At 69.2% G+C, this 55,684-nt stretch carries 57 protein-coding genes (2 of these 57 cut by a window edge); 40 read left to right on the top strand and 17 right to left on the bottom strand.

The genetic code is table 11. The features are described 5' to 3' along the window. Nucleotides 1–401, bottom strand: the 5' portion of a protein-coding gene (locus ACZ6YV_RS19420) for a metal-dependent transcriptional regulator (RefSeq protein ID WP_465510909.1). 319 nt of this gene lie to the left of the window's left edge; the window shows 401 of its 720 coding nt (coding positions 1–401); its start codon is at nt 399–401; its stop codon lies off the left edge, out of view. 108 nt (nt 402–509) lie between these two features. Here ACZ6YV_RS19420 and ACZ6YV_RS19415 point away from each other — a divergent pair, with 108 nt between their 5' ends. The 3 genes from ACZ6YV_RS19415 to ACZ6YV_RS19405 are packed head-to-tail and all read left to right on the top strand — an operon-like array spanning nt 510 to nt 5,282. Then, nucleotides 510–1,358: a sulfurtransferase gene (locus ACZ6YV_RS19415; RefSeq protein ID WP_465510908.1), complete on the top strand. Its 849-nt coding sequence runs from the start codon at nt 510–512 to the stop codon at nt 1,356–1,358. 56 nt (nt 1,359–1,414) lie between these two features. Then, nucleotides 1,415–2,587, top strand: a complete 1,173-nt coding sequence (locus ACZ6YV_RS19410; RefSeq protein ID WP_465510907.1) for an acetoin utilization protein AcuC — start codon at nt 1,415–1,417, stop codon at nt 2,585–2,587. Nucleotide 2,588: 1 nt separating this feature from the next. Continuing rightward, on the top strand, nt 2,589–5,282 hold the full coding sequence (locus ACZ6YV_RS19405; RefSeq protein WP_465510906.1) for a bifunctional acetate--CoA ligase family protein/GNAT family N-acetyltransferase: 2,694 nt from the start codon (nt 2,589–2,591) through the stop codon (nt 5,280–5,282). An 8-nt stretch (nt 5,283–5,290) separates the two neighbouring features. Here ACZ6YV_RS19405 and ACZ6YV_RS19400 read toward each other — a convergent pair whose 3' ends face one another. Beyond that, a complete protein-coding gene (locus tag ACZ6YV_RS19400) occupies nt 5,291–6,202 on the bottom strand; it encodes a hypothetical protein (protein WP_465510905.1) in 912 nt (303 codons plus the stop codon). 28 nt (nt 6,203–6,230) lie between these two features. Further along, complete coding sequence (locus ACZ6YV_RS19395) at nt 6,231–6,656, bottom strand: SgcJ/EcaC family oxidoreductase (RefSeq protein WP_465510904.1); 426 nt, start codon at nt 6,654–6,656, stop codon at nt 6,231–6,233. Between the two features lie 60 nt (nt 6,657–6,716). Here ACZ6YV_RS19395 and ACZ6YV_RS19390 point away from each other — a divergent pair, with 60 nt between their 5' ends. Next, nucleotides 6,717–7,322 (top strand): TetR/AcrR family transcriptional regulator, encoded by a 606-nt coding sequence (locus tag ACZ6YV_RS19390; RefSeq protein ID WP_465510903.1) that lies wholly within the window; start codon nt 6,717–6,719, stop codon nt 7,320–7,322. Here the strand turns inward: ACZ6YV_RS19390 and ACZ6YV_RS19385 are convergent. The 4 genes from ACZ6YV_RS19385 to ACZ6YV_RS19370 form a co-directional block, all read right to left on the bottom strand. Then, nucleotides 7,274–8,371, bottom strand: coding sequence for an alpha/beta hydrolase family protein (locus ACZ6YV_RS19385; protein ID WP_465510902.1), 1,098 nt, complete (start codon nt 8,369–8,371; stop codon nt 7,274–7,276). The genes ACZ6YV_RS19390 and ACZ6YV_RS19385 overlap by 49 nt on opposite strands. Before the next feature lie 149 nt (nt 8,372–8,520). After that, on the bottom strand, nt 8,521–10,032 hold the full coding sequence (locus ACZ6YV_RS19380; RefSeq protein ID WP_465510901.1) for a long-chain-fatty-acid--CoA ligase: 1,512 nt from the start codon (nt 10,030–10,032) through the stop codon (nt 8,521–8,523). Beyond that, a complete protein-coding gene (locus ACZ6YV_RS19375) occupies nt 10,029–11,102 on the bottom strand; it encodes an acyl-CoA dehydrogenase family protein (protein ID WP_465510900.1) in 1,074 nt (357 codons plus the stop codon). The genes ACZ6YV_RS19380 and ACZ6YV_RS19375 overlap by 4 nt, the downstream gene beginning before the upstream one ends. 10 nt (nt 11,103–11,112) lie before the next feature. Beyond that, nucleotides 11,113–12,294, bottom strand: a complete 1,182-nt coding sequence (locus tag ACZ6YV_RS19370) for an acyl-CoA dehydrogenase family protein (RefSeq protein WP_465510899.1) — start codon at nt 12,292–12,294, stop codon at nt 11,113–11,115. A 103-nt stretch (nt 12,295–12,397) separates the two neighbouring features. On the opposite strand from ACZ6YV_RS19370, the gene ACZ6YV_RS19365 reads away from it, so the two are divergent. From ACZ6YV_RS19365 to ACZ6YV_RS19305, 13 genes are all read left to right on the top strand, one after another. After that, complete coding sequence (locus ACZ6YV_RS19365) at nt 12,398–12,589, top strand: ferredoxin (protein WP_465510898.1); 192 nt, start codon at nt 12,398–12,400, stop codon at nt 12,587–12,589. Nucleotides 12,590–12,660: 71 nt separating this feature from the next. Continuing rightward, nucleotides 12,661–13,545, top strand: coding sequence for a 3-oxoacyl-ACP reductase (locus ACZ6YV_RS19360; RefSeq protein WP_465510897.1), 885 nt, complete (start codon nt 12,661–12,663; stop codon nt 13,543–13,545). A gap of 10 nt (nt 13,546–13,555) precedes the next feature. Beyond that, on the top strand, nt 13,556–14,317 hold the full coding sequence (locus ACZ6YV_RS19355; RefSeq protein ID WP_465510896.1) for a glucose 1-dehydrogenase: 762 nt from the start codon (nt 13,556–13,558) through the stop codon (nt 14,315–14,317). A gap of 118 nt (nt 14,318–14,435) precedes the next feature. Beyond that, the gene (locus tag ACZ6YV_RS19350; protein ID WP_465511028.1) at nt 14,436–15,194 is read left to right on the top strand and encodes an MlaE family ABC transporter permease; all 759 of its coding nucleotides are present in this window, start codon (nt 14,436–14,438) and stop codon (nt 15,192–15,194) included. A gap of 1 nt (nt 15,195) precedes the next feature. Further along, the gene (locus ACZ6YV_RS19345; protein ID WP_465510895.1) at nt 15,196–16,044 is read left to right on the top strand and encodes an MlaE family ABC transporter permease; all 849 of its coding nucleotides are present in this window, start codon (nt 15,196–15,198) and stop codon (nt 16,042–16,044) included. Next, entirely contained in the window at nt 16,041–17,375 is a 1,335-nt protein-coding gene (locus tag ACZ6YV_RS19340; protein WP_465510894.1) for an MCE family protein, read from the top strand. Before ACZ6YV_RS19345 ends, ACZ6YV_RS19340 begins: the two co-directional genes overlap by 4 nt. 439 nt (nt 17,376–17,814) lie before the next feature. Further along, nucleotides 17,815–18,852: an MCE family protein gene (locus tag ACZ6YV_RS19335; protein ID WP_378240496.1), complete on the top strand. Its 1,038-nt coding sequence runs from the start codon at nt 17,815–17,817 to the stop codon at nt 18,850–18,852. Then, on the top strand, nt 18,849–19,880 hold the full coding sequence (locus tag ACZ6YV_RS19330) for an MCE family protein (protein ID WP_465510893.1): 1,032 nt from the start codon (nt 18,849–18,851) through the stop codon (nt 19,878–19,880). Before ACZ6YV_RS19335 ends, ACZ6YV_RS19330 begins: the two co-directional genes overlap by 4 nt. Further along, on the top strand, nt 19,877–21,067 hold the full coding sequence (locus ACZ6YV_RS19325; RefSeq protein WP_465510892.1) for an MCE family protein: 1,191 nt from the start codon (nt 19,877–19,879) through the stop codon (nt 21,065–21,067). Before ACZ6YV_RS19330 ends, ACZ6YV_RS19325 begins: the two co-directional genes overlap by 4 nt. Then, on the top strand, nt 21,064–22,278 hold the full coding sequence (locus ACZ6YV_RS19320) for an MCE family protein (RefSeq protein WP_465510891.1): 1,215 nt from the start codon (nt 21,064–21,066) through the stop codon (nt 22,276–22,278). Before ACZ6YV_RS19325 ends, ACZ6YV_RS19320 begins: the two co-directional genes overlap by 4 nt. Continuing rightward, complete coding sequence (locus ACZ6YV_RS19315) at nt 22,275–23,510, top strand: MCE family protein (protein ID WP_465510890.1); 1,236 nt, start codon at nt 22,275–22,277, stop codon at nt 23,508–23,510. Before ACZ6YV_RS19320 ends, ACZ6YV_RS19315 begins: the two co-directional genes overlap by 4 nt. Next, nucleotides 23,510–23,998 (top strand): hypothetical protein, encoded by a 489-nt coding sequence (locus tag ACZ6YV_RS19310; RefSeq protein ID WP_465510889.1) that lies wholly within the window; start codon nt 23,510–23,512, stop codon nt 23,996–23,998. The genes ACZ6YV_RS19315 and ACZ6YV_RS19310 overlap by 1 nt, the downstream gene beginning before the upstream one ends. Next, a complete protein-coding gene (locus ACZ6YV_RS19305; protein ID WP_465510888.1) occupies nt 23,995–24,489 on the top strand; it encodes a hypothetical protein in 495 nt (164 codons plus the stop codon). The genes ACZ6YV_RS19310 and ACZ6YV_RS19305 overlap by 4 nt, the downstream gene beginning before the upstream one ends. Here ACZ6YV_RS19305 and ACZ6YV_RS19300 read toward each other — a convergent pair whose 3' ends face one another. After that, nucleotides 24,490–24,993 (bottom strand): hypothetical protein, encoded by a 504-nt coding sequence (locus ACZ6YV_RS19300; protein ID WP_465510887.1) that lies wholly within the window; start codon nt 24,991–24,993, stop codon nt 24,490–24,492. It abuts the gene before it with no gap. Between the two features lie 175 nt (nt 24,994–25,168). Between ACZ6YV_RS19300 and ACZ6YV_RS19295 the strand changes: the two genes are divergently transcribed. The 3 genes from ACZ6YV_RS19295 to ACZ6YV_RS19285 all read left to right on the top strand — a co-directional run bounded on the left by ACZ6YV_RS19295 (nt 25,169) and on the right by ACZ6YV_RS19285 (nt 28,611). Continuing rightward, the gene (locus ACZ6YV_RS19295; RefSeq protein WP_465510886.1) at nt 25,169–26,413 is read left to right on the top strand and encodes an aspartate aminotransferase type Ic; all 1,245 of its coding nucleotides are present in this window, start codon (nt 25,169–25,171) and stop codon (nt 26,411–26,413) included. Between the two features lie 87 nt (nt 26,414–26,500). Beyond that, nucleotides 26,501–27,448, top strand: a complete 948-nt coding sequence (locus ACZ6YV_RS19290) for a ferritin-like domain-containing protein (protein WP_465510885.1) — start codon at nt 26,501–26,503, stop codon at nt 27,446–27,448. Nucleotides 27,449–27,516: 68 nt separating this feature from the next. Further along, nucleotides 27,517–28,611 carry an FAD-dependent oxidoreductase gene (locus ACZ6YV_RS19285; RefSeq protein ID WP_465510884.1) on the top strand — a complete coding sequence of 365 codons (1,095 nt, stop codon included), beginning with the start codon at nt 27,517–27,519 and terminating at the stop codon, nt 28,609–28,611. A 250-nt stretch (nt 28,612–28,861) separates the two neighbouring features. Here ACZ6YV_RS19285 and ACZ6YV_RS19280 read toward each other — a convergent pair whose 3' ends face one another. Further along, nucleotides 28,862–30,661 (bottom strand): AMP-dependent synthetase/ligase, encoded by a 1,800-nt coding sequence (locus tag ACZ6YV_RS19280; RefSeq protein ID WP_465510883.1) that lies wholly within the window; start codon nt 30,659–30,661, stop codon nt 28,862–28,864. 127 nt (nt 30,662–30,788) lie between these two features. Here ACZ6YV_RS19280 and ACZ6YV_RS19275 point away from each other — a divergent pair, with 127 nt between their 5' ends. The 7 genes from ACZ6YV_RS19275 to ACZ6YV_RS19245 are packed head-to-tail and all read left to right on the top strand — an operon-like array spanning nt 30,789 to nt 35,943. Continuing rightward, nucleotides 30,789–31,199 (top strand): polyketide cyclase / dehydrase and lipid transport, encoded by a 411-nt coding sequence (locus ACZ6YV_RS19275; protein WP_465510882.1) that lies wholly within the window; start codon nt 30,789–30,791, stop codon nt 31,197–31,199. Between the two features lie 25 nt (nt 31,200–31,224). Next, nucleotides 31,225–32,013 (top strand): metallophosphoesterase family protein, encoded by a 789-nt coding sequence (locus ACZ6YV_RS19270; RefSeq protein WP_378240510.1) that lies wholly within the window; start codon nt 31,225–31,227, stop codon nt 32,011–32,013. Between the two features lie 27 nt (nt 32,014–32,040). Further along, entirely contained in the window at nt 32,041–32,481 is a 441-nt protein-coding gene (locus ACZ6YV_RS19265; RefSeq protein WP_465510881.1) for an SRPBCC family protein, read from the top strand. Nucleotides 32,482–32,495: 14 nt separating this feature from the next. Further along, nucleotides 32,496–33,638: an ArsA family ATPase gene (locus ACZ6YV_RS19260; RefSeq protein ID WP_465510880.1), complete on the top strand. Its 1,143-nt coding sequence runs from the start codon at nt 32,496–32,498 to the stop codon at nt 33,636–33,638. Beyond that, the gene (locus ACZ6YV_RS19255; RefSeq protein ID WP_465510879.1) at nt 33,635–34,099 is read left to right on the top strand and encodes a hypothetical protein; all 465 of its coding nucleotides are present in this window, start codon (nt 33,635–33,637) and stop codon (nt 34,097–34,099) included. The genes ACZ6YV_RS19260 and ACZ6YV_RS19255 overlap by 4 nt, the downstream gene beginning before the upstream one ends. Before the next feature lie 16 nt (nt 34,100–34,115). After that, a complete protein-coding gene (locus tag ACZ6YV_RS19250; protein WP_465511027.1) occupies nt 34,116–35,075 on the top strand; it encodes an ROK family protein in 960 nt (319 codons plus the stop codon). A 4-nt stretch (nt 35,076–35,079) separates the two neighbouring features. After that, nucleotides 35,080–35,943: an NUDIX domain-containing protein gene (locus ACZ6YV_RS19245; RefSeq protein ID WP_465510878.1), complete on the top strand. Its 864-nt coding sequence runs from the start codon at nt 35,080–35,082 to the stop codon at nt 35,941–35,943. Here the strand turns inward: ACZ6YV_RS19245 and ACZ6YV_RS19240 are convergent. The 3 genes from ACZ6YV_RS19240 to ACZ6YV_RS19230 are packed head-to-tail and all read right to left on the bottom strand — an operon-like array spanning nt 35,940 to nt 38,388. Further along, on the bottom strand, nt 35,940–37,082 hold the full coding sequence (locus tag ACZ6YV_RS19240; RefSeq protein ID WP_465510877.1) for a glutamate--cysteine ligase: 1,143 nt from the start codon (nt 37,080–37,082) through the stop codon (nt 35,940–35,942). The genes ACZ6YV_RS19245 and ACZ6YV_RS19240 overlap by 4 nt on opposite strands. Nucleotides 37,083–37,102: 20 nt before the next feature. Next, entirely contained in the window at nt 37,103–37,621 is a 519-nt protein-coding gene (locus tag ACZ6YV_RS19235) for a hypothetical protein (RefSeq protein WP_465510876.1), read from the bottom strand. Continuing rightward, nucleotides 37,618–38,388: an alpha/beta hydrolase gene (locus ACZ6YV_RS19230; RefSeq protein WP_465510875.1), complete on the bottom strand. Its 771-nt coding sequence runs from the start codon at nt 38,386–38,388 to the stop codon at nt 37,618–37,620. The genes ACZ6YV_RS19235 and ACZ6YV_RS19230 overlap by 4 nt, the downstream gene beginning before the upstream one ends. A gap of 214 nt (nt 38,389–38,602) precedes the next feature. Between ACZ6YV_RS19230 and ACZ6YV_RS19225 the strand changes: the two genes are divergently transcribed. Continuing rightward, the gene (locus ACZ6YV_RS19225) at nt 38,603–39,364 is read left to right on the top strand and encodes a lysophospholipid acyltransferase family protein (RefSeq protein ID WP_076154653.1); all 762 of its coding nucleotides are present in this window, start codon (nt 38,603–38,605) and stop codon (nt 39,362–39,364) included. A gap of 20 nt (nt 39,365–39,384) precedes the next feature. Further along, nucleotides 39,385–39,870, top strand: a complete 486-nt coding sequence (locus tag ACZ6YV_RS19220; RefSeq protein ID WP_093938026.1) for a polyadenylate-specific 3'-exoribonuclease AS — start codon at nt 39,385–39,387, stop codon at nt 39,868–39,870. A 256-nt stretch (nt 39,871–40,126) separates the two neighbouring features. Here ACZ6YV_RS19220 and ACZ6YV_RS19215 read toward each other — a convergent pair whose 3' ends face one another. Then, entirely contained in the window at nt 40,127–41,203 is a 1,077-nt protein-coding gene (locus tag ACZ6YV_RS19215; protein ID WP_465510874.1) for a 3-deoxy-7-phosphoheptulonate synthase, read from the bottom strand. Nucleotides 41,204–41,489: 286 nt separating this feature from the next. Between ACZ6YV_RS19215 and ACZ6YV_RS19210 the strand changes: the two genes are divergently transcribed. Continuing rightward, complete coding sequence (locus ACZ6YV_RS19210; RefSeq protein ID WP_378240521.1) at nt 41,490–42,515, top strand: 6-phosphofructokinase; 1,026 nt, start codon at nt 41,490–41,492, stop codon at nt 42,513–42,515. 133 nt (nt 42,516–42,648) lie between these two features. Then, a complete protein-coding gene (locus ACZ6YV_RS19205; protein ID WP_465510873.1) occupies nt 42,649–44,166 on the top strand; it encodes an amidohydrolase family protein in 1,518 nt (505 codons plus the stop codon). On the opposite strand, the gene ACZ6YV_RS19200 is transcribed toward ACZ6YV_RS19205, so the two are convergent. From ACZ6YV_RS19200 to ACZ6YV_RS19190, 3 genes are all read right to left on the bottom strand, one after another. Beyond that, nucleotides 44,167–44,604, bottom strand: a complete 438-nt coding sequence (locus tag ACZ6YV_RS19200; protein ID WP_465510872.1) for a VOC family protein — start codon at nt 44,602–44,604, stop codon at nt 44,167–44,169. Between the two features lie 113 nt (nt 44,605–44,717). Next, nucleotides 44,718–46,160 carry an aromatic amino acid ammonia-lyase gene (locus ACZ6YV_RS19195; RefSeq protein ID WP_465510871.1) on the bottom strand — a complete coding sequence of 481 codons (1,443 nt, stop codon included), beginning with the start codon at nt 46,158–46,160 and terminating at the stop codon, nt 44,718–44,720. A 38-nt stretch (nt 46,161–46,198) separates the two neighbouring features. Beyond that, nucleotides 46,199–46,669, bottom strand: coding sequence for a group II truncated hemoglobin (locus tag ACZ6YV_RS19190; protein ID WP_465510870.1), 471 nt, complete (start codon nt 46,667–46,669; stop codon nt 46,199–46,201). A 104-nt stretch (nt 46,670–46,773) separates the two neighbouring features. On the opposite strand from ACZ6YV_RS19190, the gene ACZ6YV_RS19185 reads away from it, so the two are divergent. Further along, on the top strand, nt 46,774–47,109 hold the full coding sequence (locus ACZ6YV_RS19185; RefSeq protein ID WP_465510869.1) for a winged helix-turn-helix transcriptional regulator: 336 nt from the start codon (nt 46,774–46,776) through the stop codon (nt 47,107–47,109). A gap of 8 nt (nt 47,110–47,117) precedes the next feature. Here ACZ6YV_RS19185 and ACZ6YV_RS19180 read toward each other — a convergent pair whose 3' ends face one another. Then, complete coding sequence (locus ACZ6YV_RS19180; RefSeq protein WP_465510868.1) at nt 47,118–47,429, bottom strand: ArsR/SmtB family transcription factor; 312 nt, start codon at nt 47,427–47,429, stop codon at nt 47,118–47,120. A 164-nt stretch (nt 47,430–47,593) separates the two neighbouring features. Here ACZ6YV_RS19180 and ACZ6YV_RS19175 point away from each other — a divergent pair, with 164 nt between their 5' ends. The 8 genes from ACZ6YV_RS19175 to ACZ6YV_RS19140 all read left to right on the top strand — a co-directional run. Then, the gene (locus tag ACZ6YV_RS19175; protein ID WP_465510867.1) at nt 47,594–48,814 is read left to right on the top strand and encodes a glycoside hydrolase family 18 protein; all 1,221 of its coding nucleotides are present in this window, start codon (nt 47,594–47,596) and stop codon (nt 48,812–48,814) included. 95 nt (nt 48,815–48,909) lie between these two features. Next, nucleotides 48,910–49,575: a DUF2461 domain-containing protein gene (locus ACZ6YV_RS19170; protein WP_465510866.1), complete on the top strand. Its 666-nt coding sequence runs from the start codon at nt 48,910–48,912 to the stop codon at nt 49,573–49,575. 109 nt (nt 49,576–49,684) lie between these two features. Further along, complete coding sequence (gene pyk / locus ACZ6YV_RS19165) at nt 49,685–51,109, top strand: pyruvate kinase (protein WP_465510865.1); 1,425 nt, start codon at nt 49,685–49,687, stop codon at nt 51,107–51,109. Between the two features lie 171 nt (nt 51,110–51,280). Beyond that, a complete protein-coding gene (locus ACZ6YV_RS19160; RefSeq protein WP_465510864.1) occupies nt 51,281–52,180 on the top strand; it encodes an acyl-CoA thioesterase in 900 nt (299 codons plus the stop codon). Between the two features lie 460 nt (nt 52,181–52,640). Beyond that, nucleotides 52,641–53,519, top strand: a complete 879-nt coding sequence (locus ACZ6YV_RS19155; RefSeq protein WP_465510863.1) for a helix-turn-helix domain-containing protein — start codon at nt 52,641–52,643, stop codon at nt 53,517–53,519. 60 nt (nt 53,520–53,579) lie between these two features. After that, a complete protein-coding gene (locus ACZ6YV_RS19150) occupies nt 53,580–53,789 on the top strand; it encodes a DUF397 domain-containing protein (protein ID WP_465510862.1) in 210 nt (69 codons plus the stop codon). A 167-nt stretch (nt 53,790–53,956) separates the two neighbouring features. Next, nucleotides 53,957–54,163: a hypothetical protein gene (locus tag ACZ6YV_RS19145; RefSeq protein ID WP_465510861.1), complete on the top strand. Its 207-nt coding sequence runs from the start codon at nt 53,957–53,959 to the stop codon at nt 54,161–54,163. A 63-nt stretch (nt 54,164–54,226) separates the two neighbouring features. Continuing rightward, nucleotides 54,227–55,684, top strand: the start of a protein-coding gene (locus ACZ6YV_RS19140) for a helix-turn-helix transcriptional regulator (RefSeq protein ID WP_465510860.1). It continues 1,566 nt past the right edge of the window; the window shows 1,458 of its 3,024 coding nt (coding positions 1–1,458); the start codon lies at nt 54,227–54,229; its stop codon lies beyond the right edge, outside the window.

Genomic DNA, 55,684 nt, shown 5'->3' with positions numbered 1-55,684 from the left:
GTGGTGGGGTGGTCGAGCAGCTTGACCAGCTTGCGCTCGACGGCCTCGCTCATCACGTGTTCCCAGCGGCAAGCCTCGTTGTGGACGTGCTCCCATTCCAGGCCGATGACATCGACCAGGAGGCGCTCGGCCAGCCGGTGCTTGCGCATGACCGCGATGGCGAGCTCGCGACCGTGTTCGGTCAGTTGCAGGTGCCTGTCGTCCGCGACCACGACCAGCCCGTCGCGTTCCATCCTGGCGACGGTCTGGCTCACGGTGGGGCCGCTCTGCTGCAGTCGCTCCGCGATCCGGGCCCGCAGCGGGACGACACCCTCTTCTTCGAGCTCGTAGATCGTACGCAAGTACATCTCTGTGGTGTCGATGAGATCGTTCACGCTGTCCCCTTCGTCCGCGTTGCTCATCGTAGTCGCTGGCACTGACAGCGACGCAGGCGTGGGGACAACAAGCGCCGTGGCGGGAAAAGTCCCCCAAGCTGGGCGGGGAGCGGTGAGTCACGGGAAGATGGGCCCATGCGCCCCATGATCACCACCAGCGAACTCGCCGCGCAGCTCTCCGGCCCGGATTCGGCACGCTCCGTAGTCCTCGATGTCCGCTGGCGGCTCGCCGGGCCGCCCGGCTCCGATTCCTATCGTGAGGCGCATCTCCCGGGCGCGGTGTACGTCGACCTCGACACGGCGCTCGCCGGGGAGCCGGGTGACGGCGGACGTCACCCGCTGCCCGAACCGGGGACGCTGCAGCGGCATCTGCGGGCGGCGGGCGTGCGCGCAGGTCACCCGGTCGTGGTCTACGACGACTCCGACGGGTCGGTCGCGGCCCGCGCGTGGTGGCTGCTGCGCTGGGCGGGCCACACCGAGGTCGCCGTGCTGGACGGCGGGTTCGCCGCCTGGGCCGAGGAAAATCGCCCGCTCACCGGCGAGATCCCCTCGCCCGAGGAAGGGGACGTCGTCGTCGAGCCCGGCGGCATGCCGGTGCTGGACGCGGCCGAGGCCGCCACGCTCGCCAGGGACGGGCTGCTCTTCGACGCCCGGGCGAAGCCGAGGTACTCGGGGGAGACCGAGCCGATCGACCCGCGCGCCGGGCACATCCCCGGCGCGGTCAACGCGCCCTTCTCCGGGCATCTCGCGGAGGACGGCCGCTGGCGCGACGCCTCCGAACTGGCCGAGCGGTTCGAAGGATTCGGCGTGACGCCTGAGGCACCGGTCGGTGTCTACTGTGGATCTGGTGTCACCGCCTCGTCCGTCGTGCTCGCGCTCGAGGTCGCCGGTCATCCGGTGCCCGCGGCGCTGTACGCGGGTTCGTGGTCGCACTGGTCCCGCGATCCGGAGCGCCCGGTGGCCACGGGAGACCTGCCCGGCTGACCCGCGGGCCGTCCGGGACGGGGCACGAGCCGCTTCCGGGCACTAGAGTCCGTGCCATGCGAGCACCGGCCGTCGTATGGGACTCCTCGCTGCTGGGTTACGACCTCGGCGGCGAGCATCCGTTCAACCCGGTGCGGCTCGAACTGACCATCCGGCTCGCCACCGAACTCGGCGTGCTCGACGGGGTCGAACTGCTCGTCCCCGGCCCGGCGGGCGAAGACGAGCTGCGCCGGGTGCATCTGGACGAGTACGTCGAGGCCGTCCGGCAGGCGCCGATGACCGGTGCCGATCTCGCGCACGGGCTCGGCACCGAGGACAACCCGGTGTTCACCGGCATGCACGAGGCTTCGGCGCTGGTCGTCGGTTCGACGCTGCTGGCCGCGCGCAAGATCGCCGACGGCGAGGCGACCCGGGCGGTGAACATCGCCGGCGGGCTGCACCACGCGATGCCGGGCAAGGCGTCGGGCTTCTGCGTCTACAACGACTGCTCGGTGGCGATCTCGTGGCTGCTGGACCACGGCTTCGACCGCGTCGCCTACGTCGACACCGACGTCCACCACGGCGACGGCGTGCAGACGGCGTTCTACGACGATCCCCGGGTGCTGACCGTTTCCCTGCACCAGCACCCGTTCACGCTGTGGCCGGGCACGGGGTACTCGGCCGAGATCGGCAAGGGCGGCGCCGAGGGCACCGCGGTCAATTTGCCGCTGCCGCCGGGCACCCGCGACGGCGGCTGGCTGCGGGCGTTCGAGGCGGTGGTGCCGTCGCTGCTGGAGCAGTTCCAGCCGCAGATCCTCGTCACCCAATGCGGCGTCGATTCGCACGAGGAAGACCCGCTGGCGGATCTCTCGCTTTCCGTGGACGGTCATCGCGCCATCTACCGGCGGCTGCGGGAACTGTCCGAAATGCACGCCGGTGGCCGCTGGATCACCGTGGGCGGCGGGGGCTACCAGCTGATCCGGGTGGTGCCGCGGTCCTGGACGCATCTGCTCGCCACCGTGCTCGACCGCGACGTCGACCCGGCGACGGCCCTGCCGCCGAACTGGGTCGCGTCGATTTCCCGGGCGGCACCGAAAGCCGAGATCCCGCCCGGCATGTCCGACGACCGCGACACCGCCTTCGTCCCGTGGGGGGACGGGGCGGACGAGCCGGTCGACATCGCCATCCGCGACACCCGCCGCGCGATCTTCCCGCTGCACGGCCTCGATCCGGACGATCCGAGGGACTGACATGGCCAGTGAGGACACCAAGCGCGACCCGTACGACTTCCCGCGCGAGTGGGAAGCCGACGTCCTGCTCTCCGACGGCGGCACGGTGCACCTGCGCCCGGTGATCCCCAGCGACGCCGACGGGCTCGTCGCCTTCCACGGCCGGTTGTCCGAACGCACCCGGTACTTCCGGTACTTCGGCGCCTATCCGCGGATCCCGCAGCGGGACCTCGAACGGTTCTCCGTCGTCGACCACCACGACAGGGTCGCTTTCGTCGCGCTGCTGGGCGACGACATCGTCGCGGTCGGCCGCTACGAACGGCTCGACCAAGGGCCGTCGGCCGAGGTCGCGTTCGTCGTCGACGACGCCCACCAGGGCCGCGGACTCGGGTCGATCCTGCTGGAGCACCTGGCCGCCGCCGCTTCGGAATCCGGGCTGCGCCGCTTCGTCGCCGAAGTGCTCGCCGAGAACGCGGCGATGGTCCGCGTGTTCCGCGACGCGGGTTACCAGGTCAGCCGCGAGATCGAAGAAGGCGTGCTGCACCTGGAATTCGACATCGACCCGACCGAGGAGTCCCTCGCGGTCGCCCGGTCACGGGAGCAGGCAGCCGAGGCGCGCAGCGTGCACAACCTGCTGCATCCGAAGTCGGTCGCGGTGATCGGCGCGTCCACCGATCCGACGAAGATCGGCTACGTCGCCCTCACGAATCTGCTGAGCGCGGATTTCGCCGGCACCGTCTACCCGGTCAATCCCGAGCACAAGTCCGTCCGCGGTGTCCGCGCCTATCCGTCCGTCGTGGACATTCCCGAGGACGTCGACCTCGCACTGGTCGCCGTGCCCGCCGAGGCCGTCGAGTCCGTTTTGGACGGTGCGCTGGCCAAGGGGGTCAAAACCCTGCTGATCGTCTCGGGCGGGTTCGCCGAGGCCGGGCCGCACGGGCTGCACGCCGAACTGCGACTGGTCGGGGAGGCCAGGGCACACGGCATGCGTGTCGTCGGCCCGAACGCGCTGGGCGTGCTCAACACCGACGCCTCCGTCCGGCTCAACGCCACCCTCGCGCCCCGCCTGCCCGCCCGCGGCCGCACCGGGTTCTTCTGCCAGTCCGGTGCGCTGGGCACGGCGATCCTCGCCGACGCCGAAGCGCGCGGCCTCGGGCTTTCGACGTTCGTCTCGGCGGGCAACCGGGCCGACGTCTCCGGCAACGACCTGCTCCAGTACTGGGAGACCGATCCGGCGACCGACCTCGTCCTGCTGTACCTGGAATCGTTCGGCAATCCGCGCAAGTTCGCGCGGCTCGCCCGGCGGCTGGCGCGGACGAAACCGGTGGTGGCGGTGAAATCCGGCAGGCACGCTGTCCGCCCGCAGCTCGCCGCGACCTCGGCGGAGGTCGACGAGTCCAGCGTCCAGGCCCTGTTCGAGCAGGCGGGCGTCGTCCGCGTCGACACGCTCGCGCAACTCTTCGACACCGCGCTGGTCTTCGCCCATCAGCCGCTGCCCGCCGGGCCGCGGATCGCCATCGTGGGCAACTCCAGCGCCATCGGTTTGCTCGCCGCCGACACCGCGCGGGCGCACGGCCTTCGGCTGACTTCCGACCCGGTCGACGTCGGGCCGCAGGCGGGCCCGGAGGAGTTCGCCGCCGCCGTGCGCGAAGCCCTCAACTCCCCGGAGACCGACGCGCTCGTCGTGGTCTTCGTGCCCCCGCTCGCGATCCCGGGCACCGCCTACGCCCGCGCGTTGCGCGAGGCCGTCGTCGAGATGGACAAGAACAAGCCGATCGTGTCGACCTTCCTCGCCGTCGAGGGCGTGCCGGACGAGCTGGCGGTGCTGTCCGAGGACGGCGTGCCGACGCGGGGTTCGGTCCCGTCGTACCCCAGCCCCGAACGCGCGGTGAACGCGCTCGCGCGGGTCGTGCGCTACGCCGCCTGGCGACAGCGGCCGCAGGGCAATCTGGTTAGGCCTGCAGGACTGCACGCCGAACAGGCGCAGGTCATCGTCAGCGAACTGCTGGCAGCCGAGGACGGCAAGACGACACTGCTCTCCGACGATGACGTGGTCCGGCTCCTGGGCTGCTACGGCATCGACGTCGTCCCGTTCCAGGTCGTGACGTCGGCGGGCGAAGCGGTGAAAGCGGCCGAGGACCTGGGATTCCCGGTCACCCTCAAGGCCGTCGACGAGCGGCTGCGAGGCAGGCCGGACCTCGCCGGGGTGCGGCTCGACCTGTCCTCCGCGGACGGGGTGCGCCGGGCGTACCTCGATCTGCGGGAGATCTCCGGCGACGACGAGGTCTACGTCCAGCGGATGGCGCCCAAGGGCCTGTCGTGCGTGATCGGGCTGCAGGATGACCCGTCGTTCGGCTCGCTCGTGTCGTTCGGACTCTCCGGGCTGGTCAGCACGCTGCTGGGGGACCGGGCCTATCGGGCCGTCCCGCTCACCGACGTCGACGCCGCCACGCTGCTGCGCGAACCTCGGACGTCGCCGCTGCTCACCGGGTACCGCGGCGACGAACCGGCGGATCTGGCCGCGCTCCAAGACATGGTGCTGCGCGTCGCCGCGCTCGCCGAGGACAACCCCGAGGTCCGTTCGATGACGCTCGACCCGATCCTGGCCTCGCCGGACGGTGCTTTCGTCGCCAACGCCCGGATCGTGCTGGGCCCGCCGCCGTCCCGCCCCGACACCGGCCCGCGACGGCTGCGGCCCATCAACGCCCCTACTTGAGACCGGCCTTATTTGAGACCAGGGAGCACCACGGCGAGCACGCTCACGGCCAGCGGCGCGAGAATCCCGAACGCCGCTGTGACGGTCTTGCCCACCGTCGTGTCGGTGCCGAGAAGCTGCGTCAACCGGGCGCGTCCGGCGAGCCAGTCTTCGGTGGGCCGAGCGTCGGGCGGCAGCGGGTAGATCTCGTCGACCAGCCGCAGGCACCGGGTCTTCCACGCGAGGAACACCGGAACGTAGAGCAGTAGCGAGATCCCGGTGAACAGCGCGCCGTAGAGCAGCACGCTCTCCGGCGGGAAGGCCTCCTTCGGGGTGCCTGTCGCGAGGAATGCCCGGCGCTGGGCGCCGGCGTCGATGACCGCCGTGGACACGGTGAGCGCCAGCACCGTGAGGCAGATCCCGTTGGCACGCCTGCATTCGAGGAGTTCGCCGAGGAAGTCGGACGCCTGCTCTCGTTCCTCGCCGTCGAGTACTCGCGAGATGCGGCGCAGGCGGGTGTGGTTGAGCCACAGCCCCAGCACCGCGGGCGCCGCCGCGATCAGGCCGAGGGCGAGCAGGGTCCGCGAGATTCCGATCGCCGTCGCAGGCTTGAGATCCCCGATCGGCGAACCGGTCTTCCACTGGAACGCGAACAAGGTCACCGCGAAGATCCCGTACGCCAGCGCCGGTTTCCACACCGCGACACCGGCGTGACGGCGCCAGGTCGTCAGCTGGACCGAGTGTCCGAACAGGAAGGCGAACAGCACCGCCGACGCCCCGATCAGCACCGACCACACCCCGAACTCGGCGGTGCCCGCCAGCGTCCGGTTGCCTCGCGAGCCGAGCACCGCTCGGGTCACCAGGCCGAGCCCGGCGAAGGCGCCGAGGGCGAGCACGCTGATCACGAGCGGCCAGAGCCAGTGCTTCCTCAGGCGCGTCACGCCGCCAGCCTGCCCGGAACGGCGCCGGTCAGGAATCCCACCCTTGGGGTGCGCGGGCGGCTAGATCCGCGTCGTGGCCGGTGAACGCCGCGATGTCGCCCCGGATGGTGTTGTGGAACGCGACGACCCGCTCGTCTTGGACGAGCATCGTCTGCACCGCGCGTTGCTCCCCGGCGAGGGGACCCGCCGGGATGGACATCACTGTCTCGGTGTGCACGAGGTCGATCCCGCCGCCGAGCGGACGGCTCGACACCTGGCGGATTTCCAGGGTGCTGCCGCGGTAGATGGTGTCGAAGATCTTCTGGCTCTCCCGCGCGATGGTCACCCGGCCGCGCTGGATCCGGCCGACGACGTCGACGAAATCCACGTCCTCGGCGAAGTTCGCGGCCCACGCCTCACCGTCACCGGCGTTCCAGGCGCGTTCCAGCGCGGTGATGATCTCTTCGGTGGTCATCGCCCTCCTGTAACATCGATCCATTACTTAGAACAATGTTCCAACTTTCGAGGAGCATACATGCCCGCGGACCTTCCCGGCATCGTCCGGTTGCGCGACCGCCGCGAGGCGCTGACGCTGCGCACGATCCTGACCGCGGCGCGCGGGCTGTTCGCCGATCGTGGCTACGCGCGGACCCCGATCCGCCTCATCGCCCAGGAGGCGGGGGTGTCCCCGCAGACCATCTACGCCCACTTCGGCTCGAAGGCCGGCGTCCTGGGCGGACTCGTCGACCTCCTCGACGACGAAGCCGGGATTCCCGACCTCGTCGCCGAGGCGTCGCGAACCGAAGACCAGGTCGCGTTGCTCGGACTGCTGGCCACGGTCGCCCGGCAGGTCCGGGAACGCTGCGGCGACATCGTCACGATGCTGAGTTCCGGTGCCGCCGTCGATCCGGACATCGCCGCGACACAGGCGGAAGGCGCGCGCCGCAACCGGCTGGGCGTCGAGATGGTCATCGACCTGGTCCGGGACGGCGGCCGCTCCGTGGTGCCCAAGGCCGCGGACATCGCCATCGCCCTGATGAGCGCCGACGTCCACACCAGCCTCGTCGCCGAGGCCGGGTGGAGTCACGACGACTACGAGGCGTGGCTCAAGGACACACTGGTCGCGTCACTGCTTCGCTGACGCAGGTTCTCGCGGAAGAACGCCGAGAGCCGAGCGCGCTGCGTGGCGACGCTCCGCACCGGATCGATGGTGCCGATGAACGCGGCCGGGGCGTTGCCCAGTTGCGGCAACAAAGTCTGGTAGTCGGTGAAGCTGAAATGCTCGCCGTCCGGCAGCCGTGTTTCACCGGTCCAGCCGCGCTGGTTGCGCTGGAACTCCTGCCAGGACGCGTCCGACGCGGCACTGTGGTCACCCGCGCTCATCAGCAGGAACGGCCGGTCGAGGCCCTCGTCGGCGACGCGGCCGAAGATCCGCTGCGACTGCGAGTGCGCCATGCTGCCGTCGAGATCCGCCCCGGCGACGACGCGCCGGTCGGTCACCATCGTCTCGCCCGCGGTGAACCCGCCGGCGGAGTGACCGAACATGCCGACCTGGGACAGGCCGAGCGTGTCAAGGACGAATCGCGTGTCCTGGACGCGGGTCTCGATCACGCGCTTCGACACCTCGATGCTCGACGGCGGCAGGGCCTTCTTCGCGACACGGCCGCCGGGGAACTCGACGGCCTCCGCCTCGTAGGTGTGGTCGATGGCCACGACGACGTAGCCCTCGCTCGCGAGCTGTTCCTGCAGCGTGGTGCCGTGGGAACGGGACAAGGTGCCGCCGGGCGAATACAGCACGACCGGTCGCTTGCCGCCGAGCGCGGGCGCACCGCTCCGGGAATGGGTGGGGAAGCGGTAGTCGAGCTGATCCGCGGGCATCCCCAGTTTGACGGCGTCGCCCTCGGCCACCGTCTTCGCGACGCCCGGCGCCATGTACGGCGCCTTCGGTTTCCCGCTCGGCGGGGCCGGATACCGCACGGTGACCATGAGTTCCCGGGTGACGTCGGGAACCCACGGGTCCTGGCGGGAGCGGTCGATCAGGTGGAGGTCGGTGGCGCCGACGGCGTAGGGGCCTGTCGGCGCGGGAAGGCTCAAGCGGACGGGTGCCGCCGACGCCGCCGGGGCGATGAGAGCGGCGGGCAAGGCGAGAGCCGTGGCCAGCACGCCGATCCGGTGCGTAGTTCGTTTCATGGCACCGAACGTAGGGAGCGGGCCGGTGCCGGGACATCGGGAAGATCACCGGTCCCGACCCTGGGATCATCTGCGGGTCGTGGCCTCGCCCCCCGCGTTTCGTCCTCTGGATGCGGTAGTCGACAACGCGAACTACCGCATTCAGAGGACTAAACGCGGGGGTAGCGGGGTTCCCAAGCCTCCACGACACCCTCCGCCGCGAGTTCTCGCTTCAGTATCTTGTGGGTCGCCGTCCGCGGCAGTTCCTCGACCACCCGCACGAAGCGGGGCCGCTGTTTCGGCCCGAGATCGCCTTGCGCCAGAACGAAAGCGGTGAATTCGTCCGCGTCGACCGGCGACCGGCAGACCAGCGCGGCCATCACCTGGTCGCCCACGCGCGGATCCGGCACCCCGTACACAGCGGCCTCGCGGACGGCGGGATGCCGCAGGAGCGCGCGTTCGATCGGGGCGGTGCCGAGGTTTTCGCCGTCGACGCGAAGCCAGTCACCGAGCCGGCCCGCGAAGTAGCAGTAGCCGTCCGAGTCGAGGTAGGCCAGGTCGCCGGTGTGGTACATCCCGTCGCGCATCCGCTCGGCCTCGGCGGCCGGATCGCCGTAGTACCCGGCGAAGAAGCCCGCCCCGCCGGTGTTGACCAGTTCACCGACCGCGTCGGCGGCGTTGAGCAGCTTCCCGCCCGCGTCGAATTCCGCCGGGGGACAGGGCTTCCCGGTCTCCGGATCGAGGATGGCGACGTCGTCGAGCAGGCGGCCGAGCGAACCGGCCGGGGTGGTGGCGTCACGGCCGAAGTTCACGCCGCCCTCGGTCGAGCCGAACGCGTCGACCACGTGACAGCCGAATCGCTTGCCGAAGACGGCGAGGTCGGCTTCGGCTCCTTCGTTGCCGTAGACCAGCTTCAGCGGGTTGTCGGCGTCGTCGTCCTGTTCGGGAGTGGTGAGCACATAGGACAGCGGCTTGCCGACGTAGTTGGCGTAAGTCGCCCCGAACTTCCGGATGTCCGGCAGGAAACCCGAGGCGGAGAACCGCCGCCGCAGCGCGATCCCCGCACCCGCCGCGAGCCCGACCGACCAGCCCGCCATGATGGCGTTGGAGTGGAACATCGGCATCGACACGTACACCGTGTCCTGTGTGGACAGACCGAACCGGCCGGTCAGCATCTCGCCGGGGTAGGCGATCTTGCCGTGCGTGCACCGGACGGCCTTCGGGTCGCCGCTGGTGCCGGAGGTGAAGATCAGCATGAGCAGGTCTTCGGGCTTCGCGGCCACGGGGACGACCGTCGCCGGTGAGGGTGCGAGTTCGCTCAGCGGCCGCACCGGGACACCGGCCTCGGACAGCAGCGGGAGATACTTCTCCTCGGCGAACACCAGCTCGCAGTCGGCCAGCGCGACGTCGCGGGCCAGCGCCGCGCCCCGGCGCGTCGGGTTCAGCCCGACCAGGACGTGCCCCGACAGCGCCGCACCGCCGAGCAGGAACGAGAACTCGGGGATGTTGTCGGCCAGCAGCCCGAAATGCCCGCCGGGACGCAGGATCCCGGTGAGCGCGGCCGCGTATCCGGTGCAGGCCTCGACGTGTTCGGCCCACGACCAGTGCCGGTCTTCGAAAAGCAACCCGGTCGAGTGATCCTCCGCCCTGGCGAGCAGGAGTTCCGTGACCGTGGGGGTCATGCCGGGTCCGCGGCCAGGAGGTCACCGAGCCCGCGCAGCTGCGCGGTCGCGCCGCCCAAAGTGAACTCGAGCCGTTTCGCCGCGACGAAGTAGCGGTGCAGCGTGTGGTCGACGTCGATGCCGACCCCGCCGTGGACGTGCACGGCGGTGTGCGCGACGCGGTGCCCCGCCTCGGCCGCCCAGAACTTCGCCGTCGCGACCTCTTCGGCCGCCGGCAGGCCTTCGCTCAGCCGCCAGACGGCCTGCCACAGCGTCAGCCGGACGGCCTCGACGTCGACGTAGGCGTCGGCGAGCCGCTGCCGCACCGCCTGGAAACTCCCGATGAGGTGGCCGAACTGCTTGCGTTCCCGCGCGTACGCCGCGGTGAGTTCCAGCGCCCGTTCGACGACGCCGAGCTGCTGCGCGCAGACACCGACCGTGCCGCGCAGCCGCAGCCATTCGCCGATGTCGCCCAAGGACACTTCGGCCTTCGCGCCAGACAGCTCGACGAGCGCCGCGTCGGCGTGGTCGACGGTCCGCTGCGCCGAGACGCTCACCGCGTCCCGGTCCAGCAGGAACACCTGGCGATCGCCGTCGATGGCCGCTTCGACGAGGAAGCCGTGCGCGAACGCGCCCGACGCCACCGCGGTCTGCGCGCCGGTCAGCCGCCAGCCGTCGCCGTCGGCCTCGGCCGTGAAACCGCACGGCACGCCGTAGTCCGGCAGCGCGACCGCGAGGACGTGGTCGCCGCGCAAGACCGGGACGACCCAGCGTTCGGCCAGCTGTCCGTCGCCGAATTCGGCCACCGCCGCCGCGCCCAGGACGACCGACGTCAGATAGGGGACCGGGGCGACCGCGCGGCCGATCTCGGCCAGGACGGAACACTGCTCCAACAGCCCGAACCCGCCGCCCCCGACCGACTGCGGCAGCGCCGCGTCGATCACCCCCGCCTGGGCGAGCGCCGTCCACAATGGAGCGTCGAACCCGCCGGAACCGTGCGGTCCCAGCACGTCGGGCGTGACCTTGTCCGTCAGGATCCGGCGCGTGAGCGACGCGAGATCCTGCTGCGCTTCGGTGAGCGTGAAGTCCATCGGGTGTCTCCTAGCGCGTGACGGGCAGGCCGAGGGCGGTCGCGGCGATCATGTCCCGCTGGATCTCGTTGGTGCCGCCGCCGAAGGTGAGGATCAGGGACGAGCGGTGCAGCCGTTCGATCCGGCCGCGCAACTGGGCACCGGGGGAGCCCTCGCGGACCACGGCGCCCGCGCCGAGGATCTCCATCATCAGCCGGTACGCCTCGGTCGCGAATTCGGTGCCGAACACCTTGGTCGCCGAAGCCTCCGCCGGGCCGAGGTCGCTGCTCGCGGCCGCCCACGCGATCCGCCAGTTCCGCAGCTTCAGGTACTCGGCGTGCGTGTGGATCCGCGCCAGGTGCAGCCGGACCCACGGCTGATCGATGACGTGGGAGCCGTCGGGCAGCTTCGTGGTCTGCGCCCAGGTCCGCACGTCGCGCAACGACGTCTGGATCGGCGCGGCCGAAGTGAGCGCGACGCGTTCGTGGTTGAGCTGGTTCGTGATGAGCGGCCAACCTTCGTTCTCCCCGGCGACCCGCGACGTCACCGGCACGCGCACGTCGTCGTAATAGGTCGCGCTCGTACCCGGCCCGGCGACCGTGTGCACCTTCGTCCAGGAGAAGCCGTCCGCCGAGGTCGGCACGATCAGCATGCTCAGGCCCTTGTGCTTGCGGGCCTCGGGATCGGTGCGGGCGGCCAGCCAGATGTAGTCGGCGTACTCGATCAGGCTCGTCCACATCTTCTGGCCGTTGATGACGTAGTCGTCGCCGTCGCGGACCGCGCGGGTGCGCAGCGACGCCAGGTCGGTCCCCGCGCCCGGCTCGGAGTAGCCGATCGCGAAGTGCAGCTCCCCGGCGGCGATCTTCGGCAGGTAGAACGCCTTCTGTTCTTCGGTGCCGTAGCGCATGATCGTCGGCCCGACGGTGTTCACCGTGAGGAACGGGACGGGCACCCCGGCCGCGGCCGCCTCGTCGGTGAAGATCAGCTGGTCGAGCATCGGCCGGTCCTGCCCGCCGTACTCGCGGGGCCAGCCGAGCGCGAGCCAGCCCGAACTGCCCAGGTCCCGGACGATCTCCTTGTACACCAGGCCGTCGCCGTACTCGCCGCCGTCACCGGCCAGGGCTTCCCGGCGCTCGGGGGTCATCAGCCCGGCGAAGTACTCCCGGAGTTCCCCGGCCAGGGCCCGCTGCTCCGGCGTGTAGTCGATCCGCATCCGTCACCTCTGCCGTCGGTGCTCGTTACTGGTGCCATGGCCGCCCTCGGCGGTAAGGTAGAACCTGTTCTAGTTGTACCAGGTGTGGCGGCGAGGAGGGAATATGGAGATCGACGTCGATCGCTCGCTCTGCGAGGCGAACGCGATCTGTGTCGGCTTCGCGCCCGAGGTCTTCGATCTCGACGACGACGAGGAGCTGGTCCTCGGGTCGGCGGAAGTTCCACAGAATCAAATAGAACGTGTTACTCAAGCTGTGGCGAGCTGCCCGAAGAACGCGCTGCTCATACGTAGTTAGCACCGTTTATTTAGGCCTTGCATGCAGCGAGAACAGATTCTAGTGTGTGCGGAGACGTAAGGAGGCCCGGAGTGAGTTTGGACGGCAAGACGGCCATCGTGACCGGAGCCGGCGCGGGACTCGGCCGGGCCGAGGCGCTGGCGCTGGCCGCGGCGGGGGCGTCGGTGGTGGTCAACGACGTGTCGACCGCCGCGCAGGTGGTGGCCGACGAGATCGAGGCCGAGGGTGGCAAGGCCGTCGCGGTCACCGGCGACGTGTCCGAGTCCTCCACCGCGGACGCGCTGCTCACCGCCGCCGTCGACCACTTCGGCGGACTCCACCTTCTGGTCAACAACGCGGGCGTCCTGCGGGACAGGATGCTCTTCTCGATGTCCGACGAGGAATGGGACACGGTGCTCCGGGTCCACCTTCGCGGGCACTTCCTGCTTTCCCGCAACGCCGGGGCGTACTGGCGCGACAAGTCCAAAGTGGATGGAGCGCCGGTGTACGGCCGCGTGGTCAACACCGCGTCGGAGTCGTTCCTGCTCGGCGCCCCCGGCCAGCCGAACTACGGCGCGGCCAAGGCGGGCATCGCCGCGCTCACCGTTTCCACCGCGCGTGGCCTTTCCCGCTACGGCGTCCGCGCCAACGCGATCTGCCCGCGCGCCCGCACCGCGATGACCGAAGGCGTCTTCGGTGCCGACGCCCCGGAGGGGATCGACCCGCTTTCGGTCGACCACGTCGCGCCGTTCGTGTCCTTCCTCTGCTCGCCCGAGTCCGACCGCGTCAACGGCCAGGTCTTCCTCGTCTACGGCGGGATGGTCGCGCTCATGCGGCCGCCGTCGGTGGAACAGCGGTTCGACACCGTCAACGGGACCTGGACCGCCGAAGAACTCGTCGCGGACGTGGGCGGCTACTTCGCCGACCGCGACCCGGAACGCATGTTCTCCGCATCCGAAATCATGTCGCTGCCGTGAGGAGATGACGATGGGCAGGCTCGACGGCAAGGTAGCCCTGATCACCGGCGGTGCCCGCGGGCAGGGCGAGGCGGCCGCGCGGCTGTTCGTCGCCGAGGGCGCGCGTGTGATGATCGCCGACATCAACGACCTCGACGGCAAGAAACTCGCCGCCGAACTCGGTGAATCGGCCGTCTACCAGCATCTCGACGTCGGCGACGAGGCCGAGTGGGACACCGCGATCCAGCGGACCCAGGCAGAGTTCGGTCCGCCGACGGTGCTGGTCAACAACGCGGGCATCCTGCACTTCTCGGAGCTCGGGAAGACCACGCTCGCCGACTACGAACGCGTCATGCGGGTCAATCAGATCGGGGCGTTTCTCGGGATGCGTTCGGTCGTTGAACCGATGACCGGGGCCGGAGGCGGCTCCATCGTCAACGTGTCCTCTGTGGAAGGACTCGCCGGGATGCCGTACCTCGTCGCCTACACCGCGAGCAAGTTCGCGATCCGCGGCATGACCAAGGTCGCGGCGCTCGAACTCGGCGCGAAGAACATCCGGGTCAATTCGGTCCATCCCGGCGCGATCGACACGCCGATGGTCGCCGCGGCGGCGGGCGGGCAGAAGATCGACATGTCGTGGGTGGGCAAGAAGGTCGCCCTGGGCCGCGTCGGGCAGCCGGAGGACATCGCGAAACTCGTGCTGTTCCTGGCCAGCGACGAAAGTTCGTACAGCACGGGCTCGGAGTTCGTCGCCGACGGCGGCGCGACGGCGACGCACGCCCTCAAGTTCTGACGCGGAGGTGCCGAGAGCAGAGTGAACACCGCTAACGCAACGGTGCGTCAGCGGGTGGAGTAAGACTCGGGGCAGGCGACTGGGAGGTTCTGTGGGAGCGACGGTGTCCGTCCCGGGTATGGGTGCGCTCGCCCAGGTCGGCAAGCTCGCGACCCTGTCGTGGGAAGTCCTGCGGGCGATCTTCAAACGCCCGTTCCAGTTCCGCGAATGGATCCAGCAGTGCTGGTTCTTCGCCAGTGTCACCATCCTGCCGACGGCTTTGGTGGCGATCCCGTTCGGCGCGGTCATCGCCCTGCAACTGGGATCGCTGACCCAGCAGATCGGCGCGCAGTCGTTCACCGGCGCGGCGAGCGCGCTCGCGATCGTGCAGCAGGCGAGCCCGCTGATCACCGCGCTGCTGGTGGCGGGCGCGGGCGGTAGCGCGGTCTGCGCCGACATCGGCGCCCGCAAGATCCGCGAAGAGATCGACGCGATGGAAGTCCTCGGGGTCAACCCGATCCAGCGCCTGATCGTGCCCCGTGTGCTGGCGGCGATCGTGGTTTCGGTACTGCTGAACGGTTTGGTCAGCGTCGTCGGGGTGCTCGGCGGCTACTTCTTCAACGTCGTCATGCAGGGCGGCACCCCGGGCGCGTACCTCGCCAGCTTCAACGCGCTCGCGCAGGTGCCGGACCTGTGGGTCAGCGAGATCAAGGCGCTCCTCTACGGTTTCGTCGCCGGCGTGGTCGCGGCCTTCCGCGGGCTGAACCCTGCGGGCGGGCCGAAGGGCGTCGGCGACGCGGTGAACCAGGCCGTGGTCATCACGTTCCTGCTGCTGTTCCTGATCAACGTCGTGCTGACGGCGATCTACCTGCGGATCGTGCCGCCGAAGGCGATGTGACATGGCAGCCGAACCCGCTGTTTCGGACCGGACCCTGGAGATCATCGCGCGCCCTGGCGCGATGCTGGAGGGCTTCGGCGGCCAGCTGTCGTTCTACTTCCGGGCGCTGGCCTGGACCCCGCGCACCCTCCGGCGCTACGGCCGCGAAGTCTTCCGCCTGCTGACCGAAGTCAGCTTCGGCACCGGCGCGCTCGCGGTGATCGGCGGGACGCTCGGCGTGATGATCGGGATGACGCTGTTCACCGGGCTCATCGTCGGCATGCAGGGCTACTCGGCGCTGAACCAGCTCGGCACGGCCGCGCTGACAGGGTTCATCTCCGCCTACTTCAACACTCGCGAGGTCGCGCCGCTCTCGGCGGGGCTGGCGCTCTCGGCCACCGTCGGCTGCGGGTTCACCGCGCAACTCGGCGCGATGAAGATCTCCGAGGAGATCGACGCGCTCGAAGTGATGGGTGTGCCGAGCCTGCCGTACCTCGTGACGACGCGGGTGATCGCCGGCGTCAGCGCTGTCATCCCGCTCTACGCCGTCGGCCTGCTCTCGTCCTACCTCGCCTCGCGGCAGATCACCATCTGGCTCTACGGCCAGTCGGCGGGCACCTACGACCACTACTTCACGCTGTTCCTGCCGCCCGAGGACGTGCTCTGGTCGTTCCTGAAGGTGATCGTCTTCAGCGTGCTCGTCATCCTTTCCCATTGCTATTACGGCTATACCGCCAGCGGTGGGCCCGCCGGGGTGGGGATCGCCGTCGGCCGCGCGGTGCGGACGTCGATCGTGCTGATCTCGGTACTCGACTTCTTCCTGAGCCTCGCGATCTGGGGCGCCACGACGACAGTGAGGATTTCCGGGTGAACAGGGGGATTCTGCTGCGGCGGCTCCGGCACCAGGTGCTGGGGCTGGTCTTCCTCGTGGTGGTCGTGCTCTTCTTCGTCACCACCATCGCCTTCTACCAGAAGGCCTTCACCACGGTGACCCTGGTGAAACTGGAGACCGACCGCATCGGCAACCAGATGCGCGAGGGCGCGGACGTCAAGGTGCGCGGGATGGTCGTCGGCGAGGTGCGGTCGATCCAGGCCCACGGCGACCACGCGACGATGGACCTGGCGCTGCAGCCGGACAAGACCAAGGTCATCCCGTCGAACGTGTCCGCGCGGCTGCTGCCGAAGACGCTGTTCGGCGAGCGGTACGTGGCTTTGCAGATCCCCGACAGGCCGGAACGGCATATCGGCGAGGGCGACGTCATCCCGCAGGACCGCAGCAGCAGCGCGATCGAGCTGGAAACCGTGCTCGGCAACGTGATGCCGTTGCTGCAGGCCGTCCAGCCGGAGAAGATGGCCAGCACGTTGAACGCCGTCGCGTCCGCATTGGACGGTCAGGGCAAGCAGCTCGGTGCGACGATGGCGGGACTTTCGGACTATCTCGGGAAAGTGAACCCGTCACTGCCCGACCTCAAGGCCGACATCACCGGACTGGCCGACGCCGCCAAGATCTACGACAAGGCCGCGCCGGATCTGCTGGCCGCGCTGTCGGATCTGACCACCACGAGCAAGACCCTGGTCGAGAGCCAGCGCGGGCTCGCCGACGTCTACTCGACGGTGACCGCGGCTTCGCTCGACCTGACGAGCTTCCTGAAGGTGAACCAGGACAACCTGATCCGCCTCACCACCAGCCTCCAGCCCACGCTGGACGTCCTCGCGAAATACGCGCCGGAGTACCCGTGCCTGCTCAAACAGCTCGCCGGATCGGTGCCGCGCGCGGAACTCGCGTTCGGCAAGGGCACCGCGCATCCCGAGGTCAGCCGGGTGACCATCGAATTCACGCCGAGCCGCGGCAAGTACCTGCCCGGCGTCGACGAGCCGAAGTACGACGACAAACGCGGCCCGCGGTGCTACCCGGAGGTGCCGCCGCCGGGCCGCTGGCCGCAGTATCCGCCGGACGGCGCGATCGACGACGGGTCCTCGAAGCCCGCGCCGCCGCGCGACCCCGACGGCACCCTGCCTTCGAACGGGGCTGTGCCTGCGGGCGGGAGCGCCGGCGGTTCGGTGGTGAACACACCGGACGAACAGCGGCTGATCGACCTGCTCGTGTCGCCCGCGATGGGGACGACGCCGGACCAGGTGCCGAACTGGGGCAGCTTGCTGGTGGGGCCGCTGTACCGCGGGGCGGAGGTGGAACTGAAGTGAGCAGCGTGCTGGAGGCACCCATGGTGCGGGCCGGGCTCCGGTCAGGTCGCGAAAGCCACTTTCGCGACATCTGGCGTCCCGAAAGTGGCTTTCGCGACACGCCCCACCGCCGCGAGGCCGGGCTGAGGGGAGCTTTCACCGCCTGCGACGCGGTGAACGGCGCTTTCGCGGCATCGGGCGCGCAGTCTTCGGGTCTCGTGAGCGGTAAGGACGGTTCTAACCAGCCCCGCCACTCACGAGACCGCCGCTCCCCAGCTCGATCGACGTTGCGAAAGCCACTTTCGCAACCTTCAACGTTGCGAAAGTGGCTTTCACAACCCGCCCGCCCCGTCACCGGCCTCGCGGCTTCCCAGGGCTACCTGCGGACACGCTTGGGTCTCGTGAGTGGCAAGGACAGTTCTAACCAGCCTTGCCACTCACGAGGCGGGAGGGCGGTCCGATGAGGTCCTTCGTCCCGGATCTGGTCAAGATCCTCGTCTTCGCGGTGGTCACCGTGCTGCTCACCGCGATCCTCGGCGCCACCATCGCGAACACCAACTTCGGCGAGACTTCGGGCTATACGGCCAAGTTCACCGACGCGTCCGGGCTCAAGGAGGGCGATGACGTCCGCATCGTCGGCGTGAAGGTCGGGCAGGTCGGCAGCATCGAGGTCGAAGAGGGCGAGAAGAACTTCGCCCAGGTCCACTTCGACATCCAGACCACCCACCGGCTGCCCGCCTCGGTGACCGCGACCATCAAGTACCGCAACCTGGTCGGCCAGCGGTACCTCTCGCTCGGCACCGACATCGGGGACGAGAAGTCGTTGCCGCGCGGCGGCACCATCCCGCCCGAGCGCACCAAACCGGCCCTGAACCTGACAGTCCTCTTCAACGGCTTCAAACCGCTCTTCCGCGCGCTGAACCCCGAGGACGTCAACAAGCTCTCCTACGAGATCATCCAGGTCTTCCAGGGCGAGGGTGGCACGATCACCAGCCTGCTCGCCCACACCGCGTCGGTCACGTCGGCCATCGCGGGCAAGGACAAGATCATCGGTGACGTCATCGCGAACCTCAACACCGTCCTCGGCACGGTCGAGAAGCGCTCGCCCCAGCTGGGCGAGCTGATCGACCAGACCCAGCGGCTGGTCACCGGCCTCGCCGAACAGCGGCAGCCGATCGGCGACGCGGTCAAGGCGCTGGGCGACCTCACCGTCGCCACGACAGGCCTGCTCGCCGACGCGCGGCCGGCCATCAAGGACGACGTCGCGCAGCTCGGCGCGCTGTCGCAGAACCTCGGCGATTCGGAACAGCTGCTCGACCATCTCCTGCAGGTGCTGCCGGGCAACCTGCAGAAGTTCACCAGGACGCTGAGCTACGGCAGCTGGTTCAACTACTACCTGTGCGGGATCTCCGGCAGCATCGGCATCAAGTCGCTCAACATCGAACTGCCGATCACGCCGCTGCCCGGCACGCAGCGACCGGAGAGGTGCGGGCCGTGAAGCCGCTCAAGGAACGCAACCAGGCCGTGGTCGGCGGGGTGACGCTCATCCTGATCGTGCTGATCACGGCGACCACGTACTTCTCCGACCGGATCCCGCTCTTCGGCAGCGGGACGACGTACTCCGCGTACTTCGGTGAGTCGGCCGGGCTCGCGCCGGACAACGAGGTCCAGGTCGCCGGGGTCAAGGTCGGGCAGGTCAGTTCGGTCGAGCTGGCGGGCAAGAAGGTGCTGGTGAAGTTCCGGGTCAAAGATGTGCGGGTCGGCGATGCCACCGCCGCGTCGATCGAGATCAAGACGCTGCTCGGCGAGAAGTTCCTCGCGCTGACCCCGAAAGGCAAGGCGAGCCAGGATCCGAACGCCACCATCGGGCTCGACCGCACGCGGACGCCGTTCGAACTGCAGGACGCGTTCCAGCAGCTTTCGGGCACGGTCGGCGACATCGACACCGCGCAGCTGGCGACGAGTTTCACCGTCCTCTCCGACGCGCTCAAGGACAGCCCCCAGTACCTGAAGGACGCGCTGGGTGGCCTTTCTTCCTTGTCCAAGACGGTGTCTTCCCGTGACGGTGACCTGAAGACGTTGCTGTCCAACACGAGCAAGGTGTCCAAGACGCTGTCCGATCGCAACGCCCAGCTGAAGCGGATCCTCGACGACGGCAATCTCCTGCTCGCCGAACTGCAGAACCGGAAGGACGCGATCAGCACGTTGCTCAAGGGCACGCAACAGGTCTCCGCGCAGCTGTCCGGGCTCGTCGCCGACAACCGGCAGCAGATGAAGCCGACGCTGGAGAAACTCGGCAAGGTCACCGACATCCTGCAGCGCAACCAGGACAACCTCAACCGCAGCCTCGCGCTGATGGCGCCGTTCGCCCGCGTCGGCGCCAACGCGACCGGGAACGGACGCTGGTTCGAGGGCTACCTGTGCGGGCTGCTGCCGCCGACGATCATCGCGGGCGCGTTCCAGGTCAACCCGGAGGGCTGCACCCCGCCGATCGCGGCGCCGAACCAGGGGGTGGGCGGGCGATGACCATCCACACGCGCACCGGACGCACGCTCTACACCTGGGTCGCGTTCGCCTGTGTCCTCGTCCTGATCGTGACGGCCGGGCTGTGGCTGGTGTTCAAGGATCCCGGCGGGACGCGGATCAGCGCCTACTTCGGCAAGACCGTCGGGCTCTACGCGGGTTCGTCGGTCCGGGTGCTCGGCGTGAAGGTCGGCGAGATCACCGGGGTCACGCCGCAGGGCGAGGCTGTCCGGGTCGACATGCGGGTCGACGAAGACACCCCGATCCCGGCCGACGCGGGGGCCGTCGTCGTCGCGCCGAGCCTGGTGAGCGACCGGTACGTGCAGCTGACCCCGGCCTACGAGAGCGGCCCCGAAATGGCCGCGGACACGGTGATCGCCAAGGAGAAGACCGCCACACCGGCCGAACTCGACGATCTCTACACGAGCCTCGACAAGCTCTCGACCAGCCTGGGACCCAACGGTGCCAACAAGAACGGCGCGCTGTCCGACGTGCTCGACACCGCGGCGGCGAACCTCGACGGCAACGGGAAGAACCTCAACACCACGGTGACGAGGCTGTCCGAACTGGCCAAGACCCTGGACAGCTCCAAGGGTGACCTGTTCAGCACGATCCAGAACCTGAACTCCTTCACCGGCGCGCTGGCCGACAGCGACAAGCAGCTCAACGAGTTCTACCGCCGGGCCGCGGACGTGAGCGGGTTCCTCGCCGCGGACTCGGCCGACGTCGGCGCCGCGCTGAACTCCCTGGCGACGGCGATGGGCGACGTCGAGAAGTTCGTCGCGGAGAACAAGGACCTGCTTTCGTCCAATGTGGACAAGCTGGCCGGGCTGACGAAGGTGCTCGTGGATCAGCGGGCTTCGCTCGCCGAGGTGATCGACATCGCACCGACCGGGGCGACGAACTTCATCAACTCCTACGACGCGGCGTCCGGCACGATCGCGGTGCGGGACAACCTGAACGAGCTCACGCATCCGCCGATCCTGACCGTGTGCCGCCTGATCAGCGCGAGCACGCCGAAACCGATCCCGGACGCGCTGGGCACCATCTGCAAGCAGCTCGCGCCGGTCCTCGACGGCACGCTGAAACTCCCGTCGATCCCGCAGGTGCTGGCTTCGCTGCAGAGCGGCGAACTGCCGCCGTTGCCGCTCCCGCTGATCGACGTCATGGCCAAGGGGCTCCCGAAATGAGGCGGCAACGGCAGAGGATCGCGGGGGTGATGGCGGGCGTCCTGGTGCTGGCCGGCTGCAGTGACGGCGGTTTCTCGGGCCTGTACAACACTCCCTTGCCCGGCGGCGCGGACCTCGGCGACCATCCGTACCGCCTGTCCGCGCAGTTCTCCGACGTCCTCGATCTCGTGCCGCAGGCGACCGTGAAGGTCAACGACGTCTCGGTCGGCCGGGTCGAGAAGATCGACCTCGCACCGGACACCCGGTCGGCGTGGGTGAACATGATCGTCAACGGCGACATCGCGCTGCCCGCCAACGCGCGGGCCGAACTGCGGCAGTCGAGCCTGCTCGGGGAGAAGTTCGTCGACCTGCACGCCCCCGAAAAGCCCGAGGGAACGCTCGCCGAGGGCGCGAAGATCCCGCTGGACCGCACGAACCGCAACCCCGAGGTCGAAGAGGTCCTCGGCGCGCTTTCCCTGCTGCTCAACGGCGGCGGGGTCGAGCAGATCCAGAAGATCAGCCACGAACTGAACGAAGCGCTCACCGGCAACGAGGCCGAGGTCCGCGGGCTGCTGTCCCAAGTGGACAAGCTGGCCACCGAACTCGACGGGCACAAGGGCGAGATCCTGCGCGCCATCGACGGTATCGACAAATTGTCCAAAACCCTGGTCGGCCAGACGCAGAACCTCACAAACGCGCTCGACAACCTCTCGCCGGGGCTCAAGGTCGTGACCGAGCAACGGGACCAGCTCGTCGGCATGCTCCAGTCGCTGAACACGCTGTCCGGTGTCGCGACCGAAACGATCAACGCCAGCAAGGACTCGCTGGTGGCGAACCTTCGCGCGTTGCAGCCGACGCTGAAGAAGCTGACCGAGGCGGGCCAGGACCTGCCGACGGCGCTGCGGATCCTGCTCACATACCCGTTCCCGGACTACGCGGGCAACGTGATCAAGGGCGACTACGCGAACGTCGAGGCCAAGATCGACCTGAACCTGGACACCTTCCTGGAGAACATGAACAACTCGTCGCAGCCGATCATTCAGCTGCCGGGGACCCGGGGCACCGGCGCGCCCGGCGCGATCCCGTTCAACAACGGCGCCGCGCCGCCGGTGCTGCCGCTGCCCACCGGCGATCTCCCGCAGGCGCCACAGGTACCTCAGGCACCGCAAGGGGACGTCCTGGGCGGTGTGCTCGGCGGGATCCTCGGGCCGATCCTCGGAGGTGGCCGGTGATCACGCGCAAGACCAAGATCCAGATGGCGGTGTTCCTCGTCATCGCGGTGGTTTCGGTCGTCTACGCGGGCGGTAAGTACGCCGGGCTGGACAGGCTGTTCGGCACCCGCGGGTACCTCGTCACCGCGCAGCTCGTGGACTCCGGCGGGATCTTCGTCAACGCCGAGGTCTCCTACCGCGGCGTCGCGGTCGGCAAGGTCTCGTCGATGACGCTCACCGAGCACGGCGTCGACCTCGGCCTCGACATCGATTCCGGGGCGCCGAAGATCCCCGCGGACACCAAGGCCGCGGTCGCGAACCGGTCGGCGGTGGGGGAGCAGTACGTCGATCTGCTGCCCATGCACGAAAACGGGCCGTACCTGGCCGCTGGCTCGGTCATCAAACGGGACAAGACCTCGATCCCGCTCGGGCCGGACACCGTGCTGTCCAATTTGGACAAACTGGTGTCGAGTGTGAAACCGGAGTCGCTGAAGACCGTCGTCGACGAGACCTACGAGGCTTTCGCCAACGCCGGCCCGGACTTGCGGCAGCTGCTGGACAGCACCGGTTCGCTCACCGCGACCGCGACCCAATACCTGCCCGACACCCAGGGCCTGCTGGCGAACTCGCGGACGGTGCTGGACACGCAGCGGCGGCAGGCGGACAACATCACCCAGTTCTCCAGCGGGCTCAAGACGATCGCCGCGCAGCTGAAGACGTCCGACCCGGATCTGCGGCGCGTGATCGACGAGGCGCCCAAGCTGAGCCGCCAGATCAGCGACGTGCTCGCGGTTTCGGGAACCGACCTCGGGGTCCTGTTCGCGAACGCGCTCACCACCGCCCAGATCACCTCCGCCCGCACCGACGCGATCGAGGAACTCCTGGTCGCGTATCCGATCATCTCGGCGTTCTCGCGGTCGACGTCGCCGGACGGCACGGGCCACCTCGGCGTCGTGTTCAACTTCTTCGACCCGGTCTCGTGCACGAAGGGCTACGAGGGCACGAAGCAGCGTCCCGCCAACGACACCACCGAAGCACCGGTGAACACGCAGGCCTACTGCGCCGAGCCGCCGGGAAGCCCCACCGGCGTGCGAGGTTCGCAGAACGCCCCGTACGCCGGGAAGCCGCCAGCGGTCCCGGAGCGGCCGAAGCAGACTCCTCAAGCGGCCGAATCCGCCCAGCTGCCGGGTGTGCTGAACCTGCTCACCGGATCCGCGCCGGGTGGCCTGGGCGCGTTGCTGGGCGGCAAGTAGTGCTCACCCGTGCCCTGACCGTCGTCGCCGCGCTGGCGGTCCTCGCGGCCGCCTGGTTCGGCTGGTCCTGGTGGAGCGCCGCCCGGGACGACGGCCTGGCCCGCGGCCGCGAACGCGAAGCCGTCCTCACCGCCGCGTCCGGCCAGCTCGAAGTGCTCAACACGATCGACTACCGCAGCGGGGCCCAGGACGTCGACCGCTGGCTCGGCGTCACCACGGGACGGCTCGGCAAGGACCTCGCCGGGGACCGGCAGATCCAGATCGACCGCGCGAACACGGGCAAGACCGTCGCCACGGCCAAGCTCAAACAGGCCGCCGTCACCGAACTCGACGCGGCCGCCGGGACGGCGAGGCTGCTGGCCGTGCTGGACGTGCGGGTCAGCACCGGCGGCGGATCGGCCGCGCCCAAGGTCAGCAGGCTGATCGTCGACTACCAGCGCGTCGAGGACGGCTGGAAGGTCAGCGCGGTGCAGGCGGCGGGCTCGTGACCGGGCGCCTCCCGCGGCTCCTGATCGCGATCATCGCGCTGGCCACCGGTTGCGCGGTGTGGTTCGGCCTCCAGGCGTCCTCGCTGGGCTCGGACGGCAACGCGGCGCTGGTGGACCAGGCCGCCACGGCCGAGGTCTCGGACCAGGTCGGCGCCGGGGTGAAGGCCGTCTTCTCCTACGACTACAGCAACCTCGCGCGGACCGAGCGCGCCGCGGCCGACGTGCTGACCGGCGAGGCGACAGGGCAGTACCGCGACCAGTTCGCGTCGGCGCGGAAACGGGCCGAAGAACAGAAGTTGGTGCGTACGACGACGGTCCGTTCACTCGGCGTCCGGTCCTTGCGCGGAGACCAGGCCGAAGTGCTGTTGTTCCTCGACCAGCAGACGATCGCCGCCGGGGGAGGGGCCCCGCAGTCGACAGTTTCCCAGCTTTCGGTCACAGCCCAGCGAGTCGACGGACGGTGGAAGATCTCGCAGCTGACCGCCCTTTGATCACGAGAGACGCTTCATGTTCGCCCCGGTGATCGCGCCACCGGAAACGGTGTAGGAACCGGCGAAATTCCGCATCGAACCATTGTTCTGACGGGCCGAAAGGTCGACGTACACCGTGTTCCCCCGGACATCCGTCACGATGAGCGTGTCCCACGACGTCGTCGCGAATCCCTTGACGTAGGAGGCATAAGTGCCGCCTTTCGCCAGCCGCTGACCGCCGAGATTCCACGCGGTGAGGAAATCACGCCGGTTGAGCGCGTCGTAGTAGGCGATCACCGTTTGCGCCACCGGGACCGCGGGGGCGGGATAGACCGTCTGCGTCGTCGGCGGTGCGACATAAACCGTCTGCGGCGGGGCCGCGGCGGCCGGTGGCTGGATCACGATCGTGTTCGGCGGAGCGGCCACCGCGACGGCCGGAGTCGCCGTTCCCTGATTGGGTACCGCGCACGCCGCCAAGGTGCCCGCCGCCATCAGCGTGATCGCCGCCCAGTTCTTCGCTCCCATTTTCTCCCCTTTTCCTCGTGCTATCGAGAATGCGGGAACGGCGGCCTTCCCAATAGGGGATTTGGCCTCGTTACGAATGGTGAAAAACGCGTCGGAACCGTTATCCGATCTCGCGCGCGCGGGCCTAGGGCCACCCTCGTCTCACGCCGATCGGCCGCCGGGTTTAGCGTTAGGCATGACCACTGCACCTGTCGATGTCGAGAGCGCTCGCCGCGACTACGCGGCCCTCGTCGACCGTGGCCTCTCCCTGGACATCACCCGCGGCAAGCCGTCCCCCCGCCAGCTGGACCTCGCCGACGGACTGCTCGGGCTCCCCGGAGACGTGCGCAAGGCCGAAGACGGCACGGACGTCCGCAACTACGGCGGCCTCAAGGGCCTGCCCGAGCTTCGCCGCATCTTCGCCGGGCCTCTGCAGGTCCCGGCCGAGCAGCTGCTGGCCGCGGGCAACTCCAGCCTGGAGCTCATGCACGACTCGATCGTGCAGGCCTTCCTCAGCAAGCTGCCCGGAGCCGAACGCCGCTGGGCCGACGAGCCGAGCGTCAAGTTCCTGTGCCCGGTGCCCGGCTACGACCGCCACTTCGCGCTGGCCGAGCGTTTCGGTATCGAGCTGGTCCAGGTGCCGCTCACCGAGACCGGCCCGGACATGGCTGTCGTCGAGCGTCTCGTCGCCGAGGACGCCGCGGTCAAGGGCATCTGGTGCGTGCCGAAGTACAGCAACCCGACCGGCGTCACCTACAGCGACGACACCGTGCGCCGCCTGGCCACGATGACCACGGCCGCTCCGGACTTCCGGATCTTCTGGGACAACGCCTACGCCGTGCACCACCTCACCGACGCCGAGGCGCCGCTGGCCGACCTGCTGGCGCTCTGCGCCGAGCACGGCAACGCCGACCGCGCGTTCGTCTTCGGCTCCACCTCGAAGGTGACCTACGCCGGTGGCGGCGTCGGCTTCTTCGGCGCTTCCGAGGCCAACCTGGCCTGGTGGACCGGCCTCATCGGCAAGCGGACCATCGGCCCGGACAAGGTCAACCAGCTCCGCCACGCGCAGTTCCTGCGCGACGAGGACGGCGTCCGCGCGCACATGCGCAAGCACGCCGAGCTCATCGGGCCGAAGTTCGCGGTCGTCGACGAGATCCTGACCAAGGAACTGGGCGAATCGGGCCTCGCGTCCTGGACCAAGCCGACCGGCGGGTACTTCATCTCGCTGACCGTGCCGTCCGGGACCGCCAAGGAGGTCGTGCGGCTGGCCAAGGAGGCGGGCATCGCCCTGACCCCGGCCGGCGCGACGCACCCGTACGGCGACGACCCCTCCGACGCCGTCATCCGCATCGCCCCGACGTTCCCTGAGCTGGCCGAAGTCGAAGAGGCCATCCGCGGCCTCGTCGTCTGCGTTCGTCTTGCCGCGGCGACGAAGAAATAAGTTCGAGATCTTTTCCAATCCGGGTCACGGGTGGTTCCGAACGTCCGAGTGGGTGGGTGTGCACCGCAAAGACGAGAGGAACCACTCGTGTTCGGAAAGCCCTTCGTTCGTACCCTGATCTCGCGCAGCGCCGAGAACCGCACGGATCGCCGCCGGTTCCTGAAGGCCGCCGGCGCGGCGGGCCTCGGCGTCGTCGGCGCGACCTACCTCGGGGTGCAGGCCACCTCGTCCGCTTCCGCGACGGGTGAGGCCGCAGCCGCCGAGGGCGCCCCCAGTGACGCCGCCGTGCTCAATTTCGCGCTCAACCTGGAGTATCTCGAAGCCGAGTTCTACTCCTTCGCCGTCTACGGCCACGGACTGCCGGACGACCTCACCGGCGGCGTCGGCACCCAGGGCGGGGTGAAGGGCGGCAAGAAGGTGATGTTCCACGACAAGGCGCTGAACCAGTTCGCGAAGGAGATCGCGGGCGACGAGGTCGCGCACGTCAAGTTCCTGCGCGGCGCGCTGGGCGAGGCCGCGGTGTCGCGGCCCGAAATCGACCTCAAGGACAGCTTCACCGCCGCCGCGAAGGCGGCCGGGCTGATCAGCGAGTACCAGCAGTTCGACCCGTTCGCCCACGAGAAGAACTTCCTGCTCGCGGCCTTCCTGTTCGAGGACGTCGGCGTGACCGCGTACAAGGGCGCCGCCCCGCTCATCACCAACAAGACGTTCCTGGACGCGGCCGCCGGCATCCTGGCCGCCGAGGCCTACCACGCCGCCATCATCCGGACGTCGCTGTTCGACCGGGACCTCGGCGACGCGGCGGCCAAGATCTCCAACGCCCGCGACACGCTCGACGGTCCCGGCGACGACGACCAGGGCATCGTGCTCGGCAACCAGGCCAACATCGTGCCGACCGACAACAACGGCATCTGCTTCGGCCGCGGCGCCGACAGGGTGCTCAACGTCGTCTACCTGAACCCGGGCCCGGTGAAGGCGGGCGGGTTCTTCCCGAAGGGGGTCAACGGCGACATCGTCGCCAGCGGCGGCGCGTGATTCCCCTCTGTCGTGTCGCCGTTTCCCCGGTACCGTCGGGTGTCGGCGACACGACAGGGGGTTTCGCGGTGAAGGCAGTGATCATCGGCGGCGGCATCTCGGGCACGGTGACCGCGATGGCGTTGCTGCGGGCCGGGATCGAAGCGAGCGTCCACGAGGCGCACTCGTCCGGCGGCGAGGACGCGGGCGCGTTCTTGACGATCATGCACAACGGCATGGACGCCCTGCGCGCGATCGGCGCCGAGGGGCCGGTGGTCGAGAACTCCTTCGCCGCCGTCGGCCTCGAACTCGTCACGCCGGACGGGAAGACCGTCGAGCGGCGGTCGTTCGACCTGGCGGGGCTGGCCGGACCGCGCACCTTGACGCGCGCGGCGCTTTACCGTGCGTTGCAAGAGGAAGCGATCTCGCGAGGGATCACCTTCGAGCGCGGGAAGCGGCTGGACTCCGCCTCGCCGGGTGTCGCTCGCTTCGAGGACGGTTCTGTAGCCGAGGGCGACATCCTGATCGGGGCCGACGGCCTGCGGTCGGTCGTCCGCACCGTCATCGACCCGTCGTGCCCGCCTCCGCGCTCGACGGGCCTCGACGTCGTCTACGGCTACACGACCGACACGAGTGTCCCGCAGGCGCCGTCGCTCTATCGGATGGTCCAGAGCCTGCACGCCTTCTTCGGCTACACGAGCGCCCCCGACGGCTCGACGTACTGGTTCGCACGGCTTCCGACGGCCGAAGGGGCGCGAACCGGCCTGACTCCGGCGGAATGGCGCACGGCGGCTTTCGTCGCCTTCGACGGGGAACCGTTGCCCGCCGCGGAAATCATCCAGTCGACGGGGGACGACGTGTTCGGCGGTCACTCCTACGACGTGCCTTCGACGCCGGTGTGGTCCAACTCGTCGATGGTGCTCGTCGGCGACGCGGCACACGCCGCGTCCCCCGCCGCGGGGCAGGGAGCGTCGATGGCGCTGGAAGACAGTGTCGTCCTGGCGCAGTGCCTGCGGGATCTTCCCGACGCGCCAACGGCTTTCGCGGCCTACGAACGGCTGCGGCGGGCGCGGGTCGAGAAACTGGTGGAGAGCAGCGCCGCGGTTTCGTCGGGGACGACGTCGGACAGGGACCGGAACTGGCTGTACCAGCACCATATCGAGTGGGACGCCAAGATCGGCTGAAGGACGCGGGTCGCAAGTCCGTGAAGGCCTCCTTCTCTACTCTGAAGGTAGCGAAGGAGGCCTTCACGGTACTTCTGTCTACTGTGGACGTTCGCTGGGCCGGGGTAGGTGCGTTGCGAAAGCCACTTTCGCAACGTCCGGCTCCGGCGGTCTGCGCTGGGCTGGGGTGGTCGTGAGTGGCAAGTGTCGCTCTAACGGCACTTGCCACTCACGAGGCACGTGTGCCGTCCCGCCGGTCACGCGCAAAGAGCTACTTCTTGTAAAGAGCTTCGATGTCGTTCGCGTAGTTCTTGTTCACGATGTTGCGCTTCAGCTTCAGGCTCGGCGTGATCTCCCCGCCTGCCTCGGTGAAGTCCTTCGAGAGGATCGTGAACTTCTTGATCGCCTCGGCCTGCGACACCGCGCTGTTGGCCTGATCGACGGCCTGCTGGACCTCGGCGCGCAGTTCGGCGTCACCGGCCAGGTCCGACACCGTGGCGTCGGAAGGCTTGCCGTGCTGCGACTTCCACGACGGGAAGTACTCCTCGTCGATGGTGATCAGCGCGCCGATGAACGGCCGCTGGTCGCCGACGACCATCGCCTGGCTGACCAGCGGGCTGGCCTTGATGGAGTCTTCGAGCCCGGACGGGGCGACGTTCTTGCCGCCGGCGGTGACGATGATCTCCTTCTTGCGCCCGGTGATCTTGAGGAACCCGTCGCTGTCCAGTTCGCCGAGGTCGCCGGTGTGGAACCAGCCGTCCTCTAGCGCTTCGGCGGTCGCCTCGGCGTTGTTGAAGTAGCCGCTGAACACGACGTCGCCCTTCAGCAGGATCTCGCCGTCGTCGGCGATCCGGACCGACGTGCCGGCGACAGGCCGTCCCACGGTGCCGACGCGGAACCCGTCCTGGGTGCCGACGCAGGCCGCCGCGGACGTCTCGGTCAGGCCGTAGCCCTCGAACACCGGGACGCCGATGCCGCGGAAGAAGTGCGCGAGCCGAACGCCGAGCGGGGCACCGCCGGACACCGCGGCGACACACCGGCCGCCGAGGGCCGCGCGCAGCTTGCTGAAGACGAGCTTGTCGAACAGCGCGTGCTTGACCTTGAGGCCCAGCCCGGCGCCGCCGGTGTCCTGGGCCTGGCTGTAGGCGACGGCGGTGGCTTCGGCGGCGTCGAAGATCTTGCCCTTGCCGTCGCCGTGCGCCTTCTGCTTCGCGCTGTTGTAGACCTTCTCGAACACTCGCGGCACGGCGACGACGAACGTCGGCCGGAACGTGCCGAGGTCGGCGACGAGGTTCTTGACGTCCGAGGTGTGCCCGAGGGTCACCCGCGCGCTGAGCGCGGTCACCGCGATGGCGCGGGCGAGGACGTGCGCGAGCGGCAGGAACACCAGCAGTGAGTTGCCCTGCTCCATCAGCTGCGGGAACGCGGCGATGTCGGCGCGGATCTCGGAGAGGAGGTTCCGGTGGGTCAGCTCGACGCCCTTGGGGCGGCCGGTGGTGCCCGAGGTGTACACGATCGTGGCGAGGTCGCCCGCCTTCACCGTGCGGCGGCGCTCGTGCAGGTCGTCGTCGCTCAGCTCGGCGCCCTGCGCGGTGAGGTGGTCGACAGCGGGCTTGTCCGCGGCCTCGATCTGCCAGGTGTGCTCGAGCGTGTCGAGACGGCCCTTGACCGATTCCAGCGTCGCGAGGTGCTCGTCGGTCTCGACGAACACACCCTTCGCCGCCGAGTCCGAAAGGATCCAGTGGACCTGCTCGGCCGAGGAGGTGTCGTAGATCGGGACGGTGACCGCGCCGGCGGCCCAGATCGCGAAATCGATCAGGGTCCATTCGTAGCGGGTCTTGGACATGAGCCCGATCCGGTCGCCGGGTGCGATGCCCGCCTGGGCCATTCCCTTGGCCACGGCCAGAACCTGGGCGGCGAAATCCTTGGCGGTGATGTCCAACCAGGTACCGTCGACCTGGCGGCGGAAACTCACGACATCGGAGAACCGCTCGGCGTTCGCCCAGACGACGTCCGCGAGGTTCTCGTCGTCGGTCACCGTATTGGCGGCGGGGGCGCTGTATTCGCGCACGAGGAACCTCCGTGTTCGCGTGCAAAGTGGTGTGTCCGGTGTTACCCGCCAGTCAACTTAGCGTGCCGTGCACCTTAAGACCATGCTGGCGAATCGGCCATACCGAGGGCATGACATTCTGCCGCTTGTGAACCAGGCGCCGCCAGCTCTCGACATCGTTGACGAGACCTTCCTCGTGGTCCCGCCCGCCACCGTGGCCGCCGCCTTCGCCGATCCGCGATCTTGGTCACGTTACTGGCCCGACCTCGTTCTCGAGGTCTACACCGACCGCGGGGACGAAGGATTGCGCTGGACGGTGCGCGGTGCCTTGATCGGTACCATGGAGGTCTGGCTCGAGCCGGTGCTCGACGGCACCTTGCTGCACTACTTCCTGCGCGCCACTCCCGCCGGTCCGGACGGGGAGCCGCGCGCGCTGGAACCCCGGGACCTGCGGCGGGAGTTCGACCGCAGGGCCCGTGCCGCCAAGGCGATCGCGCTCGGGCTCAAAGAGGTGCTGGAGGACGGGCGCGAGCCCGGGGTAGGGCCACGCGCCGACTAGGCGCGGGGGGAACACAGGGGAGAGCATGCGGGTTCACGTGGTGTCGGACGTGCACGGCAACGCCGACGCGCTCAAACGCGCGGGCGACGGCGCCGACGCGTTGATCGTGCTGGGCGACCTGCTGGACTTCGTCGACTATCGCGAGCACGACAAAGGCATCATGGGCGCGCTCTTCGGCGCCGAGAAGGTCGGCGAGTTCGCGCGGCTGCGGCGTGAGGGCACTCGTGATGAGACCGTTGCCTTCTCGCGATCGTTGTGGGCCACTTTGGCCGATCCGGCCGCCGCCGTCGGCGAGGCGATCCAGGACCAGTACTCCGTCCTGTTCGGTGCCCTCACCGCGCCGACGTTCGCGACCCCCGGCAACGTCGACGACCCCTCGCTGTGGCCCGAGTTCGCCGGCGACGGCATCCAGGTCCTCGACGGCGAAGTGGCCGAGTTCGGCGGGCTGCGCTTCGGGTTCATCGGCGGCGCCCTGCTCCCGCCGAACGTGGTCCCGCGCCGCAACGGCTTCTGGCGGCCGTACCTGCGCACCCGCGAGGAGTACGACACCGCGGTCGGCGCGCTGGAGAACGTCGACGTCCTGTGCACCCACGTCCCGCCCGCCATCCCGGAACTGACCTACGACGTGATCGCGCGGCGGTCCGAGATCGGGTCGGCGGCGCTGGTGGACCTCATCCGCGAGCAGCGGCCGCGCTGGTCGGTCTTCGGTCACGTCCACCAGCCCCTGTCCGCGCGGACGAGGCTCGGCAGGACCGAATGCCGTAACGTCGGTCACTTCAAAGAGACGGCACAGCCGTACGTGCTTCGCTGGTGACACCCGGGCCCGGCTAGAGTTCGGGGCATGGCCGAGCAGTCCACGCAATCCATCGAGGTCGACGCCGAGCCCGAGCGGGTCATGGCCGTCATCGCCGACTTTCCCGCGTACCCGGAATGGGCCAAGGCCGTCCGGGAGACCGAGGTACTCGGCGAGGACGGTGACGGCCGCGCCAAGCAGGTGAAACTCACCCTCGACGCCGGACCGATCAAGGACGTCTACACCCTCGAATACGACTGGGACGCCGATGGCCAAGGGGTCAGCTGGCACCTGGTCAAGGGGCAGATGCAGAAGGCCCAGAACGGCCGTTACGCCCTCGAAGCGCTGGCCGCCGGCCGCACCAAGGTGACGTATACGCTGTCCGTCGAGCTGGCGCTGCCGATGATCGGGCTGCTGCGCCGCAAGGCCGAGAAGATGGTCATGGACACCGCGCTCAAGGAGCTCAAAAAGCGCGCTGAAGCATCCTGAGTCGAAGGGTAGGCATGCGGATCCTGCTGTTCACCGGCAAGGGGGGTGTCGGCAAGACCACGCTGGCCGCGGCGACCGCCGCGGCACTGGCCGGGCGGGGCAGGAAGACGCTCGTCGTCTCGACCGACCCGGCGCATTCGCTCGGTGACGCCTTCGGCCGCGCGCTCGGCGCCGAACCGTCCGAAGTAGACACTCTTCTGCACGCCGCCCAGATCGACACCCGCGGCCTCGTCGACAGCACCTGGCGCGACCTCCGGCGGGAACTGCAGACGGCGCTCGCGGGAGCGGGCCTCGACTCGCTCGACGCCGAAGAACTCACCGTGGTGCCCGGCGTCGACGAACTCCTCGCCCTCACCGAGGTCCAGCGCCTCGCCGAGCACGGTCCCTGGGAGACGGTCGTCGTCGACTGCGGGCCGACCGCGGAAACCCTGCGCCTGCTGGCTTTGCCCGAAGCCGTCTCGGGCTACCTTTCGAGGGTCTTCAAACCGGGCGCCCGGCGGACGGCGGCCGCGGTACGGCGGCTCGGCGCGCATCTGGAGTCGCTGCGCACGCTGCTGACCGATCCGGCCACCACCACCGTGCGGCTCGTGCTGACCCCGGAACGCGTCGTCGTGGCGGAAGCCCGCCGCACACTCAGTTCCCTGGCCCTGCGCGGAATCGGAGTCGACGGCCTGATCGTCAACCGGCTGATGCCCGCGCCCGGGTTCTGGCGCGGCGCCGCGGCCTCGTGGATGCGGACCAGGCGCACGCAGCAGAACGCCGTCATGACCGAACTCGCCGGCGCGGGCTTCGGGCCCGGACAGGTGAAGCCCGTCGAGCACCGTGCCGTCGAGCCGGTGGGCCTCGAGGCGTTGCAGGAAATCGCGTACGAGTTGTACCAAGGGCTGGATCCCTTGGCGGGAAACGAAAAAGGTGTCACCCCGCTCTTGCAGGTGTCCGAATCGGACGAGGGCTACCGGCTGCGGATCGCGGTGCCGTTGCACCGTGCTTCCGAAGTGGACCTGGCCAGAGTGGACGATGATCTCGCCGTCACCGTGGACGGTTTCCGGCGGCTGATCGCGCTGCCGGAGATGTTGCGCCCGTGCCGGATCACCGGTGCGGAATCCGACGCGCACGGCCTGGTCGTGAGCCTGGCCGGGAACCGGGGACCCGGGTGAGCGAGAACAGCGAACACACGGCGGCGGACGGCCTCAAACTGGCCGAAGAGATCCGGCTGCTGGTCGAACTGGTCGTGGAGCACGCCGCGCCGTGGCTGGAGAGCCTGATCTCCGCCGGGCACGGCTGTACTGGACACGACGCCGAACACGACGATTCCGGACATGACGGTGCCGGACACGGCACCATTGGCGGCTGGTGCCCGCTCTGCGCGATCGTCGAGGTCTTCCGCGGGGAGCGGCCCGAGTTCGTGGCACGCCTGATGGAGCAGGCCGCGCAGCTCGTCGCGCTGCTGCGGGCGGTGCTCGCCGATCGCTGGGAACCCGAGGGCGGGGTCCACATGCCGGGCTTCCAGCCTGCGCGGAAGGAGCCCGCGCGGGAAGATGCGCCGGTGGGAGCTTCGCGGGTCCAGCACATCACGGTGACCAGGCGCGACGCTTGGCAGCCGGACCAGGAGAACTGAGTTGCTGACGGTAGGGGTGGACGTCGGGGGCACGAGTGTGCGCGCCGGCGTGGTGGACGAGCACGGCTCGCTGATGGACACCGCCAGGGTCGGTACCCCTGGCGAAGAGGACGCGCTCGAAGACGCCATCGCCGGCGTCATCGAAGACCTCCGCAACCGGCACGACGTCTCCGGCGTCGGCCTCGCCGTCGCCGGGTTCGTCGCCAAGGACCGGCGGACGGTCATGTTCGCGCCGCATCTGTCGTGGCGTGCCGCGCCGGTCGCCGAACGGATCGAAAAGCGCGTCGGCCTCCCGGTCACCCTCGAACACGACGCCAACGCCGCCGCCGTCGGCGAGTTCCGGTTCGGCGCCGCGCGAGGCGCCCACGTCGCCGCGCTGATCGCGCTCGGCACCGGGATCGGCGCGGGCCTGCTGCTCGACGGCAAGATCTACCGGGGCGCGCACGGCGTCGCGCCGGAACTCGGGCACCTGACCGTCGTCCCCGGCGGGCGGGCCTGCCCGTGCGGGAAGTACGGCTGCTGGGAGCGCTACTGCAGCGGGACGGCGCTGGCCGCGACGGCCGTGGAGCTGCTCGCGCGGCATCCCGGCCGCTCGACCGTGCTGGCGCGCGAGACCAGGGGCGACCCCGGTTCGGTGACCGGGCGCCGGGTCGCAGGTGCCGCCCGCGACGGCGACCCGATCGCCCAGCGCGCGATGACCGAGCTGGCGAAGTGGCTGGCCGAGGGGCTGGCGCTGGTCGCCGACGTCTTCGACCCCGAGATCATCGTGATCGGCGGCGGGGTGTCCGAATCGGCCCCGCTGTTCCTCGACGAGGCGCGCGAGCACTACGCGGGCAAGATCACCGGCGCCGGGCACCGGCCGCTGGCCCGGATCCGCACCGCGCACCACGGGGACGACACCGCCATCGTCGGCGCCGCGGCACTCGCCGTCGACGCGGCGAAGGCTCCCGGCGCCGAGGTCGGTGTGACAGGCTGAAGCCGTGACCCGGCAAGACGGCAACGGCTTCGTGAAGTGCGACTTCGGGCATCTTCACTGGGGCCTGAACGGCGCCGCCGGGTTGCTGCTGTCCGATCCCGCACGCGGGGTGCTCCTGCAGCGGCGGGCCTGGTGGGTCCACCATGGACGCACCTGGGCGCTGCCCGGGGGCGCCGTCGAGGCGGGGGAGAGCGCGCGGGAGGCCGCCACCCGTGAGGCGCACGAGGAGGCCGACATCCCGCCCGCGCGGGTCCGCCCGCTGTCGGCGTCGCACGTCGACCACGGGAACTGGCGCTACACCACGATCCTGGCCGCGCCGATCGGCACGCTTTCGGCCAGGGTGAAGAGCGCGGAGAGCGCGGAACTGCGCTGGGTCGACGCGGGCGAGGTCGCGGACTTCCGGTTACACCGGGACTTCGCGGTGGCCTGGCCGGGATTGAGGGAACACTTGGATCGCAGGCTGGTACTGGTGGTCGACGGCGCGAACGTCGTCGGATCGCGGCCGGACGGCTGGTGGCGCGATCGGCGCGGCGCCGCGGAACGGTTGCGGGACAAGCTCGCGACCCTGGCCGGGACCGGGTTCGCCGATGCGGCGCTCCCCGGTGGCGGGGAGTGGTCGTGGTGGCCGAAGGTCGTGCTGGTCGTCGAGGGCAAGGCGCGGGGTGTCGCGGGTGTGCCCGGCGTCGAGGTCGTCGAGGCGGAGGGTGAAGGCGACGACAAGATCGTCGCGGTGGCGCGCGAGGCCCGTATCGAAGGACCGGACGACCACGTCGTCGTGGTGACGGCCGATCGCGAACTGCGGTCCCGTGTCGAAGCCCTGGGCGCTTCGACCTTCGGCCCGGGCACCCTCCTCGGGCACCTCGGCTAGGCGCGCGGGATCGTCCCTTCCCGCATCTCCGCGATGAGCGAAGCGACGACGGCGCGAAGGCTGCCGTTGTACTGCTTCGCCACCGCGCGTTGACGCAGGTAGCTGGGCCCGTAGCGCAGGATCGTCTCGACCGACCGCAGCTCGTCGGCGCAGTCCAGGCGCCGGGCCACCGGTTCGAGCCGGTTCAGCAGGTCGTAGGTGTCTTCGGTGACGAGCCGCTCGTTGCCCGCCGCGTCGAGGATGACGATCGCGTCGACGCCGTAGCGCGCCGCCCGCCACTTGTTCTCCTGGACGTGCCACGGCGGCAGCGTCGGCAGGATCTCGCCGTCGTCGAGGCGGGCGCTGAAGTCGTCGACCAGGCACTGGGTCAGCGCGGAGATCGCGCCGACCTCCTCCAGCGTCGGCAGCCCGTCGCAGACGCGCATCTCGATCGTCCCGAAATGCGGGGCGGGCCGGACGTCCCAGCGGATCTCGGAGAAGTGGTCGATCACGCCCGTGGTGAACATGTCGTCGACGTAGCTCTCCAGCTCCTCCCATTTCCGGAACTGGAACGGCAGCCCGGCCGTCGGCAGCTGCTGGAACATCAGCGCGCGGTTCGACGCGTACCCGGTGTCCTCGGCGCCCCAGTACGGCGAAGACGCCGAAAGCGCCTGCAGATGCGGCGCGTAGTTGAGCAGCGCGTCCAGGATCGGCAGGGCCTTGTCGCGGTGGTCGAGGCCGACGTGGACGTGGACGCCGTAGATCAGCATCTGCCGCCCCCACCACTGGGTCCGGTCGATGAGCTTGGCGTACCGCTCCTTGTCGGTGACCTTCTGCTGGTACCACGTCGAGAACGGATGCGACCCGGCCGAGAACAGCTCCACGCCCAGCGGGTCGAGGACCGAGTGCACGGCGTCGAGCGAAGTGTCGAGATCGGCCTTGACCTCGGCGATCGTGTCGCAGATCCCGCTGATCACCTCGATGGTGTTGAGCAGCAGCTCCTGTTTGATCTTCGGGTGCTCCTCCTCACCGTCGGGACGGACGGCGTCGAGCACCTCTTCCGCGACGGACGAGAGTTCACCGGTCCGCCGGTCGACGAGGGCGAGTTCCCATTCCGCGCCGACCGTCGACCGGCGCGAGGGAGTGAAGTCGATCTTCATGTTCGGGATTGTCCGGTAGTTCAGACCTGCGCGCCGTTGTGCGGATCCGCACCGGGCGGCGGCCCCTGGCGCACCCGCAGCAGGAGCAGGGCTATCGCGGTCGCGAGGGCGAGGATGCCGAGCGGCGTGCCGAGCCGGGTGCCCATGCCGATCAGGGTGGGCGCGATCAGGAGCAGCAGGCCGAGCAAGAAGAAGAGCAGGACGACGAACGCGCCCTTGCGCGGCCGCGGCAGGGGAGGCGGCTCGGGCGGCACGAAGTGGCCCTCGTCGTCTTCGGATCCGGGGTCGCCGTCGAAGAGGGTCTTGTCCCAGCTGGTGCCGCCGCCTCGCCAGCCCGGTTCGGGTTCGGCGTCCGGTGTCTCGGGCCGGGAAGTCTTCTCCGACGGCTTCTCCGCTTTCTCGGCCTTTTCCACGGACTTCCCGGCGGGTTTCTCCAGGTCCTCTTCGGGGAACAGCCCGACGCCCTCCGCACGGAGGTCGGCCACGATCTCGGCGAACGTCGCGTCGACGTCCTCCGGTCCGTCCTTGCCTCTGCTCATCCGGCGTCCACCTGTCCCGCCCGGCGCACGGACCGGGCGAAGTCCACCGTACGCGTGAAGATCAGGCCTGCGTCGTGGTCTTGCGTGGCGACGTGGAAACTGTTCTCCAGCACCACCTCGGTGACGTCTTCGCTGCCGATCCCGTCGAGGATCACCCGGGAGTTGACCGGTTCCACGATGTGGTCGACGGCCGAGTGGAGCAGCAGCACGGGCTGGGTCACCTTGGCCAGATCCGCGCGGGTGAGCTTCCACAGTTTCGCCAGGCTCGCCGCGGCGCGCACGGGCGTCCGTGAGTAGGCCAGCTCGGTCACGCCCGGCTTCGCGATGTCGTTGGCGACGCCCGGCACCGAGGGCAGGACCTTCGACAGCACGGGCAGCAGCTTGGCGTCCCACCGCAGTGTCAGGACCGACGGGTTCACCAGCACGATCCCGGCGATCCGGTCACCGAACTCCTCGGCGAGCCGCAGCGTCAGCGTCCCGCCCATCGACATCCCGGCGACGAACACCGAGTCGCACGTCGACAGGAGCGCCAGCAGCTCTTCGCGGACCGTGCCGTACCAGTCCTCCCAGCCTGTCCGGTTCATGTCCTGCCACCGGGTCCCGTGCCCGGGGAGCAACGGGCAACGCACCGTGTAGCCGGCCTCGGCCAGATGGTCGCCCCACGGCCGCATACTCGCGGGGGTGCCGGTGAACCCGTGGCACAGCAGGAAACCTGCTTCGGTCGAACCGGTGTGAGCGAACGGTTCCGCGCCGGCGAGGACGGCCATGCGATCGCCTTCCGTGAGAGCTGGGTAGGTCTACTATGTTCGCACGACCGGAGCGGCTTGTGGGCCCCCGGCCGTCGCCGGAATCCGGCCGGATCGGGTGTGAGATCCGTCGCTGGGTGCGGGTAACCGGGTGGACTTCGTTGTGCCGGGGGTGCGCGATTCGTAGTCTTGACCATCGGGCACAGGGGTTGAGCTGCTAGGAGGAGTTTTCGCAGTGCTGTACTGGCTCATGAAACACGTGTTTATCGGGCCACTGCTCAAGGCGCTGTGGCCTACCAAGGTGGTCGGCGCGGAGAACATCCCCGACGACGGCGGCGTGATCCTCGCGGGCAACCACCTGGCGGTGGCCGATTCCTTCTTCATGCCGCTGCGGGTCAAGCGCAAGGTGACCTTCCCGGCCAAGTCGGAGTATTTCACCGAGAAGGGCCTCAAGGGCCTGCTGAAGAAGTGGTTCTTCACCGGCGTCGGCCAGTTCCCGATCGACCGCTCCGGCGGCAACGCGGCGCAGGCCGCGCTCGACACCGCGACCCGCCTGGTCCGCGAAGGGCATCTGCTCGGCATCTACCCCGAGGGCACCCGCTCCCCGGACGGCCGCCTGTACAAGGGCAAGACCGGTGTCGCGCGGATCGCGCTCGACTCCGGCGGCCTGGTGGTCCCGGTGGCCATGGTCGGCACCGACAAGGTGAACCCGATCGGCTCGAAGATGTGGTGGCCGCGCCGCCTCGAGATCCGGTTCGGCAAGCCGCTCGACTTCTCGCGCTACGAGGGCCTCGCCGGCGACCGCTTCATCGAGCGGTCCATCACCGACGAGATCATGTACGCGCTCATGGAGCTCTCGGGCCAGGAGTACGTCGACATCTACGCCGCCAAGGCGAAGGAACTGCTCGCCGCCGAAGAGGCGGGAATCCGCCCGAAGGTGCCCGCGCAGCCGTCCGCCCAGGACGTCGCCCGTATCCCGGACACCAAGGTCGGCTGAGGCACCACTAGGGTTCTCCGGTGCGCTTTTTCTACGACACCGAATTCATTGAGGACGGCGTGACCATCGATCTGGTGTCGATCGGTGTCGTGGACGAAAGAGGCCGCGAGTTCTACGCGGTCTCGACAGATTTCGACCCCGGTAAGGCCGGTCCCTGGGTGCGCGACAACGTGCTCCCGAAACTCCCGTCGCCCGCCGACCCGGCGTGGCGCAGCCGCGAGAAGATCCGCACGGATCTGCTCGAGTTCTTCGGCAAGCCGCCCGGCGGGATCGAACTGTGGGCCTGGTTCGCCGCCTACGACCACGTCGCGCTGGCGCAGCTGTGGGGGCCGATGCCCGCGCTGCCGCGCCAGCTGCCGCGGTTCACGCGTGACCTGCGGCAACGCTGGGAGGACGCGGGCAAGCCGAAGCTTCCCGCGGCCCCGGACGACCAGCACGACGCGCTGGCGGACGCGCGGCACAACTTCCAGCGGTGGGGAATCATCGAGTCCTATTGGCACCGGTAGGCGACTCCTCCTCGACGGTTCGTCCTCTAAAAGCGGAAGTACGTGAAGGACCCCTTCATTGCGCCTAGCGCAATGAAGGGGTCCTTCACGTACTTGGGGGAGGGGCCTTCACGCGCTGTCGCCGGGATCCGTGGGGTTGCTGAGGCTGGAGGTGCTGGTCCGGGCGAGTGAGGGGAACTTGAGGGACCCTGGGTCCCCCAAGGAGTCCTTCACAGACTTGCAAACCAGGCCCAGCGTTCATGACACCCGCCACGGCTCACCGCCGTGAGTTGACCGCCTCGGCGAGGGTGTCCAGCAGTTCCGCCGTCGTCTCCCACCCCAGGCAGGCGTCCGTGATCGACTGCCCGTAGGTCAGCGAAGCCGCCGAGCCCAGCGTCAGGTCCTGGCGCCCCGCCACCAGGAAGCTCTCCAGCATCAGCCCCGCGATGCCCCGCTCACCGGCACCGATCCGCCCGGCGAGTTCCCGCACGACCGAAGCCTGGCGCACGTGGTCCTTCGCGCTGTTGCCGTGGCTCGCGTCGATGATCACGCGCTCCGGCAGCCCCGACTTCGCCAGCCGCGCCAGGGTGTCGGCCACCGTCGCGGGGTCGTAGTTCGGACCGGCGGAGCTGCCGCGCAGGATCACGTGGCAGTCCTCGTTCCCCGCGGTGGTGATCAGCGCGGCGAGCCCGTCGGGGTTGATGCCGGCGAACACGTGGCTCGCGCCGGCCGCGCGGGTGGCGTCGACGGCCACCTGGACGTCGCCCTCGGTCGAGTTCTTGATCCCCACCGGCATCGACAGCGCGCTGCACAGCTGCCGGTGCACCTGGCTCGCCGCGGTCCGCGCGCCGATGGAACCCCAGGTCACGGTGTCGGAGATGAACTGCGGGGTGATCGGGTCGAGGAATTCGCAGCCGACCGGGAGGCCGAGCGCGGAGATGTCGAGCAGCAGTTTGCGCGCCATCCGGAGGCCGTGGTTGACCTCGTACGTGCCATCGAGGCCGGGGTCGTTGATCAGGCCCTTCCAGCCGAGCGTGGTCCGCGGCTTCTCGAAGTAGACGCGCATGACGATGTGCAGGTCGCGGCGGTGTTCTTCGGCCTTGGCGGCGAGGCGGCGGGCGTAGTCGAGCGCGGCGTCCGCGTCGTGCACCGAGCAGGGCCCGACGACGACGAGGAGCCGGTCGTCCCGGCCGTCGAGGATGTCGACGGCCGAGGCCCGCCCGGCTAGGACGGTATCGGCGGTTTCCGCCGTCATCGGATGTTCGTGCCGCAGCATCGCGGGCGACAGCAGCGGGTTGATGGCCGCCGTGCGGTGCCCGTCGAGGGCGATCAGGGTGTCAGCGGAGGGAGACATCGCGGGTCTGGTTCCTTTCGAAAGGGATACCGACCCGCGGGAACTCGCCGAGCCGGTGTGATTCCGGCTCGGGGTGGTCTGGTCAGCGCAGGTTCACGCCGCCGTGCCCACCCGGGGCCGGCTTCGTAAACCAGAAATAGCGCTGCACGACGCCAAGCTAGCACATCGCCTCACGTGTACCGATTCCCGAGGTGGTCCGCCCTGCACCGATCCAGAGAACTGCCGCTACGCTGGCGTCGGGACATGTGACTGTCATCTCTACGGAACACAAAGACGGAGGCTTCTGATGCGTGTCGGTGTGCTGACCGGCGGTGGGGACTGCCCGGGGCTCAACGCGGTGATCCGCGGTGTGGTGCGCAAGGGCATCGAGGTGCACGGCTGGGACATCGTCGGGTTCCGCAACGGCTGGAACGGTCCCCTCACCGGGGACAGCCGCCCGCTCGGGCTGAACGACGTCGAGGACATCCTCACCCGCGGTGGCACGATCCTGCGTTCGTCGCGGACCAACCCGTACAAGGTCGACGGCGGCGTCGACAAGATCAAGGCCGTGCTCGCCGAGCAGCAGGTCGACGCGCTGATCGCGATCGGCGGCGAGGACACCCTCGGTGTCGCGAAGCGGCTCACGGACGACGGCATCGGCGTCGTCGGGGTGCCCAAGACGATCGACAACGACCTCGGGGCCACCGACTACACCTTCGGCTTCGACACGGCCGTCTCGATCGCCACCGAGGCGATCGACAGGCTGCACACCACGGCCGAGTCGCACCACCGTGCCCTGGTCGTCGAGGTCATGGGACGGCACGCGGGCTGGATCGCGCTGCACTCCGGCCTCGCCGGCGGCGCGAGCGTGATCCTGGTGCCGGAGCGGCACTTCAACGTCGACCAGGTCGTTTCGTGGGTCGAGCGCCGCTTCGAGAAGGAGTACGCGCCGATCATCGTGGTCGCCGAGGGCGCGCTGCCCGAGGGCGGCGAGGAGAGGCTGCTGACCGGCGAGAAGGACGCCTTCGGGCACGTCCGGCTCGGTGGCATCGGCACCTGGCTGGCCGACGAGATCGCCGCCCGCACCGGCAAGGAGTCCCGTGCGGTCGTGCTCGGGCACGTCCAGCGCGGCGGCACCCCGACCGCGTACGACCGCGTGCTCGCCACCCGGTTCGGTCTCAACGCGGTGGACGCCGTGGCCGACGGCGACTTCGGCGTGATGGTGGCGTTGCGGGGCACGGACATCGTCCGCGTCAAGCTCTCCGAAGCGACCGCCGAACTGAAGACCGTCCCGGCTGAGCGGTACGAAGAGGCCGAGGTCTTCTTCGGCTGAGCCGCGTTTCAGGAGAAGGCCCCTTACTTTGTGCTGAGCTCGGGTAAGGGGCCTTCGCTTTCCTTGCGGCCCCGCCCTCGCGGCGAGTTGAATCGGCCACCCGGGGGATCTGGGTGGAAGGGTGGGGGTTCTCATGGCGGGAGCGGGATCCAGCAGGCGCGAGTTCCTGAGATGGCTGGCCGCGAGCGGGACCGGGGTGGCGCTCGCCGGGCTGCTGCCCGGTACGGCCGCCGCGGCCACGGGTGAGATCGTCGTCATCGCCCATGTCACGCTGATCGACGGCACGGGTTCGGCGCCGCGGCGCGACGTGTCGGTCGTGCTCGTCGGCGACAGGATCGCCTGGGTCGGCGGCTCCGGTCAGGTCCCGGAAACCGGGGGCGCGCGGGTGATCGACGGCCGCGGCAAGTACCTCATCCCGGGCCTCTGGGACATGCACACCCACGGCGCGGACCTCGAAGAGATCGTCCCGCCGCTGCACCTGGCCCACGGTGTCACGGGCGCCCGCGAGATGTGGGGCTACGCGGAGAACCGCGTGACCAGGGACAAGATCGAGCGCGGTGAACTGCTCGGACCGCGCATCGTGCTGGGGAGCGGGATCGTCGACGGGCCGGTCACGCTCCTGAGCCCGCCGCCGCTCCAGGTGTCGACCGAAGCAGAGGCGCGCGCCGTCGTCCGCGCGGAGGCGGAAGCGGGCGCCGAATTCGTCAAGGTCTACTCGTACCTCGGTCCCGAGGCGCTGCGCGCGGTCGCGGACGAGACCCGTGACCGGGGGCTGCGGTTCTCCGGGCACTGGCCGTACAAGGTTTCCCACTTCGAGGCGAGCGACCTCGGCCAGCACAGTTTCGAGCACTTCTTCGGCGTCTCGGTCCATTGCTCCTCGCGGCGCGACGAGATCCTCGCCCGGCTGAAGGCGACGCCCTACGACCCCGCGGCACCGCGAACCTTCTTCAACCTGGCGCGGCAACTGGAGTTCGAGTCGGTGACCACGTACAGCCCCGGCGCCGCGCGGGCCTACTTCGGCAGGCTGCGGCGTAACGGCACCTGGCATTCACCGACCCTCACGATCAACCGGGTCGTCACACAGCCCGCCGAGACCCACAAGAAGGACGCGCGGCTGAAATACCTGCCCGCCGACATCCGGGAGAGCTGGGTCGTGGGCATCGAGCGGTTCGCGCCGAAGACGCCGGCGGAGATCGTCCTGCAAGAGCGGTACTACCAGGAGACGCTGCGGTTGGTCGGGGTCGCGCACGAAGCGGGTGTCGGGATCGTCGGCGGCACCGACTGCCTCAACCCGTACACCTTCCCCGGCAGCGGGCTGCACGAGGAGCTCGCCTTCCTGGTCGAGGCCGGGCTCTCGCCGGTGCACGCGCTGAAGACCGTCACGGGCGACGCGGCGAAGTTCCTCGGCAGGGAAGCGACGTCGGGCACGATCGCGGCGGGGAAGGAGGCGGACCTCGTGCTGCTGGACGCGAACCCGGCCGCCGACATCCGCAACGTCGCGAAGATCGACCTGGTGATCACCCGCGGCCGCGTCCTCGACAAGACGGCGCGACGCCGGATGCTCGACGCCGTCGAGACCGCCGCGAACCGGCCCGCCCCGGCGACGGACGCCCGGCTCCGGTCCCTCGCCCGCCGGGGTTGCTGTTGCTGATCAGCCGAGCTTCTCGGCGAGTTCGATGATGATCCCGTCGGGGCCGCGGAGGTAGCAGAGCCGGAAGCTGTCCTCGAAGTTCACGACCTCGCCGACTAGTTCGGCGCCGTGCGGCCGCACGCGGTCGAGGACGGCCTCGACGTCGTCGACCTGGAAGGCGAGGTGGCGCAGGCCCAGGGTGTTGGCCGGAGCGTGCGAGTCGCCGGCGTGAGCTTCGGGCGCGAGGTACTGGATGAGTTCGAGGCATCCTTGACCACCGGGGACGCGGACCATCGCGACCTCCGACTTGGCCTTGTCGACCGCGGTGATGCGGTCCGCCAGTTCGTTCTCCATCGTCATCCGGCCCTCCAGTTCGAGACCGAAGTCGACGAAGAACGCGATGGCGGCCGTGAGGTCGCTGACGATGACGCCGACGTGGTCCATCCGCTGGATGCTCATGCTGATCTCCTCGCTGTGGGTGCTTCCGGCCCAGGGACGAAGCCGCGTCGCCGTTCTCGACATCCTTCCCGCGTTTCGTCCTCTGGACGCGGTAGTTGCCCGCATCCAGAGGACTAAATGCGGGCGAGGGTGTCCAGGAGCGACCCGGCGCGCGCGATGTCCTCGGTGAGCGGCCGGTCCTCGACGCTCGGGTCGAGCACGGCCGCGGCGGTCTCGTAGGCGTCCCGCGCGGGCAGGGCGACGAGTTCGGCCTTCCGCATCCGCAGGGCCCGGACGGCCGCGACCAGCTCGCACGCCAGCACCTGCTGGTACGCCGCCCCCGCCGCGGTCGCCGCCCGCGCGGCCTGCGTGGAGAAGCTCGCGTGGTCCTCGATCCCGCGTGAGACGACGGCGGTGCCCAGCGTCGCCGGGAGCGCGGCCTGCCGCAGTTCGGTGAGCGCGTCGTGGGCGACGTACTCCAGGATCATCACGCCCGAACTGCCCGACGGCCCGGCCGCGAGGAACGGCCGCAGCCCGGTGAACTCCGGTTCCACCAGGTCGCCCAGCCGCGCCACCGACAGCTCGGCGACCTGGTGGACGGTCGCGCGCACCTGGTCGAGCGCGGTCGAGACGTACGCGGTGTGGAAATGCGCGTGGTGGTAGGCGTCCTGGTGCGCCGTCGAGATCATCGGGTTCTCGGTGCTGGCATTGATCTCCACCGCGAGCACGTCGCGCAGGTAGTGGATCGCGTCCAGCGCGGGCCCCTGCACCTGCGGGAACGCGCGGAGCCCGAACGGGTCCTGGATCCGCCTGCCGGGTTTGGGCGTGCCCTCCATCCCGAGCAGCCGCCGCATCTCCGCCGCGCAGGCGACCTGCCCGGCGTGCGGACGCGCCTCGTGCACCGGGGTCGCGTACGCCTCCGGGTTCCCGTCGAGCGCGATGTAGGTCAGCGCCGCGACGACGTGACTCGCCCGCGTCAGCGTGTCGAGCCGCATCGCAGCGAGAGTCGCTTCGGCCAGCGTCGCGGCGTTGCTGCTCATGAACGCGAGCGCGTCACCGGCCTGCACCGGCACCGGCGGCACCTCGCCCGAGAGCCAGGGCCGTTCCCCGGTGAGGGCGAGCGCGGTTTCGGCGAGCGGCGCGAGGTCGCCGGTGCCGATCGCGCCGAGCCGGTGCACCAGCGGCAGCGCCCCGGTCCGCACCGCGGTGGCCAGCGCCCCGATCAGCTCGGGGCTGAGCCCGGCGCGGCCCGCCAGCAGCTGGTTGAGCCGGATCAGCATCATCGCCCTGGTCTGGCCGGGCGACATGACGTCGCCGCTGCCGCCCGCGTGACTGCGCAGCAGCCGCAGGCCGTGATCGGGCGACTCGCCCTCGCCGACCGGGTCCTCCTTGTTGGCGCCGACGCCGGTGGTGCGGCCGTAGACGATCCGGCGCGTGCTCAGCTCCTCGGCGAGTTTCCACGCGCTTTCGGCGCCGCGCAGCGCGGCGATCGAAACGTCAATGCCCAGCGGTCCCTCGGTGGCCGCGGCGGTCACGACGTCCGCGCAGCGCAGGGTCCGGCCGTCCACCCGGATCACGGCGGCCTCCTTTCACGACCGCTCCACTATGGACGCCGTCAGTCGGACGGCGGCTGCCAGGGCGGCCGGTTGCCCCAGTCCCACTTCGGCATCGGCTCGGGAACGGTGACCTCGCGGCCGGGCTGGGAGAACATCACCGCGAGCCTGCTGCCCCATTCGACGTACGCGGCGAACGCGGAACGGAACTCGGGGTCGGCCGGGAGCCCGGCCTCGTCGGCGGCGTCGAAGAGCAGGTTCACCCAGCGGCGGCGCTGTTCTTCGGTGATGGCCCTGCCGAGGTGCCGCCCGACCATGTGCCGGTGCCCGCCGTGGTCGTGGCTGTAGGTCTCCGGGCCGCCGAACACCTCGGCGAGCCAGATCGCGACGTGTTCGGGGTGGCCGGGGTCCATGTCGCGGAAGACCGGCTCCAGCAACGGGTCCTTCAGGACGTGCCCGTAGAAGACGGCGGTCAGCCGCCGCAGGGCGTCCAGCCCGCCCGCCCATTCGTACAACGTCGGCGTCTCGGTCACGTAATGTCCTCCCAGCGCGGTGATTCCCCCGGTCAGGCAAGGCAACACCACCGCCCATCCGGCGGCAACCGCTTACTTTTCGGTGCGTGCCAACGGGAGTGGTGATGAAGCGGTACCGCTGCGCGGTCGAACTGGCCGTCGACGTCCTCGGCGGCAAGTGGAAGCCGGTGATCCTGTCGCATCTCAAGGAAGGGGTGCACCGGTACGGCGAACTGCGGCGCCGGATGCCGGACGTCAGCGAGAAGATGCTGACCCAGCACCTGCGCGAACTGGAGGCGGACGGCCTTGTGCTCCGCGAGAGCCTGGAAGGTCGGGTGCCGCACGTCGAGTACCGGCTCACCGAGGACGGCGAGCGGTTACGCCCCGCACTCGAAGCGCTCTACGACTGGGGGACGCGCCGCGCCGCCGACACCGGCATCACGTTCGAACCGGTGACCTGAGCCGGTACCTATTCACCAACTGGCTCGTCCAGGTGCCGTTCGAGTGCGTCGATCCGCCCCTCCCAGAACCGGCGGTACGGCGCGAGCCAGGCGTCGACCTCCGCGAGCGGCTCCGGGCGGAGCCGGTAGCAGCGGCGCTGAGCGGCGACCCGGACGGTGACCAGACCCGCCTCGCGTAGGACACGCAGGTGTTTCGATACGGCCGGTTGGCTCAGTTCGAGGACCTCGACCAGCTCGTTGACCGACCGTTCGCCGTCGCGGAGGAGGTCGAGGATGGTCCTCCGCCGCGGCTCGGCGAGGATCTCGAAAGTCTGCATCATCCGGGAAATGTGCCTCGTGCGGCATATTTCCGTCAAGGAATGTTCGAAAATGTCCATCCGAAAGTCTTGGTCTGAACCATTGACGGAGTGGTCTAGTCCACTTAGCTTGTGCGTGTCACGCCGCAGTCCTTTCGTCACCGGTGGTGACGTCGAAGGGAGAACGCATGTCCCGTTTGAGCAGGCTCACCGCGATCGTGGGTGCCGCGGCCGTCGCGCTGGGCGCGCTGGCCGTCGCCGCACCGTCGCAGCAGGCGGCCGCCGAGCCCGAAGCGCAGGACGCTTCGGTCGGCAAGGTTCTCGGTTACTTCGCCGAATGGGGCGTCTACCAGCGGAACTACCATGTGAAGAACATCGAGACGTCGGGTTCGGCGAGCAAGCTGACCCATATCAACTACTCGTTCGGCAACGTGACGAACGGTGGCTGCGCCCTCGGTGACGCCGAAGCGGCGACCAGCAAGTTCTACGACGCCGCCGGCAGTGTCGACGGCGTCGCCGACAGCTGGGACAACGGCGCGCTGCGCGGGAACTTCAACCAGCTGAAGAAGCTCAAGGCCAAGCACCCGAACCTCAAGGTGCTGTGGTCCTTCGGCGGCTGGACCTGGTCCGGCGGCTTCGGCGAGGCGGCGAAGAACCCCGCCAAGTTCGCCGAGTCCTGCTACAACCTGGTCAACGACCCGCGCTGGGCCGGGGTCTTCGACGGCATCGACATCGACTGGGAGTACCCGAACGCCTGCGGCCTCTCCTGTGACACCAGCGGCGCGGCCGCGATCAAGAACCTCGCGCAGGCTTTGCGGGAGAAGTTCGGCTCGAAGCTGGTCACCGCCGCGATCACCGCGGACGGCACCGACGGCGGCAAGATCGACGCCGCGGACTACGGCGGCGCGTCGCAGTACTTCGACTGGTACAACGTCATGACCTACGACTACTTCGGTGCCTGGGCCGCGCAGGGCCCGACGGCCCCGCATTCGCCGCTGAACGACTACGCGGGCATCCCGACCGCCGGTTTCCACTCCGACGGGGCGATCCAGAAGCTGAAGAGCAAGGGTGTCGCGGCGGACAAGCTGCTGCTGGGTATCGGTTTCTACGGTCGCGGCTGGACCGGCGTCACCCAGGAGGCCCCGGGCGGCACCGCGACCGGTCCGGCGGCGGGCACCGAGCCGGGCATCCAGGACTACAAGGTCCTGAAGACCACTTGCCCGCCCACGGGCACCGTCGCGGGCACCGCCTACGCCAAGTGCGGCAGCGACTGGTGGAGCTACGACACCCCGGCGACCATCGGCGGGAAGGTCACCTACGCCAAGAACCAGGGTCTCGGCGGCGCCTTCTTCTGGGAGCTCTCCGGTGACACGGCCGACGGCGAGCTGATCACCGCTCTGGCCAAGTAACTCCTCTGCATGTACATGAAGGCCCCCTTCCTTGCGCCTAGGTACAGGAAGGGGGCCTTCATGTACATGTCGGTGGTGAGGATTACGGTCACCGCATGGGTTTCGAGGGTTTCGGCGAGTACGCCATCGACTTCTACGACGGTCTCGAGGCCGACAACTCCAAGTCCTACTGGGACGCGAACCTCGCCACCTACAAGGCCGACGTCCGGGCGCCGATGGAGGCGCTGCTCGCGGAGCTGGTCCCGGAGTTCGGCGACGGTTTCGGCGAGGGCAAGGTCTTCCGCCCGTACCGCGACGTCCGGTTCGCCAAGGACAAGACGCCGTACAAGACCCATTGCGGCGCGGTGATCGAGCAAGGCCGCGGCGGCGGCGCGTACTACGTCGAGGTCGGCCCGGCCGGGTTGCGCGTCGGCGGCGGCTGCTTCCACTTCGAGTCCGATCAGCTCGCCCGCTTCCGCAAGGCCGTCGACACCGAACTGCGCGGCGCCGAGCTCGCCAAGCTCCTCGCGAAGCTGGAGAAAGCGGGCTGGGAGATCAACGGGGACAGGCTCAAGTCGAAGCCGCGCGGGTTCGCCGAGGACCACCCCCGCATCGACCTGCTGAGGTATCGCTCGGTGTACGCGGTCCGTGGTTGGGAGCCGGACGACGTCCTGCACGAACGTGGCGCGCTCGACAGGGTGCGGAAGGCGTGGCGGCAGGTCCGCGCGTTCAACGAGTGGGCGCGGGACCGTGTCGGGCCGAGCGAGAAGCCGCGCCGATAACCGGCGAAACCGGTTCGGTGGTTGCCGTCGCCCAGGTCAACTGACACTTTTCTTGAACTTTCGGTATCGGTAAAGACGTAACACCGTTGAGGGACTACGCTGTGCGAACGTGAGCCGACGCGCGAAGATCGTTTGTACCCTGGGCCCCGCGACCGCTACGCCGGAGAAGATGCGGCAACTCGTCGACGCCGGGATGGACGTCGCGAGGATGAACTTCAGCCACGGGACGCACAGCGACCACAAGCAGGTCTACGACCTCATCCGTACCGCCGCCGCCGAATCCGGCCGCGCGGTGGGCATCCTCGCCGACCTTCAGGGGCCGAAGATCCGTCTCGGCACCTTCGCGGGCGGTCCGGTCGAGTGGCACAACGGCGACATCGTGCGCATCACCGTCGAGGACGTCGCGGGCACGCACGACCGCGTCTCGACCACCTACAAGGGACTCGCCGACGACGCGAAGCCCGGCGACCGTCTCCTGGTGGACGACGGCAAGGTCGGCCTCGTGGTCAAGCAGGTCGAGGGCCCCGACGTCGTCTGCGAGGTCACCGAAGGCGGCCCCGTCAGCAACAACAAGGGTGTTTCCCTGCCGGGTATGGACGTCTCCGTGCCCGCGATGTCCGAAAAGGACATCGAAGACCTCGAGTTCGCGCTCGAACTGGGCGTGGACTTCATCGCGCTGTCGTTCGTCCGCTCGCCCGCCGACATCGACCTGGTCCACCAGGTGATGGACCGCGTGGGCAAGGGCCGCCTTCCGGTGGTCGCGAAGATCGAGAAGCCCGAAGCGGTCTACAACCTCGAAGCCATCGTGCTGGCCTTCGACGCGGTGATGATCGCTCGTGGTGACCTGGGCGTGGAACTCCCGCTGGAGCAGGTCCCGCTGGTGCAGAAGCGCACCATCCAGATCGCCCGCGAGAACGCGAAGCCGGTCATCGTCGCGACGCAGATGCTCGAGTCGATGATCAACAGCTCCCGCCCGACGCGCGCGGAGGCCTCGGACGTCGCCAACGCGGTGCTCGACGGCGCGGACGCCCTCATGCTCTCGGGCGAGACCAGTGTCGGCCGCTACGCCATCGAAGTCGTCCAGACCATGGGCCGGATCATCGAGGCCGTCGAGACCGACTCCCCGGTCGTGCCGCCGCTGTCGCACGTCCCGCGCACTAAGCGTGGCGTGATCTCCTATGCGGCCCGCGACATCGGCGAGCGGCTGAACGCCAAGGCGCTGGTCGCCTTCACCCAGTCCGGTGACACCGTCCGGCGGCTCGCGCGGCTGCACACGCGGCTGCCGCTGCTGGCGTTCACCCCGGAGGAGAGCGTCCGCAGCCAGCTCGCGATGACCTGGGGCACCACGACGCGGATCGTGCCGAAGGTGGGCTCGACCGACCAGATGATCCAGCAGGTCGACCACGCGATGCTCGAAATGGGCAAGTACGCCAAGGGTGACCTGGTGGTCATCGTCGCCGGCTCCCCGCCCGGGACCGTCGGCTCGACCAACCTCATCCGGGTGCACCGCCTCGGCGAGGACGACCACGCCTGACGTCGGTCACCTCGCGCTGCCCTCGCGGCTGTGCGATGAAGGGGACTTTCATCGCAAAATTTGCGATGAAAGTCCCCTTCATTGCGTCCGAGACGTCCCGAAGGTGGCCTTCGCGACAAACGCCCCGCCTCGCGCAGGCTTCCGGCACCCTTACGGCCTAAAGTTCAGGGCATGACTGAGATGGCCAGGGAAGCCGCGGCCGGTTTCGACAACGCCGGGGGAGTGGGCGGTCAGCCGGTGCTCGACAGGCTGGTCGCGCTGCTGGACTTGGAGAAGATCGAGGAGAACATCTTCCGCGGCGTCTCGCCGGCGCATTCGCCGGTGCGGGTGTTCGGCGGGCAGGTCGCGGGGCAGGCGCTGGTCGCCGCCGGCCGCACCGTGCCCGAGGAGCGGAGGGTCCACTCGCTGCACGCGTACTTCATCCGCGGCGGCGACCCGAGTGTCCCGATCGTCTACGAGGTCGATCGCATCCGCGACGGCCGCTCGTTCACCACCCGCCGCGTCGTGGGCATCCAGCACGGCAAGGCGATCTTCTCCCTGTCCGCGTCGTTCCAGAAGGACGAAGGCGGCATCGAGCACTCCGAGGGCATGCCGGACGTCCCGGACCCCGAGTCGCTTCCGACGCTGCAGGAGCGGGCCGAGGGCTACTTCATCGGCCATCACGACCGGCCGCGCCCGATCGACCTGCGGTACGTCAACGATCCGCCGTGGGTGACCCGGAAGTCCGGTGAGCTCCCCGCCCGCAACCAGGTCTGGATGCGGGCCGACGGCAAGCTCCCGGACCAGCAGCTCCTGCACGTCTGCGTCCTGACCTACGCCTCCGACATGACGCTGCTGGACTCGGTCCTCGCGCGCCACGGCGTCTACTGGGATCTCGACAAGGTGATCGGCGCGAGCCTCGACCACGCGCTCTGGTTCCACCGCCCGTTCCGGGCCGACGAGTGGTTCCTCTACGACAGCGCGTCGCCGACGGCGTCGGGTGCCCGTGGTCTGGCCACCGGCCGGTTCTTCGCCGCGGATGGAACGCACATCGCCACCGTCGTGCAAGAAGGCCTTCTCCGGGTGGTGTGAACGGTGACGTTCCGCATCCGAGAAGCGTCTCGCCCACTCTTTAGAGGGAATGGCGAAACGCAATAACATCTGGGATCAGAGCATTACGGAATGGCCGGGAATAAAGGGAGGGCCGGAACCGATCGGGGGACGGCTCCGGCCCTGCACCGGGGGTGAATCCGGCTTCGACGGGTATCCTTGCGGAAGCCCATCGGTGCAGCTCGCGGCCCCGCGCCCGTGCCGCGAGCGGATCCGCCACCGCCGATGAAGGCGGGCGTACCGCGTTGCACAATGCTCAACCTACAACGGCAATCTGCAAATTGCAGGATGAAAATCCGGGCGTGCCGGAAAATGGTCGTGTGACCATCTCACCGAATGTGTCTCGGACTGGTTAGATGTGCTTCGTGCGGGGTTACTGAACACTGTTCTCCTCGCCGCGTCGTGATCGGTGTTGCTCGGAAAGCTCTGTGGAGGTGCCGTGATGACGAGGGGTCAGGGACCCACCGTGCGCCGCCGTCGGCTGGCGAGCGAATTGAGGCGCCTGCGCGAGGCGGCGGACCTCACCATCGACGAGGTGAGCGAGAAGCTCGAATGCTCGGCGTCGAAGGTCAGCCGCATCGAGACGGGGCACGTCGGCGTCACCCCGCGCGACGCGCGCGACATGCTCGAGCTGTACGGCATCACGGGCGACGAGCAGGAAGCGCTCGTCCAGCTGGCCAGGGAAGCCCGCAAACGTGGCTGGTGGCACGCGTATAACGAGGTGTTCACCGGCACTTTCGTCGGCCTGGAGGCGGACGCGAGTTCCCTGCGGGCGTTCCAGGCGCTGCTGGTACCGGGCCTGTTGCAGACCGAGCGGTACGCCAAGGCCGTGATCAGGGCGATGCGGCCCGACGCCGAAGACGCCGAGGTCAGGCGCAGGGTGGCGGCGCGGATGGCGCGGCAGGAGCTGCTGACCGATCCGTCGCCCCCGGAGTACTGGGCCGTGATGGACGAAGCGGTCCTGCACCGCACGGTCGACGGGGCCGAGGTGATGGCGGAGCAGCTGTACCGGATGGTCACGATGGCCGCGAGGGCGAACGTGACAGTCCAGATCGTGCCCTTCGGCGCGGGCGCCCATCCCGGGATGGAGGGCCCGTTCCTCATCATGGGCTTCCCCGAACTGGCCGACACCGACGTGGTCTACGTCGACAGCACCTCCAACGGGCTCTACCTGGAGGAACCCCCGGACGTCCGGCGATACGCGTTGATGTTCGACCATCTGCGTGCCGCCGCGTTGAAGCCGGACGACTCGGTCGCGGTGATCGCCGAGGCCGCCGGAAGGTTCGCCGAACAGGCGGCCCTGCCGGAGAAACCGAAGTAACGGGACTCAGGCGTCTTCGGAGCGCTCGAAGTCCCCGGAAACGAGTAAGGAGTGGGGAGCATGACGCCCAACGATGATCTTTCCCAGGCCCGGTGGTTCAAGAGCAGCCACAGCGGTGGCGGCAACGACTGCGTCGAGGTCGCCTTCACCGGTTCCGGTGCCGCCCTGAGGGACTCCAAGGACCCTGAGGGAGGTGCTTTCCGCCTCTCGCCGCACGCTTGGCGCGGGCTGCTCGGCGCCGTGCGCCCGGGCGGCCCGGCCCTCGGCTAGATCAGAAAACTCGACCCCTTACGCCCCCCGAGCAGGGGATGGGCCGGCGTAAGGGGTCGAATCACGTCCGGGTGTAGGTGATCACCCGATGCCGCAGGGCACCCCTCAGGACGAATCTCATCACTACCAACAAGGCAGTGAGTTCCTAAGGGGAAACAGTGATGAACATGAACGACGCTTTGCTCACCGGGGTACTGGCCGAGGTCGAGTACCGCAGGGAAGAGCTCCAGCGAGCGGGCCGCAGCGTGTGGGTCGACAGGGCCCGCCAGGCAGGCAAGCGGATCCGGGCGCGCCGCACCGAGGTCCAGGTGCCCGCCCAGCAGCGCCGCGAGGCCGGACAGGTGCCCGCCCGCAGCGGCGAGATCACCCGGTAGAGGTCGAGTGCGATGAAGCTCTCGGCGAAAACACAGGCGAAGTTGTCGGTCCGGTAGGCAAGAATGCACCTCGTGCCCCGTCTTGGCTCCGGAATCCCGATCGTCGCCCGCACTCAGGAGATGCGGCAGCTCCGTGCCGCCTTCGCCCGTGCAGAACGGGCCGAAGCCGGCGCGGTGCTGCTCTCCGGTGATGCCGGCGTCGGCAAGACCCGTCTCCTGACCGCGCTCGGTGAGTTCACCGCCGGCGCCGGTGCCCTGGTCCTGACCGGGCGCTGTATCGACGTCCATGAGGGCGGTCTTCCTTATCTTCCGTTCGCCGAGGCCCTGGCGCCGTTGGCGACGACGTCCGATCCCGCGGTCACCGCCGCGGTCCGGGCCCGGCCGGCGCTGGGCAGGCTGCTCCCGCAGATGCAGCAGGCGGAGGAGTACCCCGCCATCGAAGACGGTCAGCTCACCGCGAGCGAACAGGTGTCGACGCAACGGCTCGGGCCCGAACAGGACCTCGGCCAGCTCCAGCTGTTCGACGCGGTACTGGGGGTGCTGACCGCCATCGCGCAGCGCCGGCCGGTGGTGATCCTGCTGGAGGACCTGCACTGGGCCGACGGCTCCACCCGGAACCTGCTGTCCTTCCTGCTGACGAGGCTGCGCAACCAGCGGTTACTGGTGGTGGCGAGCTATCGCGAGGAGGACGTCCACCGGCGGCATCCGCTGCGGGCGCTGCTCTCCGAGGTCGTGCGGCTGGGCGCTGTCGAACGTGTCGAGGTCAAGCCGTTCGGCGCCGAAGACTCGCGCGCTTTCGTCGAGGCCTTGGCCGACGAGCCGATCAGCCAGGACATGATCGCCGACATCGTCTCCCGGTCCGAGGGCAATCCGTTCTTCGTCGAGGAGCTGCTCGCGTCCGCGAAGGACTGCCGTGACCTCCCCTCCGGGCTGGCCGATGTGCTCCTCGCCAGGGTGGAACAGCTTTCGCCGGTCACGCGCCGGGTGTTGCGCGTGGTCGCGGTCGCCAGGGACTCGGTGGCGCACGCCGCCCTCGCCGAGATCTCCGGGCTGGACGAGTTCGACCTCGACGAGGCACTGCGCGAAGCGGTGCAGCACCACGTGCTGGTGATCGAGAACGGTTTCTATACCTTCCGCCACGCGTTGCTGCAGGAAGCGGTCTACGGCGACCTGCTGCCGGGGGAGCGGGTGCGCATGCACGCGGCGTACGCGACGCGGATCCGCACCCGGACACAGGGCCGTGGCCAGGACGCGCGGCTCGCCCACCACAGCCTGGAGAGCAAGGACTTCGTCACCGCGCTGGCCGCGTTGCTGCGCGCGATGGACGAGGCGGAGAAGCTGGGCGCGCCCGGGACGGCGCTGCGGCACGTCGAGCAGGCACTGTCCATCTGGGACGCGGTGCCCGCGCCGGACCGGCCGTCGGACGTCGACGAGCTCCGGCTGCTGCACGAGGCGTCGTACTTCGCGAGCACGTCGGGGGAGCCGGAGCGCGCGGTCGCCTATTCGCGGTCCGCGACGGAG

The organism is Amycolatopsis sp. NPDC102522 (assembly GCF_055584485.1).
This window is presented reverse-complemented; position numbering and strand designations above follow the sequence as displayed.

Excerpts from the sequence above, each read along its gene's own strand:
- ACZ6YV_RS19160 (WP_465510864.1), top strand. The coding sequence starts at position 51,281 with ATGACTGAGATGGCCAGGGAAGCCGCGGCCGGTTTCGACAACGCCGGG.
- ACZ6YV_RS19365 (WP_465510898.1), top strand. The coding sequence starts at position 12,398 with ATGGAGATCGACGTCGATCGCTCGCTCTGCGAGGCGAACGCGATCTGT.
- ACZ6YV_RS19300 (WP_465510887.1), bottom strand. The coding sequence starts at position 24,993 with ATGGGAGCGAAGAACTGGGCGGCGATCACGCTGATGGCGGCGGGCACC.
- ACZ6YV_RS19175 (WP_465510867.1), top strand. The coding sequence starts at position 47,594 with ATGTCCCGTTTGAGCAGGCTCACCGCGATCGTGGGTGCCGCGGCCGTC.
- ACZ6YV_RS19235 (WP_465510876.1), bottom strand. The coding sequence starts at position 37,621 with ATGAGCAGAGGCAAGGACGGACCGGAGGACGTCGACGCGACGTTCGCC.
- ACZ6YV_RS19350 (WP_465511028.1), top strand. The coding sequence starts at position 14,436 with ATGGGTGCGCTCGCCCAGGTCGGCAAGCTCGCGACCCTGTCGTGGGAA.
- ACZ6YV_RS19180 (WP_465510868.1), bottom strand. The coding sequence starts at position 47,429 with ATGATGCAGACTTTCGAGATCCTCGCCGAGCCGCGGCGGAGGACCATC.
- ACZ6YV_RS19260 (WP_465510880.1), top strand. The coding sequence starts at position 32,496 with ATGCGGATCCTGCTGTTCACCGGCAAGGGGGGTGTCGGCAAGACCACG.
- ACZ6YV_RS19325 (WP_465510892.1), top strand. The coding sequence starts at position 19,877 with ATGACCATCCACACGCGCACCGGACGCACGCTCTACACCTGGGTCGCG.
- ACZ6YV_RS19200 (WP_465510872.1), bottom strand. The coding sequence starts at position 44,604 with ATGAGCATCCAGCGGATGGACCACGTCGGCGTCATCGTCAGCGACCTC.
- ACZ6YV_RS19380 (WP_465510901.1), bottom strand. The coding sequence starts at position 10,032 with ATGACCCCCACGGTCACGGAACTCCTGCTCGCCAGGGCGGAGGATCAC.
- ACZ6YV_RS19155 (WP_465510863.1), top strand. The coding sequence starts at position 52,641 with ATGACGAGGGGTCAGGGACCCACCGTGCGCCGCCGTCGGCTGGCGAGC.
- ACZ6YV_RS19170 (WP_465510866.1), top strand. The coding sequence starts at position 48,910 with ATGGGTTTCGAGGGTTTCGGCGAGTACGCCATCGACTTCTACGACGGT.
- ACZ6YV_RS19335 (WP_378240496.1), top strand. The coding sequence starts at position 17,815 with ATGAGGTCCTTCGTCCCGGATCTGGTCAAGATCCTCGTCTTCGCGGTG.
- ACZ6YV_RS19145 (WP_465510861.1), top strand. The coding sequence starts at position 53,957 with ATGAACGACGCTTTGCTCACCGGGGTACTGGCCGAGGTCGAGTACCGC.
- ACZ6YV_RS19410 (WP_465510907.1), top strand. The coding sequence starts at position 1,415 with ATGCGAGCACCGGCCGTCGTATGGGACTCCTCGCTGCTGGGTTACGAC.
- ACZ6YV_RS19415 (WP_465510908.1), top strand. The coding sequence starts at position 510 with ATGCGCCCCATGATCACCACCAGCGAACTCGCCGCGCAGCTCTCCGGC.
- ACZ6YV_RS19355 (WP_465510896.1), top strand. The coding sequence starts at position 13,556 with ATGGGCAGGCTCGACGGCAAGGTAGCCCTGATCACCGGCGGTGCCCGC.
- ACZ6YV_RS19150 (WP_465510862.1), top strand. The coding sequence starts at position 53,580 with ATGACGCCCAACGATGATCTTTCCCAGGCCCGGTGGTTCAAGAGCAGC.
- ACZ6YV_RS19265 (WP_465510881.1), top strand. The coding sequence starts at position 32,041 with ATGGCCGAGCAGTCCACGCAATCCATCGAGGTCGACGCCGAGCCCGAG.
- ACZ6YV_RS19230 (WP_465510875.1), bottom strand. The coding sequence starts at position 38,388 with ATGGCCGTCCTCGCCGGCGCGGAACCGTTCGCTCACACCGGTTCGACC.
- ACZ6YV_RS19375 (WP_465510900.1), bottom strand. The coding sequence starts at position 11,102 with ATGGACTTCACGCTCACCGAAGCGCAGCAGGATCTCGCGTCGCTCACG.
- ACZ6YV_RS19215 (WP_465510874.1), bottom strand. The coding sequence starts at position 41,203 with ATGTCTCCCTCCGCTGACACCCTGATCGCCCTCGACGGGCACCGCACG.
- ACZ6YV_RS19320 (WP_465510891.1), top strand. The coding sequence starts at position 21,064 with ATGAGGCGGCAACGGCAGAGGATCGCGGGGGTGATGGCGGGCGTCCTG.
- ACZ6YV_RS19390 (WP_465510903.1), top strand. The coding sequence starts at position 6,717 with ATGCCCGCGGACCTTCCCGGCATCGTCCGGTTGCGCGACCGCCGCGAG.
- ACZ6YV_RS19405 (WP_465510906.1), top strand. The coding sequence starts at position 2,589 with ATGGCCAGTGAGGACACCAAGCGCGACCCGTACGACTTCCCGCGCGAG.
- ACZ6YV_RS19270 (WP_378240510.1), top strand. The coding sequence starts at position 31,225 with ATGCGGGTTCACGTGGTGTCGGACGTGCACGGCAACGCCGACGCGCTC.
- ACZ6YV_RS19385 (WP_465510902.1), bottom strand. The coding sequence starts at position 8,371 with ATGAAACGAACTACGCACCGGATCGGCGTGCTGGCCACGGCTCTCGCC.
- ACZ6YV_RS19210 (WP_378240521.1), top strand. The coding sequence starts at position 41,490 with ATGCGTGTCGGTGTGCTGACCGGCGGTGGGGACTGCCCGGGGCTCAAC.
- ACZ6YV_RS19185 (WP_465510869.1), top strand. The coding sequence starts at position 46,774 with ATGAAGCGGTACCGCTGCGCGGTCGAACTGGCCGTCGACGTCCTCGGC.
- ACZ6YV_RS19345 (WP_465510895.1), top strand. The coding sequence starts at position 15,196 with ATGGCAGCCGAACCCGCTGTTTCGGACCGGACCCTGGAGATCATCGCG.
- ACZ6YV_RS19370 (WP_465510899.1), bottom strand. The coding sequence starts at position 12,294 with ATGCGGATCGACTACACGCCGGAGCAGCGGGCCCTGGCCGGGGAACTC.
- ACZ6YV_RS19240 (WP_465510877.1), bottom strand. The coding sequence starts at position 37,082 with ATGAAGATCGACTTCACTCCCTCGCGCCGGTCGACGGTCGGCGCGGAA.
- ACZ6YV_RS19295 (WP_465510886.1), top strand. The coding sequence starts at position 25,169 with ATGACCACTGCACCTGTCGATGTCGAGAGCGCTCGCCGCGACTACGCG.
- ACZ6YV_RS19395 (WP_465510904.1), bottom strand. The coding sequence starts at position 6,656 with ATGACCACCGAAGAGATCATCACCGCGCTGGAACGCGCCTGGAACGCC.
- ACZ6YV_RS19205 (WP_465510873.1), top strand. The coding sequence starts at position 42,649 with ATGGCGGGAGCGGGATCCAGCAGGCGCGAGTTCCTGAGATGGCTGGCC.